This window comes from bacterium, assembly GCA_016703265.1.
In the GTDB taxonomy this organism is placed as follows: Bacteria; Krumholzibacteriota; Krumholzibacteriia; order LZORAL124-64-63; family LZORAL124-64-63; genus CAINDZ01.
In genome coordinates this window covers 632200-689870 of sequence record JADJCK010000003.1, presented here as the reverse complement: position 1 = coordinate 689870, position 57671 = coordinate 632200, and the positions used below count along the sequence as shown (strand labels likewise).

Below are 57671 nucleotides of genomic sequence, written 5' to 3'. Positions count from 1 at the left end.
GGTGGGACACCGCAAAGTTCCCTGATATCCTGGGAAGCCTGTTTTACGTGGAAAAGCGCGTCCACGCGGCCACCACCCACGGCGTGACGGCGATCTACCGGGGCGACGATCGCGTTGCCACGATCACGTCCTATGATCGCGATCTCACCAAAATTCCCGCGGACCTCACGGCAGGAATCGTGCGCGACGCCTTCGCACAGTCGTGTCGCGATCTCGAGTTCGGCGTGCGCCAAGGGGTCTACAGGACGGCCGCGATCCGCGACAGCAGCCAGGTCACGGTCCAGTTGCCGTGGCGCGAGATGGAGTTCCTGCGGGCGACGTACGACGTCGAGGTGGCGGAGACGTCAACGGAACCCGCCTACCATGTCACGGCACACATCTTCCTCACCGTCCTGGACGGGTCCTTCGTCAGGGAGCGCTACACGCATCCCGCCGAGGCGGACGACCCCATGGAGGCGCAGAGAGCACTTGCCGACTTCGCCGGCATGCTGGCGCTCCGTTACCTGGACGCCGGCTGGACTTCCGCCGACGACTTCCGGCAGGCGGAGCCGGTGGTTCGTCGCATGGCGCAGTGGCTTGCCGATGATTCCCTCTATCCGCCGGACGACCTGAGGGTGGCGATGGGGGTGCATGTGGTGAGCTGGATCACCCACAACCCCTACCTCCAGGCCCCGGTGGACACCGGCCACCTGGCGCTGGCGATGAAGGACGGCGACTGCGAGTGCGAGGACTACGTCGAGATCATGTACATCATCGGCTGCGGACTGCACAAGATGGACGAACCGGGAGCCGGCCCCGCCGCGGCGCGGCTGGCCGGCATGGAGTTCGCGCTGGACGCGCAGGCGCGACTGGCGGCCACGGGCGGCAAGCTGACCGGCTGCGCCGCGCTGACGCCGCTGATCAGCGCGCGCAAGTCGGGTACCCTGGCGGCGATGCTGGAGGAGTGAGCATGGCAAGGATCCACGCCCGTCTCACTCTGCCGGTTCTGTTGCTGTTTGCGCCCGCCATGCCCGCCCTGGCCAACGACTCCTCCCTGAACCCCGGCGCTCACGGCCCCGAGCCGCTGGACATCCGCGACGGTCGTGAGAGCCTGATCCGCATGGTCGAGGAGGAACTCACGTTCCATTTCGGCAAGTGGCAGACGCGCGTGCACGCGCGGTTCGTGTTCGAGAACACCAGCGCCGACTCGACGGTCAGGCAGCTTTCAGGATTCCCGGACGACTCGGTCGAGGGCGTCTACCCCGAGGTGCAACCCTATCGTCTCCACGACTGGGAGGTCGAGGAGTTCGACCGGCGTCAGCTTCACAGCTCGCCGATCGCGGACATGAGGACCAGGATCGACGGCAAGCCCGTGGCTTCGAGCCTGCGGTTCGGCTTCGTGGCATCGACGGACGAAGCTCCGTGGGGCTGGGTCGCGGCCGATACGGTCACCGGCGTGCGCGTCCGCTGGTACGTCGTGGAACTGGTGATCCCGCCGAAGAGCCGGGTCACGCTCGAGCGCTCCTATCGCGCGCGCAACGGCCACCAGGGCATGGTCGGCTCCCACTTCCAGTACCTCACCTTGACCGGCGGCCCCTGGCAGGGCACCATCGGAAGGCTGACCGCGCACGTGATTCTCGAGGACGGCCTGACGGTCGACGATCTGGTGTGGTACGAGGGCGAGTACGACCCCTGGTCGATGGGCACGTATCCGCCGCGTGAGGAATGGAGCGTCGAGGGCCGCAAGCGGCTTTCCCTCATCTGGACGGACTTCGACCCGCGGCTGGATGTGCGGAAGCATCAGCTCGGGCTGGCGTGGTTCAGCATGGAGCCGGAGGACGCCCGCCGGTGGCGTGGCGAACGGTTCAGTTCGCGCTGGTGGCCGTGGCACTGGTTCGAGTGAGCATCGTCCGGTTCGCGGAACGCGGTTTCGCAACAGCAGATTGGCGACTTGCGCCGGCGCAAGTCAGCACCGAGAACAGGGGGGGGGGGGGGGGGCCCCGGGGGGGGGCCCGGGGGAAAGGGGGCCCGGGCGGCGGGACCGGGGGGCGCGGGAAAGGGGCGGGGGGGCCCCGCCCCGGGGGGGGGGGGGGGGTCCCGGCGGGGGGGGGGGGGGGGGGGGGGGGCGGGGCGGGGGAGGACCCGGGCCGGGGGGGGGGGGGGGGGGGGAAAGGGGGACGGGGGGGGGGGCCGGGGGGGGGGGGGGGGGGGGGGGGGGGGGGGGGGGGGGGGGGGGCCGCCCCGGCCGCCGGCGCCCAAGGGGGGGGGGGGGGGGGGGGGGGGGGGGCCCCGGGCCCGGGGGGGGGGGGGGGGGGGGGGGGGGTGGGGGACGGGGGGGGGTCGCGGGGAAAGGGGGGGGGGCGGGGGGGGGGGGGGGAAGGGGGGGGGGGGGGGGGGGGGGGGGGGAAAGGGGGGGGGGGGGGGGGGGGGGCGGGGGGGGGGGGGGCGGGGGGGGGGGGAACCCCGGGGGGGGGGGGGGGGGGGGGGGGGGGGGGATGGGGGGGGGGGGGGGGGGGGGGGGGGCCCCCGGCCCACGGGGGGGGGGGGGGGGGGGGGGGGGGGGGGGGGGGGGGGGGGGGGGGGGGGGGGGGGGGGGGGGGGGGGGGGGGGGGGGCGGGGGGAGGGGGGGGGGGGGGGGGGGGGGGGGGGGGGGGGGGGGGGGGGGGGGGGGGGGGGGGGGGGGGGGGGGGGGGGGGGGGGGGGGGGGGGGGGGGGGGGGGGGGGGGGGGGGGGGGGGGGGGGGGGGGGGGGGGGGGGGGGGGGGGCCCGGCCAAAAAAGGCGGGGGGGGGGGGGGGGGCCGGGGGGGGGGGGGGGGGCCGGGGGGGCCGGGGGGAAAAGGGGGGGGGGGGGGGGGGGGGGGGGGGGGGCGGGGGGGGGGGGGGGGGGGGGGGGGGGGGGGGGGGTGGGGGCCGCCCCCCCGCCCGGGGGGGGGGGGGGGGGGGGGGGGGCGGGCCCCGCCGGGGGGGGGCGGGCGGGGGGCCCCGGCCCCGCGGGGCGGGGCCCCCGACCCCCCCGGCCCGGGGGGCCCCGCCGCGGGGGGGGGCCGGGGGGCCGGGGGGGGCCCCCCCCCCCCCCCGGGGGGGGGGGGGGGGGGCCCCCCCCCGGGGGCCCCCCCCCCCCCCCCCGGGGACGGGCGGGCCCGGCCCGGAAAAAAGAAAAAAAAAAAAAAAAAAAAACCAGGAGGGAAAAAACCCGGGGGGGGCCCCCGGGGGGGAAGCCCCCCGCCGGCCCCCCCCCCCGGGCCGCCGGCCCCGGGGCCCCCGGCCGCCCCCCGGCCCCCCCCCCCCCGGACGGGAAAGCCGGCGGGCCCCGGGGGGCCCCCCCCCCCCCCCCCGCCCCGGCCGCGGGGGGGCCCCCGGGGGGGCCCGGGGCCCGGGGGGGCCGGCCGCCCCCCGGGCCCGGCCCCCCCCCGGCCCCCGGCCCCGCCGGGCCCCCCCCCGCCCCGGAGGCGGCCCCCCCCCCCCCGGGGGCCCGCCGGGCCCCCCCGGCGGGGGGGACCCGCCGCCCCCCCGGGGGCGCGGGGGGGGGGGGGGAAGGGGGCCCCCCCCCCCAACCCGGGCCCGGGGGGGCCGCCGCCGCCCCCCGCCCCCCCCCCCCGCCCCCCGGGGGCGGGGCCCGCCGGGGGGCGGGCCGCCCCCGGCGGGGGGGGACCGGCCGCGAGCCCCCCCCCCCCGGGGCCCCCCCCCGGCCCGGGGGGGCCCCCCCCCCCCGCCGAACCCCCCCGGGGGGCGGGGGGGGGGGCGGACCCGGCCCGGCCCCCCCCGGCCCCCGCCCCGGCGGGCCCCCCCCCCCCCCCCGGGCGCCCGGGGCGGCGCCCCCCCCCCGGCCCCGCGGCGGCCCCCCGCCCCCGGGGGGCCCCCGCCGGCCCCGGCGGGCGGCCGCCCCCGCGGGCGGGCAAACCCGCCCCGCGGCCCCCCCCGCCCCCCCCCCCCCCCGGCGGGGGGGGGGGGAAGAAAAAAAAACGGGGGGGGGGGGGGGGGCCCCGAAACCCCCCCGGCCCGGCCCCCCCGGGGGGGGGGGGGGCCCCCCCCCCCGCGGCGGCGGGGCCTCGAGGCGCTGACCGGGGACGGGTGACTCTGCCCGCTCACCCCCGCCGCGCCCTCGCCAGCATCTTCCGCGCCTCCGCCGCCAGGTCGGCCGTGAACTCGTGCGCGTCGAGCCCCTTGATCGCTTCCTCGAGCAGCGGCACGGCCTCGGCATTCTTCCCCACCTCGACCAGGCAACGCGCCAGCTCGCTGCGCGTGGAGGCGAGCATCCAGTCGTCCGGCGCCAGCAGGCTGTCGCGCATGGCAACGCAGGCGCGCAGGCGCACGACGGCGCCGGCGTGGTCGCCGCGCAGGTGCAACACATCGCCCATCGACGCCAGCGAGTAGGCCACCTCGGTGTGCGTGGCGCCGAACATGCGCTCGCGCATGGCAAGACCGGAGGCGAGCAGCGAGTCGGCTTCGGCCGCCTGGCCGCGCGCGGCCAGGGCCCTGCCCAGGCCATTGAGGATCGCCGCGACGTACGGCTTGTCGCCGCCCTCGCCGCGCTGGTGCTTGTCCAGGGCCGTGCGGTAGACAGGCTCGGCGGCACGCTCGTCACCCATGTCCTGCAGCTTGGCGGCCCAGTTGTAGTAGTTGATGACCACGGCCGGGTGGGTCTCGCCGAGGTTGCCCTGCGAGTCCCGGGCGATCTGGCCCAGCATGGCCGCCGCCTCGGGGAACCGGCGCTGCTGGTCGTAGAGCGAGGCCAGCAGGCTCATCACGCCCAGCGTGCGGCGATGGTCGGCGCCCAGCACGCGCCGGCAGGTCAACAGGAGGTCGTCCAGATACGCCTCGGCCTCGGCGTAACGCCCCTGGGCCAGCAGCGTGTTGCCCAGGTTCTGCCGCGAGACGATGGTCTCGGCGTTGTCGGCCCCGTAGATCCTGGTCGTCGCCGCGACGAGTTCGCGGTGGGCGGCTTCGGCCTCGTCGAGGCGGCCCAGGTTGATGTAGTAGGCGGCGAGGTTGGACCGCGCCTTGATCGTCTCGGGGTGGTCCTGGCCGTAGACGCGCGTGGCGCCGGCGATGACGTCACCGTAGGTCTGCAGGACGACCTCCGCCGGCCTCGTGTACTGCTGGATGATGGCGAGCGTGCCCCTCGCGTTCAGGGTCTGCGGATGGTCCGCGCCGAAGGCTGCGACATACCCGGCGATCGCCTCGGTCAGCAGCGTATCGGCGCGGGCTTGCCGTTCCGCGTTCGCCAGCGTGAACGCCAGCACGACCTTGGCTCGCAGTGCGTCTTCGGGAGCGGCGTCGGGCCGGCGCCCGTACGCGGCGACCGCCGCCTCGCCGAATTCCAGCGACTCCTTGAGCTTGCCCGTGCGGATGAAGAGGTCGGCCAGGTCGACCATGGCCCGCAGCGCGACCGCGTCGTCGGGGCCACGGGCCGCCTGCGAAGTGGCGATGACCGCGCGCAGCTGCGTCTCGGCCTCGGCGTGGCGACCCGCGCGGATCAGGGCGGTGCCGAGGTTGCGGCGCGTTGTCTGCGTGGCGCCGTCGTCGTCGCCCAGCAGCGCGGTCTGCAGCGAGTCGGCGACCTGCAGGTTGGCCAGCGCTTCGGGGAACTTGCCGATGGCCGCGTAGGTCAGCCCCAGCGTGCCCAGGATCGCAGCCTGGACCTCCGGTTGCGCGGCCAGCTCTGTCTGCGCGCGCCGGTCGGTGTTGACCAGGATCTCCTCGAGCAGCTTCGTGTCGCGCCCGCGGGCGGTGGCCGGGCTGATGCCGCCGAGCATCGACTGCAGGAACTCGGTGGTCTTCTCCGCCTTCGCCGCCTGCACGGCGGTGCGGTCGCGCTCGCGCGCCAGGCGCCCGGCCTGCACCGACATCGACACGGCCAGCACCGCGAGCATGAGCACCAGCGCTGCGCCGGTCGCGAAGGCGCCCCGGTTGCGCCGCACCAGCTTGCCCAGGCGGTACGAGGTGCTGGGCGGGCCGGCCGTCACCGGTTCGTTCCTCAGGTGGCGCCGCACGTCGGCGGCCAGGCCGTTGGCCGTCTCGTAGCGCCGGTCGCGCTCCTTCGCCAGCGCCTTCATCGTGATCCAGTCGAGGTCGCCGCGCAGCTCGCTGCGCAGGCGCGGCGCCGCCGTGCCGTGATGCGCGGCCACCTGCGTGGCGCGGGCGCCGAGGCTGCCGAAGCGCGTGCTCGGCCGCGGCGGATCCTGCTCGATGATGATGCGGCGGATCGCGTCGTAGCCGGCCTTGCGCAGCTCGCCCGACTCGAAGGGCAATGCGCCGGCCAGCAGTTCGTACAGCACCACGCCCAGCGCGTAGACGTCGGTGCGCGTGTCGATGTCGTCGTCGTTCGCGGCGGCCTGCTCGGGGCTCATGTACTCGGGCGTGCCGATGAGCTGGCCCATCTCCGTGAACATCGTCATCTCGGTCAGGCGCTGCGTGGTGGCCTTGGCCACGCCGAAGTCGATGATCTTGGGCACCGGGCGCCCATCCACTTCCGCGACGAGGACGTTCGAGGGCTTGAAGTCGCGGTGGATGACGCCCTTCTGGTGCGCGTGCTGCACGCCCTCGCAGACGCGGGCGAACAGCTCGAGCCGGTCGCGCGTGGAGAGCTTGCGCCAGTTGCAGTAGTCGGTGATGGGCTCGCCCTCGACATACTCCATCACGAAGTAGGGGCGCCCGCGGTCGGTGGCGCCGGCGTCGAAGACCTTCGCGATGCAGGGGTGGTCCATCAGGGCGAGGGCCTGGCGCTCGGCGTCGAAGCGCGCGACGACCGCGCGCGTGTCCATGCCCTGCTTGATCACCTTCAGCGCGACGCGCCGGCGAATGGGCTCGGACTGCTCGGCCTCGTAGACATCGCCCATGCCGCCCGAGCCGATGCGCCGCACCAGGCGGTAGGGGCCGAAGACGGTGCCGACGTCCTCGTCCGGGGGTGCGTCACCCGCGGCCCGGTCCAGCGGAAGCGTGCGGTCGTCGTCGGGTCCGCCGGGCAGTGTCGTGTCGGTCACGGGGCCCTCCCTGGGCTGTCAGTTCTGCTTCGCGCGCCACTTCGCCGCCGCGGCGGCATCGCCCTGCTTCTCGAACAGCTTGACCAGCAGCCGCGCCGCGGACTGGGTGTTGCCGGCCTTGGCGCCTTCGGCTGCCAGCAGCTGGTCGTAGCCGCGGCGCAGGTACGGCGCCGCCTCGTCGAGGCGGTCCGCGCGCAGCAGCGCTTCGCCGAACTCGGTCTGCGACCGGCCGGGCAGCCAGCCGGCGACCTCGCCGGGCGCCGGGTCCAGCGCCCGCTCCAGCAGGCGTCGCGATTCAGCCTCCTGCCCCTGGCACAGCGCGATCGACGCCAGGCGGATCCGGACCAGGCGCGTGGTCGAACCGGCATCGCCTTGCTGCTTCACGAAGAACTCCTCGCACGCCTGGAGCTCTTTCGTTGCCTCGTCGTAGCGGCGCAGGTCGCGCAGCATGCCACTCAGGTGCATGGTTGCATTCCAGCCGCCGGGATGTTCCGCGCCCTTGGCTGTCCTGTAGTCGTCGCGCCCGCGACGCATCGAGGCTTCGGCCTCCTCCAGCCAGTCCAGCCGCGACAGCGCGCCCGAGGTCGACGCGCGTGATCGCGGTCTCGGGGTTCGACGGCCCGAGCACGCGCTCGCGCGTCTCGAGCACGATCTGCAGCTGCTGCAGGGCCGCCGCATCTTCGCCCAGGTTGACCAGCGAACGGGCGCAGTCATTGCGCGCCAGCAGCGTGTAGGGGTGGTCCGCGCCGGCCAGCGCCGTGTAGAGCGCGATCGATTCCTCGAACAGGGGCAGCGCCTCGCGGTCGCGGCCCTGGCGCACGATCGTCGTGGCCAGGCGGTGCAGGACGTCCGGCAGCAGCTCGGGGTCGGTCCGGGGGCCCTTGCGCGCGACCGCCAGCAGGTCGGTCAAGGCTGCCTCGGCCGCGGGCAGTCGGCCGCTGCGCTGCAGGAACTCGGCCACGCCCAGGCGGGCGCGGTTCGTATCGTCGGCCTGTTCGCCGTACAGCTGGCGCGTCATCGCCAGGGCGCCGTAGATGAGCGAATCGGCCTCGGCGAGCCGCATCTGGTTCATGTAGAACTCGGCCATCGAGCGCATGACCTGCGCCTTGTCGGCATGGGGCCCGTCGTGGACCTTGTCGAGGACCGCCATCGACTCCCGCAGCAGCTGTTCGGCATCCGGGATGTTGCCGCGCGACTCGAGCAGGCGCCCGAGGTTGTGCAGGTCGGTCGCGATGAAGGGGTGGTTTTCGCCCAGCACGCGGCGGTGGATGGCCAGCGCCTCGCGGTAGTTCACCTCGGCCGCTTCGTAGTCGCCCTGGTAGCGGGCAAGGTTGCCCAGGCTGTTGTAGGTGACGGCGATGACGTCGCTCTCGGGCGCTCGCCGGCGATAGAAGGACAGGGCGATGTTCATCAGCGAGTCGGCCTCGTCGTAGCGCCCCATCTGCACCACGATATTGCCCAGCTGCAAGGTGGACTCGGCCCAGACCAGAGAGTCGACCTCGGCCTGGCCCGACATCGCCGCGAGTGACTCGCGGTAGAGGGTCTCGGCGGCGGGCAAATCGCCGCGGGCCCAAGCCAGGACCGCCTCTGCGGAGGCCACCAAACCGCGGTCCGGCGAGGTGACGTTGCGCGTGGACTGCAGTTCCTTCACGCGCTCGAGCTGTTTCGTGGCCGTGTCCCAGTCGCCCAGCTGGCGGTAGGTGTGGCTGAGTTGCAGGCGCAGCGCGGCTTCCACCTCGGGCTGGTCGGCCAGTTCGGCTCCCAGCCGCTTGTCGGTGTCCTCGAGGATCGCCTCGAGCAGTTCCGTGTCACGCCCGCGCGCCACATGCGGCCCGACGCCGGTGAGCATGTCGCCCAGGAAACGCGAGACCTGTGAGGAACGCGTTGCCTCGCGCTGCGCCGCCCGCGACGCGGCCTGCTCGCGCGTGTACATGACCGAGCTGATGATCGTGGCGCCGACCATCACCACGGCGATGATCGCCAGCGCCGCGAACGTGCCGCGGTTGCGCCGCACCAGCTTGCCCAGGCGGTAGCCGGCGCTGGGCGGGCCGGCGTTCACGGGCTCGTTCTTCAGGTGGCGCCGCACGTCGGCGGCCAGGCCGTTGGCCGTCTCGTAGCGCCGGTCGCGGTCCTTCTCCAGCGCCTTCATCGTGATCCAGTCGAGGTCGCCGCGCAGCTCGCTGCGCAGGCGCCGCGGCGCGGTGCCGTGGTGCGCGGCCACCTGCGTGGCCTGTGCGCCGAGGGAGCTGAAGCGCGTGCTCGGCCGCGGCGGGTCCTGCTCGACGATGATGCGGCGGATCGCGTCGTACCCCGCCTTGCGCAGCTCGCGCGAATCGAAGGGCAGGGCGCCGGACAACAGCTCGTACAGCACCACGCCCAGCGCATAGACGTCGGCGCGGGTATCGATGTCGTCGTCGTTGGCGGCCGCCTGCTCGGGGCTCATGTACTCGGGCGTGCCGATGAGCTGGCCCATCTCGGTAAACATCGTCATCTCGGTCAGGCGCTGCGTGGTGGCCTTGGCCACGCCGAAGTCGATGATCTTGGGCACCGGGCGCCCGTCCACTTCCGCGACGAGGATGTTGGACGGCTTGAGGTCGCGGTGGATGACGGCCTTCTGGTGCGCATGCTGCACGCCTTCGCAGACGCGCACGAACAGCTCGAGCCGCTCGCGCGTGCCCAGGCTGTGGCGATTGCAGTAGTCGGTGATGGGCAGTCCGTCGACGTACTCCATCACGAAGAACGGGCGCCCGCGCGCGGTGGCGCCGGCATCCAGCACCTTCGCGATGCAGGGATGGTCCATCAGGGCCAGTGCCTGGCGTTCGGCGTCGAAGCGCGCGACGACCGCGCGCGTGTCCATGCCCTGCTTGATGACCTTCAGTGCGACGCGCCGCCTGATCGGCTCGGACTGCTCGGCCAGGAAGACGTCACCCATGCCGCCCTGTCCCAGGCGACCGACCAGGTGATAGACCCCGATCACCGCGCCGACATCCTCGTCCGGGCGCGCGCCGCCCTCGGCGCGATCGAGCGGGAGCGTGCGGTCGTCGTCGGGACCAACGGGCAATGTGCGGTCGTCGTCCTGCATGAGGGTGGGCTCCTCGGGTCGGTACGGGAGGCTGTAAACAGGATGATAATGGATGTCATTCTAGATGAATGGTGGGATGGGGGCAAGGGCTGTTGCGCCGGCGCAAGTATGGCGAAAAACGGACGAAATGGACGCCCGTGGGCGGCAAAACATCAACAATGATAATGATGGGCATATTCTATGCTGCGATGGATCCGGCCGTGGTCGCATGCCAGCCGGCCTCTCAATCCGCAGCCCGAATGGCCGATAATGCATTCCCCGCAGCCGGCCCGCCCGGGTCGCGGGGTTTCCAGGTACCAGCCAGCCCACCGGAGCACGGCCGTGGAAGACGTCGTCTATCGCAAGGTCCTGTTGATGGTCAGCGAGCTGCATCGCAAGGGGCACCAGCGCCTGCGCATCGCGCCCGGTCTGTCGCCCGAAGGCGGCGAGCACTGGCGCTGCTCCATCACGCCCATCACCAACATCTCGATCAGGCACGGCGCGCGCCTGGTGGACTGGGAACATCTTTCGGCACACTACACCAGTGGCGCCGGCGCCAAGTACTTCGACTGGTCGTACGCCGCGAACCTGGACCCGGTGAAGCTGGCGCTGCGCTTCATCGAGGAGTTCCCTCTGATCGCCGAGGCGGGCCGCGGCTCAGACTGGGCCTATGCGGGCTGGTACCAGGAGATGCTCGGACTGACGCATCCCGACCTGCTGCCGATCGCCTACCGGGACGAAGGCTGCCCCAAGGACAAGCTGCTGACGGTCGGCGGCTCGCGCGCCGGCGTGATCATCCCGCTGCCGCCGCCGGGCGAATGCGCGGAGGCCCTGATCGAGGCCTGACCTCCCACCCAGGTGGCGAATTCCCGGCGGGTGCCGAAATGCTTGGCGCCCGCCGCCGTCTGTGCGGATCGTGTGGGGGCGGGTGCGGTCCTGTCGCCGCGCCTGCGAACGAGGGGGAATTTTCATGAAGCGAATCCGGATGCGATTCCAGGTCGCGACGGCCGCGAGCGGCGCCGTCGCCCTGATGGTGATGAGCGGTTGCGGCGGCGGCGGCTCCAGCGGTGGCGTGAACATCTCCGCGGCCGACCGCAAGGAGGCGCACGACATCTTCCAGACGCGCTGCGCCACCTGCCACGGGCAGTTCGGCCGCGGCGACGGCCCGGGCGCCGCGGCGTTGAACCCCAAGCCGCAGAACTACGCCGATGCCGCCTGGCAGCAGAAGGTGACCGACGCCGAGATCGAGAAGGCGATCGTCTTCGGCGGCGCCTCGGTGGGCAAGAGCGCGCAGATGGTGCCCAACCCCGACCTTGAGGCGAAGCCCGGCGTGGTGGCGGCGCTCAGGGAGAAGGTGCGGTCGTTCGGGGAGCAGTGAGCACCACTACTTCGCGTCGATCAGCGTGATCTCCTTCACGGTCACGGTTTCCTCGCGGACCTCGACCATGATGCCGAACTGATCGCGCAGGAACTCGCGGTTCGTCTTCCACGAGCGGTCGTGCGCAGCCAGGCCGCGGTGTTGTCGATCGTGTGGCCGCGGGTCATCGCCAGGTGGTGTTGCAGAAAGGTGTCTTGGAAGATGTCCTGCGCCTCCTCCGTCGACGAGGCCAGGTTCCAGATGGTCCGCAACACCCGGGCGCCGTGGTCGGCCATGCCTTCCGTAGTCGCGGTCTCGGGTCGTGCCACTCAGGGCTCCATTCACTTCACGGCGCAATGCTCACCCATTCCAGATATAGAGTCAGGGACACCGGAAATGTGAACCGACTCTTGAGCGCGGCGCTGGCCGTTGATCCACGGCCGGTGTCGCCACCGCATAATGCGTTATCATAAAACAGTTTATAATATTCGCGATTAAATGGATAAATTGGTCTGATTTAACGCTTGACGCCGTTGCTGCAGTTAGCGCATTCTCTCATGTGTTGAGCCATTGAGACGGCCTGAGTCGCAAAATCCCAGTTTTTCGACCCGCCGCATCCAATTGTCGGACCATGGCAAACGGCCGATCCGGCACCAGTTCACCAGCTGGAATCGCAAAGAGAGAGGTTGCGCATGAGCAAGGCAAAGCAAGGGACTCGAGTAGCGGCTCTGATCGTGGCAGCCGCTGCCTTGAGCGCGCTCGGAGCAGGTTGCAATGGGGGTGGCGACAAGGGTGCCACCGGCACCGCGAACTCGAATGGCGCCAAGAAGGTTTCGATCACCGGCGCCGACCGCAAGGAAGCCCATGAGATGTTCAACACGCGTTGCGCGGCATGCCACGGCCAGTTCGGTCGTGGTGACGGTCCCGGCGCAGCCGGGCTGAACCCGAAGCCTCGCAACTACGCAGACGCCGCCTGGCAGTCCACCGTCACGGACGAGGAGATCGAGAAGGCGATCGTCTATGGCGGTGCCGCAGTCGGCAAGAGCCCGCAGATGGTGGCCAACCCCGATCTGCAGGCCAAGCCAGGTGTCGTGGCGGCCTTGCGCGAAAAGGTGCGTTCGTTCGGCCAATAGGCGGTCGCCGACGCCGGATCGCAGGCCGCGAACCGTGCCGCGACGCCCAACCATAGAGGAAGGTCCCGATGAAGCGACTGCCTAAACTCACCCGCCTGGGGATTGCGCTACTGGTCGTCACCGTGGCCCTGGTTGCGGTAGCGTCGTGCGGCGGCGGCCGCAAGGCGTCCGTGGCCGGCGGCGCCGATCTCAAGGCGCTGATGTTGGCTCGCGGCCTGACCGAGGAAGACGTCACGGCAGCACTCAAGACTTTCACGCCGACCGGCAAGAAGGACGAGTTCTATCTGTTCGCGTCCGGTGGCCACGGCGGCAACATGATCGTCATCGGCGTGCCCAGCATGCGCATCCTCAAGTACATCGGCGTCTTCACGCCCGAGCCGTGGCAGGGCTACGGTTACGATCAGGAGACGGCCGACATCCTCGAGGCCGGGTCGCCGCCGGGACACCTCCTGACCTGGGGCGATATGCACCACCCGGCCTTCAGCGAAACGAATGCCGATTACGACGGTCAGTTCATCTTCGCGAACGACAAGGCCAACGCCCGCCTCGCGGTGATCGACCTGCGCGACTTCGCCACCAAGCAGATCGTGCAGAGCGGCCTGATCATGAACGACCACGGCGGCACCTTCGTCACGCCCAACACCGAGTACGTGATCGAGACAGCCCAGATGGCGGCGCCACTGGGCGGCGGCTACGCGCCCCTCTCCGAGTACAACGACAAGTACCGCGGTGCCCAGATCTACTGGAAGTTCGATCGCGTCAAGGGTCGGATCATCAAGGAGGAATCCTGGGCGATCGAGCTGCCGCCCTACATGCAGGACCTGGCGGACGCCGGCAAGGGCGCCAGTGACGGCTGGACGTTCTGCAACTCGGTAAATACCGAGCGCGCCACCGGCGGCCTGCAGGAAGGCAAGCCCCCGCTGGAGTCGGGCGCCTCGCAGAACGACATGGACTTCCTGCACGTCATCAACTGGCGGAAGGCCGAAGAGGTCGTGCGCGCCGGCAAGACGACGACAATCGCTGGTATGCGAGTGATCGCGCTCGAAACGGCGATCGCCGAGAACCTCCTGGCTTTTGTTCCGGAGCCGAAGAGCCCGCACGGTGTCGACATTGCGCCCAACGGCACCGACATCGTGGTGTCCGGCAAGCTCGACACGCACGCCACGGTCTACGACTTCAACAAGATCAAGGCGCTGATGGAAGCCGGCACTCACGAGGGCAAGGATGCGTACGGCGTGCCCATCCTGCCGTTCCGTGAGACGATCCGTGGCCAGGTCGAGATCGGGCTGGGGCCGCTGCACACGCAGTTCGATGACAAGGGCTTCTGCTACACGTCGATCTTCCTCGAATCGAAGGTCGCCAAGTGGTCGCTGGCCGACCTGACGCTCATCGACAAGGCCTCGGTCCATTACAACATCGGCCACCTCTCGGCCGCCGAAGGCGATGCGCTGCATCCGAAAGGACGCTACCTCATTGCCATGAACAAGTGGGCCATCGACCGCTTCAATGGGGTCGGTCCGCTGCTCCCGCAGAACTTCCAGCTTATCGACATTTCGGGCGACAAGATGCAGGTCATCTTTGACATGCCCCTGCCGCTGGGCGAGCCGCACTACGCCCAGATGATCAGCGCCGACAAAATCAAGCCCATCGACATGTACTCGCCAGTGGGCATGAATCCCGTGACAATGAGCCCGGACCCCCACGCGACAGTCACCGAGCAGGAGGCGCGGATCGAAAGGAAGTCGGACGGCGTGCATGTCTACATGACGCTCGTGCGCAGCCACCTCAACCCCGACATCATCGAGGTGAAGCAGGGTGACCGCGTGCACATCCACGCCACGAGCCTCGAACAGGCGCTGGATGCGACCCACGGGTTCTGCATCGACATGTACAACGTCAATCTGAGCATCGAGCCCGGCAAGGTCTGCAACGTGTCGTTCACGGCCGACCGTGCCGGCGTGTTCCCGTACTACTGCACCGAGTTCTGCTCGGCGCTGCATCTCGAAATGGCCGGCTACCTGCTGGTCAAGCCGAGTTGAGATGAACCGTGGCAGGCGGCAGGTCGATTGGTCGGGGCGCGGTCCAGGGCGCGGTCCACGACGTGTTCCCGGGCGCGGGTGGGCGGCGACGGTTGCAAGCGCATGGCTGGCACCGCTCCTCGCGTCCCTGGCTCTGGCCGACGACCTGCCGCGCCCGCCGGTGATCGCGTCCCCACCCCGGCCGGCGATCGGCATCGAGGTGGCAGCCGGTACTTCACTGGCGGCAGCCATCGGGCGCGCCGAACCGGGCGCAACGTTGATTCTGGGCGCCGGCGTGCATGCCGGCCGCGTAGTCATCGACCGACCGTTGACGATCTGGGGCCCCCGCGAGGCGGTCGTGCGGTCACCCGGCCAGGGCACGACCATCGAGGTGACGGCCCCAGGCGTCAGCCTGCTCGGATTCTCGATCGATGGCAGCGGCAACCGGTTCGAGGATACCGACGCCGCAGTGCACCTGAAAGGCGACGACGCGAAGGTCGAGGGAGTGCGCATCACCGGCGCCCTGTTCGGCGTCGCGGCGAGCGGCGTGAACCGGGCACGCATCTCCGGGAACGAGGTCATCGGCTCGGGCGTGCGCGATTTCGGGCTGCGCGGGGACGCCATCCGGCTGTGGGAAGTCCGCGGCTCGCTAGTGGCAGGAAATCACGTGGTCGACGCCCGCGATATCGTCGTCTGGTACTCGCCGGGCAACGAAGTTAGCCGCAACTTCGTCGAGCGCGGGCGCTATGGCACGCACTTCATGTACAGCAGTCGCAACCGAGTGCTCGAGAACACCTACCTGCGCAACCTCGTCGGCGTCTTCGTCATGTACTGCGACAACGTCGAAGTGGTCGCAAACCTGGTGGTTGCCGCCGACCCGCACGACGGCATGGGTCTGGGGCTGAAGGAGGCCGGGAATGTGACGGCAACGGGCAATCGTATCGTACGATGCCCGACCGGCGTCTTCGTCGACACCTCGCCGATCCAGATCAGCCACGTGAACCGCTTCACCGGGAACGCCTTCGAGTTCTGCGACACGGGAGTCCTGTTCCACAGCAGCGAGAAGCGCAACGAGTTCGTGGACAACGCATTCCATGGCTGCGCCGCCTCGGTGCGTGTGGATGGCCACGGAGACGCCACACATGTGACCTGGCGTGGCAACTACTTCGAGGATTATGCGGGATTCGACCTGGATGGCGACGGGACCGGCGACGTGCCTCACGAGCCCCGCTCGCTGTCCGGCCAACTGACGAGCACGCGCGAGGCGTTCCGATTCTTTCGCGGCACGCCCGCGCTCGGCCTGCTTGACGTAGTCAGCCGCGTGTTGCCGGTCCTGACGCCGGCCGTGGTGTTCAGTGACCCCGCACCGCGTCTGCACCGTCCCTTGTCCCCGGAGGCCGGTCATGGACCTTGAGCTGCGGAACGTGACGCGGCGTTTCGGACGCGTTGCGGCGCTCGACGATCTTTCACTGGATGTCGCTGCTGGGAGCCGTGTCGCATTAATCGGGCCCAACGGCTCGGGCAAGTCGACGCTCACGCGCGTCCTGATGGGCATCATCGAGGCTGAGGGTTCGATTCGGCTGGATGGGCGAGATGCAGGGCGTAACCGAGCCGACCTGGCGCGCCGCCTGGCCTACGTGCCGCAGGTCGCGCCGCAATTCGGTGCCGGCGTGGCGGAAGTGATTCGCTCGATCGGGGCCATCCGGCGCCTGCCGGAAGGGCGGGTGGTCGAGCTGGCGCAGCGACTGGGCCTGGATGTCGGTGCGGTGGCGGGCAAGCCCTTTCGGGCACTGTCGGGCGGCATGAAGCAGAAGCTGCTGATAGCGTTGGCGCTGGCTCCCTCTTCGACGCTGCTGATCCTCGATGAGCCCACTGCCAGCCTTGATGCCGCGGCGCGGCAGGCTTTCTACGAACTGATCGGCGAGCTGGAGGGAAAGGTCACGGTGCTGCTCTGCTCGCACCGGCTGGAAGAGGTGCGGCATCTTGTGAACCACGTCGTGGGGCTGCATTCGGGGAAATTGGCCTTTGACGGGCCGGTCGGAGAGTATCTCGGGTCGCGCAGCCACGGTGTCATCGAGGTGTACCTGCGCGGACCCGCGCACGAACCCTGGCTGCGCGCCTGCGGCTTCCGTCCCGGGGCTGGTCGTGGCTGGGCGCGGACGGTGACGCACGACGAGAAGCTGACGCTGGTCAGGCAGCTGGCCAGCGTGCTGAAAGGCGATCTGGAAAACCTCGTCGTGCGAGACCTCGATCTGGTCGAGGACCCGGTTGGTGACGAGGGCAGCGGGGAGGGTATCGCGTGAGCCATAGACGCCGCAGGACGCTGTTGCCGGTCATCATTGTCGCCGGGGTCGCGGTGGCTGCGCTGGCAGGCTACATCCGTCGCTCCGAATCACTGCCACGAGGGCCTCAGGACGTTGTCTGGGACCACACCCAGTGCGCCGAATGCCGCATGTCGGTCAGCGAGAAGGCCTACGCCGCACAGATGCAGCTGGTCGATGGTCGTGTGCTTGACTTCGATGACGCCGGCTGCCTGTTCCGCTTCGCTGCGCAAAACGAAGTCGGCGTACACGCCATATACTACCGGCACCTGCGCGAGGACCTCTGGCTGCCCGAGGATCAGGCCGCCTTCGTGGAGTCAGGGCCCTCGCCAATGGGCTACGACCTGGGTGCTGTGGCTGTCAGCACGACAGGCGCCGAACCGGCGGCCCGGGTGCGCGCGACGTATGCGACCGGCGCGGCGGCAATGGGCGAGGAGGCGTCTCATGCGCATTGACCCGGTGCATGCGCTGGCGCTCGCGCGGTTGGACCTCGGCGACGTGCTGCGGTCCCGCTGGCTGGTCTTCTGCCTGTTGCTCTACGCCGCGTTGGCGGTGCTGTTTCTGCTGGTTGGACTGCGGGAATCCACCGTGCTCGGGTTCACCGGCATGGGGCGCGTGCTGCTGTCGATGAGCCACGCACTCGTGCTCCTGCTGCCTCTGCTGGCGCTGTCGGCCACGGCGCAGGTCGTCAATCGCGCCCAGGACGAGGGCGCACTGGAGCTGCTGTTCAGCCACCCGGTCACGCGCGACGAGTATTTTGCCGGCGTGACGCTGGTGCGCTTCGGCGTGCTGCTGGTGCCGTTCGTCGGGTTGATGGCGCTGGTGGCCGCCATCGGCTGGATCGCACTTGATAGCGTGCCGGCGTGGGGCTTCCTGGGACGTGGGCTGCTCGTCTGTTCGGCGCTCATCTGGGCGTACACGGGCTGTGGGCTGGCGGTCTCGACCTTCGTGCGCAACCAGGCCAAGGCGGTGATGCTCCTGCTGGGCATCTGGGTCGCGTCGGTGGCCTTGCTCGATTTCCTGCTGATCGGCGTGATGCTGCAATGGCGCCTCAACCCCCAGAGCATCTTCGTTCTGGCGGCGCTCAATCCGGTTGAGGCCAGCCGCCTGGCGCTGCTTTCGTCGGCAGAGCCGACACTCTCGGTGCTCGGGCCCGTCGGCTTCTATCTGACGCATCGGATCGGCTCTACGTCACTCTTGCTTCTCGGAGTCATTTGGCCGGCCGCGCTGGGGACCGCAGGCTGGTGGCTGGCACTCCGGCGCTTCCGGCGCCAGGACCTAACCTGAACGTGCCGCTGCGGCGCCTGCCGCAGCAAGGAAGGGAACGTCTGCATGAAACGGATGTTGAACAACTTCATGTCCGTCGCCTCCGGTCCGGTGCGCGCGCGCCAAAGGTGGCTGCTGGTGGCGCTGGTCATCCCACTTGCGCTCAGCTTCTTTTTCCCCCTGTGGCGCATCCGCATGGAGGCGCCGCAGTACCCGCGCGGCCTGCACATGGACATCTATGCCTATAAACTGGGCGGCGGGAACAACGGCCACGATGTCACGGAGTTGAATGCCCTGAACCACTACATCGGAATGCACCGGATCGAGCGCAGCACGGTGCCCGAACTGGGCTGGATCCCGTTTGCGTTCGGGGCCCTGGCGTTGCTCACGTTGCGCGTGGCGGTGCTTGGGCGTGTTCGCGACCTGGTGGATTTGAGCGTACTGATCTCGTATGTGACGCTGTTCTTCCTCGCGCGCTTCGTGCTGATGCTCTACCGGTACGGCCACGACCTGGATCCGACGGCGGCCCTGAAGATCAAGCCGTTCATGCCGGTGATCGTCGGCACCAAGCAGGTTGCCAACTTCACCACGCAGTCCTATCCTCTGGCCGGCACCGTACTGGTGGGCCTGTATGCGGCCGGCATCGTCTTCCTGACGGGCTGGCACTTCCTTCGTGGCGAACGCCCGCTCTCCGGCAGTGAGGCGGGTGCAGGGGATTGCTGAACGGCATGGTCAACCAGACGACGCGCTATGCCCTGCAGATCCTCGGCTACCTGGCCCGGAGCGATGCGTCGCTGGTCCCGCACGAGCAGATCGCGCGCGAGATCGGCATCCCTGCCAACTACCTCTCGAAGATCCTCAACCAGTTGCGCAAGAGCGGCATCGTCGAGTCACGCAAGGGCTGGGGCGGGGGCTCACGCCTGCTGCCGGATGCGGCCGGGCGCCCCCTGCTGGACATCGTGCGTGTATTCGAGGGCGACCGTCCGGCGGGCATTCCCGCCTGCATCTTCGGGCTGCCGGAATGCGGGGACACCAACCCCTGCCCGCTGCACGACCATTGGACGCTCATCCGGGACTCGTTCCAGACGCTGCTGTGCACGACGACGGTCGGCGACCTCAAGCGGCGCACGGTCGATGTGGCGCGGGAAGACCTGGGGCTGGGTGGTCCCGGCATCGGCAACTGAAGCTCCATCGGCCGGGGGATTTCACAACCTCGCTGCCGCCGCCCATGCTATATTCGGATAAGGACAGCAAAATAGTCGGTGATTCCACCCATGGAGGTCGCCATGTCCAGACAAACTACGCCCCCGCAACAGGTTGACTCTCGCTCAACGCTTGCCATCCTCTGCCTCCTCTGCCTCGTCTTCGTGCAGGTCGACGCACGCGCCCAACAGCACCCCGGCCCCGGCGAATGGGGCGACGCCCCGGAAGGCGCCCCCGCCTATCCCGCGCTCGGCGTTGCCGGCGGCTTCCCGACCTGCTTCGGCGGACCGGCCGGCTTCGTCTTTCACGCCAACATGGCGCCCGTGGCCTGGTTCGGTCTGTCGATGGATTCCGAACCGGACGGCAACGCCGGCTTCTGCCCGTCGCCGCCCTACGAGATGGACGAGTGCTGGGGCGCTGCCGACGGCGACGGCGGCCTGGTCAACACGTCCACGTTCACGATCTTCCAGAACAACATCCAGCAGTGCAGCAGCGGGCCGTACGATCCGGTGGCGCCGGCGTGCGCCGTTGTGCAGTGGGGCGCAGCCATCGACCTGATGGTGTCGAACCTCTCGGGCAACGTGGCGATGATCAACGTGCTCTTCGACTGGAACCATGATGGCCTGTGGAACGGACAGGTACTGTGTCCGGGCACGGGGCCGGTGCGCGAGCACGCCATCGCGAACCTGCCCGTGCCGGACGGCTACATCGGGTTCCTGTCTGGGTTGTCGCCGGGGCCGCTGGAAGTGGGGCCCAACGACGGTCCGGTCTGGGCGCGGTTCACGATCGGCGATCCCCTGCCCGTGCCGCCCGACTGGGACGGCAGCTTCATGTACGACACGGGCGAGACCGAGGACTACCTGCTGGCGATTGGACTGCCCGGCGGCGGCGGCGATGCCGGCGAGCTTGGCGATGCACCCGAGGACGAACTCGCCTACCCGAACGGCACGGTGGGTCACTTCCCGACGTGCATCGCCGGTGGTGCGATCGGTTATGTGTATCACCGCGCGCCGATCACGGCGTTCTTCGGGCCGCTGGTCGACCTCGAGGCCGAGGGCAACCACGACCTCTGCAACTTCAGCCTCCAGAACCACGACGAGTGCGACCAGGACGGCGACGCGGGCCTGATCGTGCCTCGCGCCTACGACCTGGTGAACGGCACGCTGAGCGCGTGTCCGCAGCAGGGTGGCGCGCCGTCACTGCCGGGCGCCTGCCAGCGGGTGACCTGGGGTGCGGACATCGACATCACCATCGACAATTCGGGCGGACCGGACATGCTGCTGCATGTGCTGGCCGACTGGGACCGCAGCGGCGACTGGGGTCAGACAGTGACCTGCGCGAGCGGGGATGTCGGTGGCGAGCAGATCGTCATCAACCAGGCCGTGCCGGCCGGGTTCAGTGGACCGGCCTCGCTGCTCGGGTTGCCATCGTTCCGCGCGTTGAGCAGCGATGGGCCCGTGTGGTTCCGCTTCACACTCAGCGATGCGGCCGTGTCTCCCGACTGGACCGGCGACGGCCAGTTCGGTGACGGCGAGACCGAGGACTACCTGCTCTTCGTCGGTGCGCCGACCAGTGTGCCCGCTGTCGGGGCCGGCCTTGGCCTGCGGCTGCTGCCTGCGCAGCCGAATCCGTTCAACCCGCGGACGACCATCCGTTGTGAACTCGAGATCGCAGGCGACTTGAGGGTGACCGTCCACGATGCCCGCGGGCGTCTCGTGCGCACGCTGGCTGTCGGCACGCGCGGTGTCGGTGCATACGACTTCGTCTGGGACGGGACGGATGATGGCGGCCGGCGTGTCGAGTCTGGCGTGTACCTCGTGCGCGCCGATGCCGGGCACGGAGCGACGACGCAGAAGGTCGCGCTCTTCAAGTGATCCGCTGTCGGGAGTGAAAGAGGCCGCCGCCCGTACGGGCGGCGGCCTATCGTTTGTCCACCACGGCGAGGTGCTGCTGCGGTGTTACCGGAACAGCACCTTCACCTGCGACCACGAGCTGCCCTCGGTGGCCACGACGTCGGACCAGTTGAAGGCCACCTCGCGGATCTCCAGGCGCGGGCTCGGGTTCAGCGACAGCACGACCAGGTCCACGCGCTTGACGTTCTCGACCACGGGGAAGGGATAGATCGCCGGCGCCGTCTGGCCGATCGGGCCGGTCAGCACCGGCGTGCTGCCCAGCGGCAGGTTCGCCGCGTCGAAGAAGTCGAGGCGGAAGTTGGCGATGCCTTCGGCGCTGACGTTGACGTCGTTCCAGAGCACGAAGTCGCCGAGCGCTTGCGCCGTCGCGAGCTCCAGGTGGATGGTGCCGATGATGCCCGGGTTGACGGCGAAACCGTTGTACCAGCCGGGAGCGGTCAGCAGGCCGTCGCAGATCTGGTCGATCGTGAAGCCGCCCTGGCTGGGGACCGTGGTCGTGGCCGTGATCTGGCCCGGGCCCATGATGGTGGCGTGGGCCGGGACACTCAGCAGCGCGGTGGCCAGCAGGGTGACGGGCAGCGAGACGCGGCGAAGGGCGTGGAAGCGAAGCATGGTGTGTTCATCCCCAAGGATTGGTTCTGTCGGCAACGTGTTTCAGGACAATCGATTACGGCGCTGCCGGCATCTGTCCCGATGAGAATCATCCAGTATATCAGAAAAGCCGACAGCAATGCAAGGATCTTCGGCGGTCGGCCCGGCGGGGCAAGGTTCACCTCGCCTGCCCGTGCCGCCGCGGTTAGGTTGGTCCAGTGAATAGTTCCGCCCGACGCCGGGTATGGCCGGCGCTGAACCCGAACCGGAATTCCGCGGAGGCACAATGAAGAAGTTCATCCCGCTCATCGTCATTCTCGGCGCGCTGGCGCTGACGATCCTGCCCCTGGTGGGGCAATACAACAAGGTCATCGGGCTGCAGGAAGGCGTCGACGGGCAGTGGGCCAATGTCGAGAACGTCTACCAGCGCCGCGCCGACCTGATTCCCAACCTGGTCGAGACGGTGAAGGGCTACGCCGAGCACGAGCGCGAGACGCTCGAGGCCGTGGTCACCGCACGCGCCAAGGCGACGCAGGTGCAGACCGAACTGACGCCCGAGGCGATGAACGATCCGGCGACGATGCAGAAGTTCCAGGCTGCGCAGGCTGAGCTGGGCTCGGCGCTGGGTCGCCTGATGGTGGTTGTCGAGAAGTACCCGGACCTGAAGGCGAACCAGGGCTTCCTTGACCTGCAGGCGCAGCTCGAGGGCACCGAGAATCGCATCACGGTCGAGCGCCGTCGCTTCAACGAGCTGGCGCAGGGCTACAACACGACCATCCGCCGCTTCCCGATGTCGATGATGGCCGGCATGTTCGGCTTCGACAAGAAGGGCTACTTCGAGGCGGCCGAGGGTGCGGAGAAGGCGCCGCAGGTGAAGTTCTAGTGCAGCACCGATTCGTCCTGGCGCTGGGTCTGCTGGCGCTGCTGGCCTTGCCGGCGGCGCCGGCGGCGGCCCAGCGTGCCGATGCGGACCTGCCGGCGGCGCCGTCGCAGCACTTCCTGGATGCGGTGGGGCTGGTCACGCCGGCAGAGGCGAAGCAGTTCGCCGATGCGCTCTACGCCTTCGAGCAACGCACGCAGATCCAGTTCGTGGTGGCGGTGCTGCCGGACCACGGCGGTGAACTGCAGGATTTCACGAGCCGGTTGTACGAGCACTGGCGGATCGGCCAGCGCGACACGCAGCGCGGCGTGCTGTTCGTCGTCTTCCCGGACCGGCGCGAGACCCGCATCGAGACGGGCTACGGCCTGGAAGAGACGTTGCCCGACGTGGTGGCCAGCCGCATCCTGCGCAACATGGTCGACGTGCCGCGCGAACCGGCGGCCGGGCGCCTGGCCTTCGTGGTGCGCTCGGTGGTCGCTGCCATAGCGCCCGACGACCCGCTGGCGGCCGGCGGCGGCGCCGCGGCCACGCGTGAAGGCGACAAGCGATCGCGCGGCTTCCCGTTGCCGCTGTTCTTCCTGCTCTTCATCCTGCTGCCGATCATCCTCGGCGGCCGGCGGCGCTCGAGCATGCTCGGGCCGCTGATCATCGGTTCGATGCTCGGCGGCGGCGGACGTGGCGGCGGCGGTGGCGGCTGGGGTGGTGGCGGTGGCGGCGGCGGATTTTCCGGCGGCGGCGGCTTCTCGGGCGGCGGCGGCGCGAGCGGAGGTTGGTAGCCATGCCCAATCGAAATGACGTGCCCCGCAAGTTCTTCAGCACGGATGAGCAGTTGCGCCTGCGCGACGCGATTGCCGCGGCGGAGAAGCGCACGAGCGGCGAGATCCGCCTGCACCTCGAGCGCGATGTGCCGACAAAGGCGCCCGCGAACGGCGATGCCTACCTGCGCGCCCGCGAGGTCTTCGCCGGCCTGAAGATGCACGAGACGGCCGACCGCAACGGCGTGCTCGTCTACCTGGCCACACGGACGCGGAAGTTCGCCGTGCTCGGCGACGAGAAGCTGCACGAGCGGGTGGGCGAGGCGTTCTGGAACGACATCCGCGACCTGATGGCGGCCCACTTCCGCGAGGATCGCTTTGTGGAGGGACTGGCCGAGGGCATCGCGCTGGTCGGCGAGCGGCTGCGGGAACACTTCCCGCACCGTGAAGACGACGTTAACGAGCTCTCGGACGAGATCTCGTACTAGGTTGTGGCCGGCGTGGACTTGCGCCGGCGCAAGTGGAAGAGGAAGAAGGCCGCGCGGGTCGAACCGGCGCGGCCTTCTTCGTTCCGGAGCTACAGCGCTGCGCTCAGTGCACCCGCTTGTACACCGCTTCCATCGCCTTGCTCTCCTGGCCGCCCATCGACTGCCACATCGTGAACTTCACGGTGTCCTTGTCCACGTAGACCGTCTCGGAGCGCGAGGGGATCTCCATCGGGCCCATGGTCATGGTGCCCTGGTGCTTGACGACCTTGCCGTCGGCCGAGGCGGTGCCGTGCGCGAGGTAGTAGCCGGTGCCCATCGAGTCGAGCCACATGCTGAAGTACTGCTGCTTGCCGTTGTCGTAGCCGTCGAGGCTCAGGCCTTCGTAGGGCTGGCCCATATAGGTGTTCTTGTAGCGGCCCATGAGGTAGCGGCCGCCGAGCACCATCTCGCCCTCGTAGGTACCCTCGGACGTCTGGGCACCCTCCATGTACATGGTGATGGTCGCGGTCCACTTGCCTTCCATGCGCGCCAGGTCCTTGTGAGGCGCGCCCGGGGTCATCAGCTCATCATCATCTCTTCCATGGCCTTCGGGTCCATCTGGCCTTCCTGGGCGAAGGCGGGCGCGGCGAAGGCCAGAAGCGACAGGGCGAACACGGCGAACAGCGTAAGCTTGCGCATGGCGGGGTCCTTTCCGGGTGATGGCAAGGGCGGGCGGGCGATGAGCCGCGCCGGGGGAGTCTGGCGGACAGGCTACCGATGGCGGGCCGGGGCGGCAAGTGGAGGCCGGGCGGGCGGCCTCAAGCCGGTGATCCGAACAGCCGTCGCCATCCCGGTTGGCGCCCGGCAGCGACATCGTGGTCCACGCGGAGCACGCCGCCCGCCGGATCGAGGAGGCAGTAGCCGCGCCAGCTCTCGGGCAGCCCGATGTACCGGGTGCCGCGCTTCTCCATCTCGTGCCAGCGATGGTGATGGCCGAAGAACCACAGCGGCGGCCTGAGGCGGGCAGCAATGCGCTCGAAGCCGGGCACACCCGGCGGGCCCAGGTGCTCGAAGCCGACGGCGCCCGGGACGCCGATGCCGCAGGGGCAGTCATGGCTGACGACGAAGTCGACCGCCCCCGGTTCCAGCGCCAGGCAGGCATCGATATCGTGGTCGGTGATCTCGCAGCCGCGCGGCGTGGACCAGGAGTCCATGTAGCGGGCTCCGCCCAGGCACAGGACGCGCCGGCCGTCGACGGCCTGGACGGTGCTGCGGGGCAGGTAGGTCAGCACATCGGCATAGGAATCGACGAGGGAGTCGAAGGCCCGGAAGTCCTCGTGATTGCCCTCGATGAAGCTGACGGGAGTGCTGAAGCGGCTGCACTGGCTGCGGAAGTGACGCTTCAGTTCGGGCGCGAACAATCCCAGGTCGCCCGCCACGACGACCCGTGAAACGTGCTGGCCCAGGTCCACGCAGGCGTGCTCGATCTGCGCGGCGATCACTGGGAATCGGCTGTGCACATCGCCCAGAAGCAGCAGTTGACCGGTGTCGGCGGCTTCCATGCGCGTCAGGCTCCCGCGAAGTCATGGCCCACGGATGACTGCAGCGCACGGATGTGCGCCAGCACGCGCTTCAGTTCCTTCTGCGTCTCGGCCGGAAGGGCTGTGGGCTCCAGGCGGTTGTCGGGCTGGGCGTGGGCCAGGAGGCGCTCGGCCTGGTGGCGCAACCGCAGGTCCTGCAGGAAGCGGAAGGCCTCGATGGTCGTCTCGGCCGTCCGGGGGTTGAGCGCTCCGCGCGCGGCCAGGGCCTCGAGACGCGGCACGGTGCCCACTTCCGCCACGCCGTGCTGCAGGGCGCGCAGGCGTGCAATGTCGACGATCTGGGCGAGCACACCCTTGATATCGAAGGTGGCGCGCACCCCGTCCAGTGTTTCCACGGTGAACGTGCCGAACGCCGAGAGCGGCGGTTCGTACTGCAGGATGCTGTGGGCCAGCAGGTGGCAGAAGCGCGGCTCGCCGGCGATCTCCGCCTGCAGGTGGGCGCGAAGACCGAGGATCAGGTCGTCATCGCCGTCGAGGCCGCGGAAATCGAAGAAGACCTTCGTCTGCAGCAGGTCGTGCGGCTCCAGGGCGTGGATCCAGCCGGAGAACGTCTCGCGCCACGACGCGGGTGTCCGGCAGCACTCGGGCCGGTCGGCCATGATGCCGCCGAGACAGAGCGGATACCCGGCCGCCGCGAGGATCTCCGCCGTGCGCCGCCCAAGCTGCAGGAAATATTCCGGCGCCCCGGGAACGTCGGCGTGGATGATGGCGTGGTCCTGGTCGGCCAGGAAATTCACCTCGGCGCGGCCGAGGCTGCCCAGCAGGAGGAAGGCGAACGGACCCGGCGCCGGTCCGAGGGGCGGTTGCGGCCAGTGCGAGGCGCGTGCGCACGACGACGTCGGCGGTCGTCGAGAGCAGGCGGGGGACCTACGCCGTCGACGTGCCGGGGGTCACCATCAGGCCGGCCATGACCGCGAAGCGGTGGTTGGCTGCCACGAGGTCGTCGACGGTTTCGGCGGTCGTCAGGTCGCGTTCGCGGTACTGCGGTGCGCGGGTGGCCACGGCCATGAAGCCGACCTTGCCCTGCACGACGATGCGCGACAGCGACAGGCTCACCTTCAGCGTACTGCCGTCGCGGCGCTGGAGCTCGGCCTCGTAGGGCGCCGGGACCGCGGCGCCTTCCGTGACGTCCTGCCACAGGCGACGACCGGCGGCACGCTCGGCCGCCGTCGGCCGGATGATGTTCGCGATGTCCAGACCGGGAAACTCGGCTGCCGTGTAGCCGAGCAGTCGCAGCAGGCTCGTGTTGGCGAACAGGCCCTCACCCTCGATCACCATGAGGATGGACTCGCCTGCCGACTCGACCAGTGAGCGGTGCTTCTCCTCGGAGGCGTGCAGGGCGGCGGCCATCCGCTGGCGACCGCGCTCGGCCTGGAAGCTGGCGCGCAGGAGCACGAACATCAGCGCCGAGACGGCGACCAGGATCGCCAGCGAGACGGCCTGCATGCGCTCGGTCAGGGCGGCGCGTTCGGCGGCCACATCCTCGATGTAGACGCCGGTGCCGATGATCCAGCCCCAGGGACTGAAGCCCTTCACGTAGGAGAGCTTCGGCACGATGCGCCCGCTGTCGTCCTTCCACTGCCAGCGGTAGGCCACGTAGCCGGCGCCCTGCTTCTCGACAACCTGCGCCATCTCGACGAAGAGACGCTTGCCGAGCGGATCCTTGAACTCGCGCAGGTCGGTGCCCTCGAGGTCGGGGCGGTAGGGGTGGACGATCATGCGCGGCCCGGAGTCGATGATCCAGAAGTAGTCCTTGCTCTCCTGCCCGTAGTGCAGGCCGCGGACCTGCGACACCGCGGCGGCCTGCGCCTCTTCGCGCGTGATCCGCCCGGCCCGTTCGTCCGCTTCGCAGCGCGCCAGGATGTTCCAGGCCGATTCGGTCAACTCACGGATCATCAAGCGTTTCTGATCCATGATGACCCGGTCGAAGGCCGGCAGGATATAGACGAAGACCACCCCGGTGAACAGGGCGATCGCCAGCAGGGCGGGCAGGACGGTTCGCAGGACGAGGCGCTTCATCCGGTCTCTTCCGGCGGAGGGTTGCCGGGGCAGTCTACGGCACAAACGGGGCTGGAGACAACATTTGTTAATGTTTAAACAGCATGCTAGGATCTCCGCGCCCGATCGTGTTCCCGCCCGCAGCCGGGGCGCGTGTTTCATCCCCCAGAGACTCCGACCGGAGGCCACCATGCTGCACGAGCCCGCGCCGGATGCCGGACCCGATCCCGCCAGTGCCTACAAGACACGCCTGGGATTGTGGATGTTCCTGTTCTACTCGCTCCTTTATATCGGCTTCGTCTGGATCAATGTCGCCACCGCAGGCAAGGTCATGCAGAAGATCGTCCTGGCCGGGCTGAACCTGGCTGTCGTCTACGGCATGGGCCTGATCATCGTCGCCCTGGTGATGGCGCTCATCTACAACCACCTGTGCACCAGGCGTGAACACGAACTGGCAGCAAAGCGCCGGGAGGTGCGCAAATGAACCTCCATGGGACGCCGCTTTCCATCATGGTGTTCTCCCTGTTCGTGGTGGCTGTGCTCTTCCTCAGCTACTTCTTCGCGCGCAAGGCGAAGTCGGCGGCCGGCTACTATGCCGCCGGCGGCCAGATCCACTGGGCCGTGAACGGCATCAGCTTCGCGGGCGACTACCTGTCGGCCGCGTCGTTCCTCGGCATCTGCGGCATGATCGCCACCCTCGGCTACGACGGGTTCCTGTACTCCATCGGCTACCTGGCGGGCTGGGTCGTGGCGCTGTTCGTCGTGGCCGAGCCGATGAAGCGCCTCGGCAAGTTCACCTTCACCGATGCCGTCGACGCCAAGTACGACAGCCGGGGCATCAAGCTGGCGGCTGCCATCTCCACGCTCGTCGTGTCGATCTGCTACCTGATCCCGCAGATGAACGGCGCCGGTTCGCTGGTGGAGCCGCTGTTGGGACTGCCGCACTGGGCGGGCGTGATCATCGTCGGCAGCATTGTGATCATGATCGTCGCCACGGCCGGCATGGCCTCGACGACCTATGTGCAGTTCCTCAAGGGCGGACTGCTGCTGATCTTCTCGACCATCATGGTCGGCTACCTGCTGACCCGCGGCCTGGGCACCGATCCGGCCAGCCTGAATGACGCTGCCGGCCGCAAGCTGCTGTTCATCCCGCAGCAGACCACCGAGGCGCAGCTGAACGCCGAAGGCCGCCAGCTGGTCCACACCGCCGGCGAGTTCCTCAAGTTCAGCCAGGGCGATGAGACATCCTGGTGGCGGCGTGACAAGGACGGGGCCCTCTGGCAGGCGCAGTGGGTCGCCGGCGACCAGGTCAACGGCGTGGTCGGCGGGCTGCTGCGCCCGGTGGGGCGCATCACGGCCATCGGCGGGCTCGACGCCGAGGCGGCCGCGCGCGGAACCGGTCCCGTTTCGCCGGTCGGCTTCCTGGCAACGCTCACGCACGCGGACACCCGCATCGAACAGTGGCACTCGGCAAAGGTCACCGATGAATCGGGCAAGCGCGTCACGGTGCACTACCCGAAGCAGGTGAGCGGCACGGACGAGATGAAGCCGGGCGTGAAGTTCAAGGTCGATACCCTGTGGAACAAGCTCAACTTCGTCTCGCTGATGATGGCGCTGTTCTTCGGCACGGCAGCCCTGCCGCACATCCTCATCCGCTACTACACCGTGCCCAGCCCGGCCTGTGCGCGGAAGTCGACCATCGTGGCCATCGCCGCGATCGGCTTCTTCTACGTGCTGACCCTGTTCATGGGCCTGGGCGCGGCCACGAACGGCACGGTGAATCCCGCCGACAGCAACATGTCGGCGCCCTTACTGGCGATGTCGTTCGGGAAGGTCCTGTTCGCGGTCATCTCGGCCATCGCGTTTGCGACCGTGCTGGGCACCGTGGCCGGCCTGATCGTGGCGGCCTCGGGAGCGGTCGCGCACGACCTGATGGATCGCTACGGACAGATGAATCTCACGGAAGAGAAGAAGGTGAAGGCGGGCAAGATCGCCGCGGTCGGCGTCGGCATCATCGCCATCATCCTCGGCATCCTCTTCCGCGGCGTGAACGTCAGCTTCCTGGTCGGGTGGGCGTTCGCCGTGGCGGCTTCGGCCAACCTGCCGGCCATCGTCATGCTGCTGTTCTGGAAGCGGACGACGGCTGCGGGCATTGTCGCCTCGATTTCGGTGGGTATCGTCTCGGCGCTCGGCATCATCCTGACCGGGCCGGAGATGTTCGCCGGGCCGTACGGACTGACGGCGGCTGACGCGTGGCACAAGCTGGGGCAGCCAGGCATCGTCTCGATCCCGCTCAGCTTCCTGGCCCTGGTGGTCGTGTCGCTGATGACGCAGAAGAGGGCGGTGCGGACCGCCTGAGGTCGCTGGCCTTGTCCTGACGGATACGGAAGGGGGCGGTAGGCCCCCTTCCGCCGTCAGGCGATCATCAGGCGGGCGTCTCCAGGAGCTTCTTCGCGTGCGCCACCGCATCGCTGAACGTGGAGAACATGTTGTCCAGGCCGATGTGCTGGACGGCCCCGGCACGGGTCATGGCCGCCAGCGGCTGGGCGTGCACGCCGGCCAGCAGCAGCGTGGTGCCCTGCTGGTGCAGCCGGTTCTTCACGTCTTCCAGCGCGTGCAGGCCCGTGGCGTCGATGGCCATCACGTGGCGCATGCGGAGGATGACCACGCGGGGACGCCGGCGGTCCGACTGCAGCGTCTCGGTGAAGGAACGGGCGGCGCCGAAGCAGAAGGTGCCGTTGATCTCGAAGACGGCCACCTCGGCCGGCAGTTCGACCGGGCCGACCGGGTCGCCGGGTGCCGATTCGTACTCGAGCGCGTCGCGCACGGCGCGCACCTGCGTGACTTCGGCCATGCGCAGCATCAGCAGCACCGACGAGAGCACCATGCCCACCTGGATCGCGACGTTGAGGTCGACGACTACCGTGAGCACGAACGTCGACAGCAGCACCAGCACGTCGCCGCGCGGCGAGCGCAGCAACTGCCGGAAGACGCGCCATTCGCTCATGTTGTAGGCCACCACGAGCAGGATGCCCGCCAGCGTGGCCAATGGGATGTAGGCGGCCCACTTGCCGGCCACCATCAGGATGAGCAGCAGCGTCAGCGAATGCACGATGCCGGCCACCGGCGAGCGGCCGCCGTTCTTCACGTTGGTGGCGGTGCGGGCGATGGCGCCGGTCGCCGGGATGCCGCCGAAGAACGGCACCACCAGGTTGGCGATGCCCTGGCCCATCAGCTCGGCGTTGGCGCGGTGGCGACCGCCGATCATGCCGTCGGCCACCATCGCGCTGAGCAGCGACTCGATGGCGCCCAGCAGCGCGATCGACAGCGCCGGCGAGAACAGGGCGCCGATCTGCGAGAAATCGAAGCGCGGGAGCGAGGGCCTGGGCAGGCCGGTCGGCACGTCGCCGAAGCGGCTGCCGATGGTGTCGACCTGCAGGTTGAAGACCTGTACGACGATGGTCGTCAGCAGGAGCGCCACCAGCGGTCCGGGCAGCCGGCGCGAGATGCGCGACCATTGCTGCGTGATGAGCACCGAGCCGAGGCAGATCGCCGCCGCCGTGAGGTTCGTCTGCGGCAGGCTCCTTATATAGTAGAGACAGCGCGGCCAGAAGTGCGACGGCGCCTCGCCCGCCGGCAGGCCCAGCCCGTCGCCGATCTGCCCCATCGCGATGATGATCGCGATGCCGCTGGTGAACCCAATGATGACCGGGTAGGGGATGAACTTGATGACGTTGCCCAGGCGCGCGAACGACATCGCCACCAGCAGTGCGCCGGCCATGATCGTGGCGACGGCCAGCCCCGGGTAGCCGAACTTGGCGACGATGCCCGCGACGATGACGACGAAGGCGCCGGTCGGCCCGCCGATCTGCACGCGGCTGCCGCCGAGCGCCGAGATGATGAAGCCGGCGACGATGGCCGTGAACAGTCCCTGCTCGGGCCGCACGCCCGAGGCGATGCCGAACGCGATGCTCAGCGGGAGGGCGACGATGCCGACCACGAGGCCGGCCAGGACATCGCGGGTCAGGTCCTGGCGGGTGTAGCCGTCGCGAAACGTGGTGACGAGCTTGGGGGTCAGGTCAGGCGAAAGCCATTTCATGCCGATGGTCCCGGGTTCAGCCCTGGCCCGGGGGCATCCATGTCTCCGGGAAGCAGGGGCGTGAGGTGTCCGGGCGACGGGGCGCCATGTGGGGGCGTGCCGGGGCCGGGGATTTGCAAGCGCAACATATGACGCGCCTTAATCGATTGGCAAGATCTCAAACCGGAAGACCCCGATTTTGTCGGGGCCCCCGGCCGGCACGCGATCAGCAGCCGTTCCGCGTCGGTTGCCGCCCCTGGAGGTCGACCACCGCCTTGAATCCCCCGAATGCCATGCGTGACGTGTCGAAGGGCATCACCCCGTCCTTCATCATGGACTCCAGGCGCGGGTCGGCCATGACCTTCTTGTTCACGCGATCGCGCTGGGCGGGCGACTTGTAGGTGATGTACGAGAAGAAGACCACCTCGCCGCGCTTGAGCTTGACCGCCTTCTTGAAGATGGCGCCCATCGGCGAATCGAGGTCGTCGGCCATGCACTCGCGAAATTCCAATGCGCCGTGCTCGAGCCAGACCTTGCCGGCCTTGCGCGCGAGGGTGCGGTATTCGTCAACCTTCTTCAGGGGAATCGGCAGGAGGAAACCATCGACGTAGGGCATGTCGGTCCTTTCGTCCTTGAAAACGGAAGGTCGGGGAGGCGCCCGGCCTCCACAGGGTGCTCACTATATAATAGTGTGGGTCCGCCATCGCAGGCACCGCTTGCCCAGTGGGTGGGGGCGTGGTTGGATGGCCGGCAGCCGCATTCCCGGACCGAAGCATGTCCGCAACCCCGGAGTGACCCCGGCCCTTGGATCCGAAGCACGCAGCCAGCCGTTTCCGCACGGTGTCGCCGCTCCTGGTCGCGCTGGCGGCTTTGGCCGTCTTTGTAATGACGTTGCAGCGCACGCTGCCGGCCGGCGACAGCGGCGAACTGATCGCCGTGGCCTGGAACGGCGGTGTGGCCCATCCGCCCGGGTATCCCCTGTACTCGCTGCTGGCCGGCGCCTGGGTGCGGGTCTTCGCGTTCGGCGAGCCGGCCCTGCGGTTGGCCGTCTTCTCGGCGGTGTGCCTGGCGGCGGCGGCCGGCCTGCTGGCGGCGGCGCTGCGAAAGCTGGGGGCGTCGGCGTGGGCGGCGGGCGGGGCGGCGCTCGCGTGGGCCTTCTGCGCGCCGGCCTGGAAGATGGCGCTGGTGGCCGAGGTCTTCGCGCTGAACAGCCTGCTTGCGGCGGGACTGTGGTTCGCGCTGGCGGCGCTGCTCGCTGCGCGCACCTCAAGCGAGCATCGCCGCGCGCTGGCCGCGCTGGCGGGGCTGACGGTGCTGGGTCTGTCGCACCACCACACGCTGTTCATCCTGTCGCTGCCGGTCGATGCGGTTGCCTTGGTCGTCTGGTGGCGGCGCGGCCGGCCTGGTGCGGGATCACGCCTTGTGCTCGCAGTAGCGGCGTCGGCCATCGCCTGCCTGCTGCCGCTGCTGCTGCTGATGATCCCGCGCCACGGGGCCCTGCCCGTGTGGGGCGAGACGAGCACCTGGCCCGGGCTGTGGCATCACATGCTGCGGCGCGACTACGGCACGTTCTCGCTGGAGCCGGCGGGCAGCGGTGCTGCCGCGCCGCCTGATCACGTGCTGCTGTGGCTGTCCGCGATGCCGCGCGCGTCCGGATACGTGGGTGCGGTGGTGGCGGTGGCCGGCCTGGCCGTGCTGGCGCGCCGGCGTTCAGGGTGGCCGCTGCTGGCCGTGGTCGTGGGCGCCCTGGGCCTGCAGGCACTGTTCTTCACGCGTGTCGGCTTCGCACTGGAGCCGGCGCACCTGCGCGGCGTCGTCGAGCGGTTCCAGATCCTGCCGGCGATGGTCGTGGCGGTGGCGACGGCATTCGCGATCGGGTCGGTCGGCGCGCCGCGGGCGAATCGGCGCGGCCTGTCCCGGGTGATGGCCCCGGTTCTCGCCGCGCTGGTGGTGGCCGCGCCGCTGCTGCTGCACTGGCGTGCCGTGGACCAGCACGCCAACACCTTCCACGCCGACTTCGTGCACAACCTGCTGGCCGGCGCGCCCGACGGCGCCGCGCTGTTCGTGCGCGGCGACCTCGAGCACAACGGGCTGGCCTACGCCACGGGCGTGCGCGGCCGGCGACCGGACCTGGCCTGGGCCGACCAGGAGCTGTTGACCTATCCGTGGTATGTGCGCCGTCTGCGGGCGCGCGAGCCGGGTCTGCTGCCGCCGCTGGCAACGGGCGGCGAAGGCGATCGCTATTCGGGCCTGCCGGCGTCGCAGAACATCCACTGGCTCGGGCACCTGGCGGGCGTGCGCCCCGTGGCGTTCACCGATTTCAAGGAAGACAGCTACGCCGGCGCGTACACGCCGGTCCCGCGGGGACTGGTGCTGGTGATGCATCCGCGGGGCGAAGTGCCGCCGCTGGTCGCGCAGGCTCGCGACGCGGCCAAACTGCTGGCAACCATGCGCCTCGACTCGTGGTTCCAATCGCAGGATCCGTGGAGCTTCGAGATCGCCGGCCGGCAGCGCATCGTCGACTACGTCATCACCACCGCCACGCTGTTCCAGCAACCGGAGGCCGCGGTGGTGCGCGCGGCCGACCATCCGGGTCTGGACGTGCTGCGCGGCTGGCTGGCGCGTTATCGCGCCGAGGCGGCGCCGGGCGACCCGCGCCTGCACTATGCGAGCGGCTTCCTGCACCTGATCCATCCCGACTTCCGTGACCTCGAGGCCGCCGCGGCCGACCTCGCCCGCCTGCAGGAGCACGCCGCCGGCGATGCCGCCGCCGCCCGCGCCGCGGAGCTGCTGGCCGCCGGGCTCGCCCAGGCCCGCGATTCAGGTGGAAATTGATCCCCATTTGCGGCTACAATCATCGATCGCCGGGATGACCAGCCACATTCCGGTTCTCGCCACCTCAGCCCCTCAGGGGGATGCCATGCGCCTTTACTCCCTTGTCATCATTGCCGTTGTGGCATTGGCGGCCGGCGGTGCCCTCGCGGCCGACGCCGTCTTCGATGTTGTCTCCGAAGCGGCCGTGACCGCGCCGCCGTACCCGACCCCGCCCATCGAGATGCGGCTGGGTGGTCCGCGCCACGGTACCGTCATCACCATCCACGGGCTGAACTTCCGCTCCCTGTCCGCCGGTTCGGGCGGCGGTGGCGGCGGTGGTGCAGGCGGTGAACCGCTGCCCGTCTCGTGCGTGGCGCGTCCGGGCGGCGAAGGCTGGGCGGACGAGGCCTTCTTCGACATCACCTACGTGAGCGCGGTGGGCGGCCCCGATTTCGCGATCGACAGCTTCTTCGACATCTTCACGGACTACCGCGCACCCGACGGGTCGCCGTGTCCGCTGGCGCCGATCAACGAGGGCTTCGCGGCCGACGACTGGCGCCGCTACTTCGACCTGTCTTTCACCGATACGACCTTCGATCTGGCCTACCAGGTGCAGTTCAATCCGCGCGAGTACACCATCGTTCGCGCGCACGGTGAGGCCGCGCCCGGCCTGCGCATCTTCGGGGCCACCGTGCAGCAGCCGCTGCAGAACTGCGCCAGCGGCTGCGAAGCCCGCTTCGCGCTGAGGATCGACATCCACGCCGATGATCCGTCCGGTTGCTGCCCGATCACGCGGCCGGTGCTGATCATGCGCGAGATTGCGCAGTCGAACGAGTCGCCGGTGGCCGGCGAAGAGCAGAGTTGGGGCGCCGTGAAGGCGTTGTTCCGCTAGTCATGCCAGATGGACCCGAAATGGAGGCGACATGAACGCGACATCCCTGATGAAAAGCCGGGCGATCACGCTGGCTGCCCTGTTGCTGCTGGCCGCTGCGCCGGCCCTGGCCGTCGACGCGGACCTCGACGGTGTCGACGACGCCGTCGACAACTGCCCCGGCGTGTACAACCCCGACCAGATGGACAGCGATGCCGACATGATCGGCGACATGTGTGATCCCGACGGCGACCCGGATACGGACGGCCTGCCGACGAACCTCGACAATTGCCCGTTCGTGTCGAACCCGTTCCAGAACGACCTGGACATGGACGGCGTGGGTGACACCTGCGACAATTGCCCGACCATCGTAAACATGGACCAGGCGGACGCGGACAACGACGGTGTCGGCGACGCATGCGAGACCGTGGCGACGACCAGCACCCGCTGGGGTGCACTGAAGGCCTGGTACCGGTAGAAGCCGCCGAATGCCGGGCGCTGCGGGACAGGGAGGTCTCGGTGCCATGATGATGCTGAGTTCACGACCCCGACTGATCACCGTGGCCGCCGCGTGCCTGCTGGCGCTGGCGGCCACGACCGTTTTCCTGCGCGCGGAGGCCGACGCTGCCGCAACCGAGCGCGCCGTCGTCTTCCGCACGCGCACGATGGGTGCCTGGGCCTCGCTCACGCTGGTGACGGCCGACTCCGCCGCCGTGGCCGACCTCGCCCGCACCTCGCTGCTCTCCCTGCACCACACCGATTCGCTGATGACCAACTGGACCACCACCAGCGAAGTGGCGCGCATCAACAGCACGGCCGGCGCCGGCGCCACCGTCGTCGAGCCCGAAGTCGCGGCGGTGCTGGCGCTCGCGGGTGACGTCACGGCCGCCAGCGGCGGCGCCTTCGACATCACCGTGGAGCCTCTCGTCCGCCTGTGGGGCTTCATCGGCGGCACGCCGCATGTGCCCGAAGCGGCAGCGCTCGCTGCCGCGCGCGGCCTGGTCGGCTGGAACCGTGTGTCGTTCGAGTCCGCGAGTGGTCGTCTCGGGCTGCCTGACCCGGGCATGCGCATCGACCTCGGCGGCATCGCCAAGGGCTACGGTGTCGACCGCGTGGCGGCGCTGCTGCACCGCGCGGGCGTCACCGACGCGCTGGTCGACCTGACGGGCAACATGGCGGCGATCGGCACCGCGCCCGGCCGCGCGCCCGGCCAGGAGGGCTGGGTGATCGGCATCCGCGACCCGCGCGACCGCGGCCCCTACCTGGCGACCATCCGGCTGCGCGATCGCTGCGTTTCCACCTCCGGCGACTACGTGCAGTTCGTGAGCGAGGGCGGTCGCCGCTTCGGTCACATCCTCGACCCGCGCACGGGCTGGCCCGCGCACGGATTGTCGTCGGCGACGGTCGTGGCGACGCAGGCCGCGACGGCCGACGCCTGGTCGACCGCGCTCTTCGTGCTCGGCCCCGTGGAGGCCCGCCGCGTGGCCGCCGCCCGCGAAGACATCGCCGCCGTGCTGCTCGAGCCGGTGCCCGGCGACCGCGACACGCTGTGGGTCGAGTCGTCGCTGCTGCCGCTGGTGACGGTGGCGCCCGCGTTTGCCGACAGCCTCATCCTCCGTTCCTTCTGACCGGGCTGTTCCCGGAATTCCGCTCCTTCATCCGCCCAGCGCGCCGTGCAGCAGGCTTTCGGGCCGGCTGGCCTCGGCACGCTCATTGCAGAGTGTGTCTGGCCTGATTCGTAACATGTTGTGATTGAGTCTCTTGGGGTGGCATGGGCCACAGGACGCCGCGATGGGGCAGCCGTGGGCCCGTGCGGGGCGCCTGAACGAAAGCTCAATAGAAGGCAAAAAGCATCCGATATATGGGCGCGGCGCCAGTGGGCGCGCAGCGGATACCGGGATGGAGGCGGCATGCATCTGGCGCTTCGGGACAACCCAACGGTCGCGTGGACGCGGGTCCGATGGCGCGGCGCGCGATGCGCGTTGCCGATCGGGTTGGTGCTGGCTGCCGGCTGCCACACGGCAAACCCGGTGACGCCGCCGCCGCCGGGCGGCGGCACGGCCTACATCTACGACGAAGCCGTGTTTGCCGCGAGCGTGGCGCCGGTCTTCACATCGCGTGGATGCGACACCCTCGATTGCCATGGCGGCGGCATCCGCGGCACGTTTGCCCTCTCGCCGGCCGGCGACAAGAACTTCGCCTTCGACTTCGAACAGGCGGTACTGCAGGCCAACGGCGACGATCCGGCTGCGAGTCCGCTGCTGCTCAAGCCGCTGGCCGTCACGGCCGGCGGCACGGCGCACGCCGGCCATGGCGACGGCGGCATCTTCGATTCCACCGCCGATCCCGACTACCAGGTCATCCTCGCCTGGGTCTCCGCGGGGGTGCGCGAATGATCCGCCGCACGCTCATCTCCGCTGTCGCCTGCTCGCTGCTGCTGGGTGCCGTGCCTGAAGTGCGCGCGCAGGCGCCGACGGCCGAGACGGAACTGCAGTGGCTGGTGCCCGAGATGAAGGGCGCCGGGCTGCGCGTCAGCCCGGGTCCGCGCCAGTTCCTGCGCGCCTTCGCCTTCAGCCCGGGCATCGGCCGGCTGGGCGACGAGGACCTGTTCGCGTTGCGCCTGGCCTACAACCCGAATCCGTGGCTGGCGTGGGAAGTGGCCCTTGGCCACAACCCCACCTCCTCGCTGCAGGCCCTGCTCCACACCTTCAACGCCGTCGTGCGCAAACCACTGCCCTGGCGCGTGCAGCCGTACCTCACTGCCGGCTACGGCATGATGACGGTGTACCCGGGTCGGGCCATCGAGGCCGATCCTGTGACCAAGAACGCCGTGACGTACGGCGGCGGGCTCGAGATCTACCTGCGCAACGACGTTGCGCTGCGCGGCGAGATGCGCGCAGCCACCGTGTTCGGCCAGGAGGCCGGACGCGAAGGCACCGCAACCTACACCTATCGCGAGTACACGGCCGGCATCGTGTTCTACAGGAAGCTGGGCAGCTGAACGGGAAGCGGCCGCGTGCGGCCCCAACCCTTGTGCGACCGGACACCGTCAGGGAGTGCAACATGAACCGCAACCTGCGAATCAACAGGACCCGGAAGGGTCGCCGGACACGGGCGGTCATCGCCCTGGCGGCACTGGCGACGACGGCGGCCGTGCTGACGACCGGCGGCTGCCGTCGCAACGCGCCGGATGACGTCATCGTGCAGGCAGAGACCACGCACGCGCTGGTATTCGTCAAGACCGACGGCGAGGAGACGCTCAACCGCAGCTGGGCGAGCGGTAACCTCTACAAGCTGGCGCCCATCTCGCCCGACGGCGTCGTGACGCCACTGACCTCGTTCACCGGCGCCAGCATCAGCGACCCCTGCGTGTCGTTCGACGGCAAGAAGATCCTCTTCTCGATGCGGGCGCCCGGCCAGGGTCAGCGCAACATCTGGGAGATCGGCGGCGACGGCACCGGGCTGCGCCAGGTGACCAGCGGCGGCGGCCACGACTTCGACCCGCTGTATCTGCCCGACGGCTCGATCATGTTCACCAGCAGCCGGGCCGGATTCATGGACGAGTACAACCACTCGCCGTCCGAGAACCTCTACACCTGCAATGCCGACGGCAGCGGACTCAAGCAGGTCAGCTTCAACATGAGCGACGACTTCGATCCGACGCTCATGCCGGACGGCCGCGTGGTCTACACGCGCTGGGAGCACTTCGGGACGTTCAACCGCTTCCCGCTGTTCTTCTGCGGCCAGGACGGCACGCGGCCGTTCCACGAGTTCGGGCCGCACAACCGCAACTTCTTCCACGCACAGCCGACGCCGGACGGCCGCATCATCGCGATCGAGTCGACGATGGTGAACGAGGACGCCGGCCCCATCGCCGTGCTGAAGCTCGAGGCCGGCCCGGCCGACCCTGCCGACGGTGACCACGACCACAACTGGAATCGCCTGACGCCGCAGGTCAATACCGACGGTGCGCCCTGGGCCTACGGCGCCTTCAAGTACCCGATGTCGCTGGGTGACGGGCAGTATGTGGTCTCTTACACGCTGCCGGCCGCCGAGGACGAGCAGGTGGACTACGGCCTGTACACGTTCCACCTGAGCCAGGAGGGCGCCGGCACCGACGCCAGCCCGGCCACCATCTCGATCGACGACTTGACGTTCCTCTACAACGACCCGCAGATGAACGAGTACGACGCGCAGCTGCTGGCCCCGCACGCGGCGCCGCCCGTGCAGGCGAAGCTGGGCGACGACAGCGTGGCCTGGGGCGTGTTCTCGGGTGCCGACGTCTTCAATCGCTCGACGAACGACGGCCAGGAAGTGCCGGTCAAGGGCGTCGACCAGATCGACCGCATCGCCATCATCGCCGGCTTGCCGACCGTGGCCGGCGAACCGATCGACTACTCAGCGAACGAGTTCGAGCGCCGCGCCCTGATCGGCTACGCGCCGGTGTACCCGGACGGCTCGTTTGCCTTCAAGGTGCCGGCCGGCGTGCCCTTCACCTTCGCCACGCTCGACGACAAGGGTCGCGGGTTCGTCTCCAAGCGGACCTGGCTGTACGCGCAGCGCGGCGTGCAGGAGCGCACCTGCGTGGGTTGCCACCAGCCGCGCGGCTCGGGCCCGGGATCGGTCACCAATCCCGATCCGTACGCCCTGACCCAGGAGCCCACCGACCTGACCGGGCCGGCCTCGGGCTACCGTCAGATCAACTACCGCGACCACATCGCGCCCATCGTGGAAGCCAAGTGCGCCTCGTGCCACGTCGAGACGTACGCCCAGCGCGACACGCTGATGCCGGGCAACGTCTGGGCGACGGTGACCGATACCACCTTCGCGCCGGCGCGGCTGGACCTGACCGCCGTGCCCGACACGACCGGCCGCATGCAGCTCGTCTTCCCGCGGGCCTACATCAACCTGTCCGGCGAATCGGAGACGTCGCTGCGCCAGGTCGTGGAGCCGGTGTTCCCGCGGCGCTCGATCCTGATCGACTACGTGCTGGGCGTGGGCGAGGCGGCGGGCCAGGGTCCGCACCCGCAGAGCGACCCGCTGACCGACGAAGAGAAGGAAATGTTCAACCTGTGGGTGCTGCTCGGCGCCCAGTACCGGTAAGGCGGGAAAACGATGGTAAGACGTCCATTCCTGGCGGTGGCCGGCGCGTTCCTGGCCGCCGGTCTCAGCGGCGCCGTGATCGGCGATGCGACGGCCGACGACCGCTCGGCCCGGCTGAGGGTCCGCGAGCTGACCACGGTCGAAGGGCTGCCCACCACGCTGGCGGCGTGGGACGGGGAGATCCTGGTAGTGAATTTCTGGGCCAGCTGGTGCGCGCCGTGCCGCACCGAACTGGCGACGCTCGACGAATGGAACGCCGAGTGGGTCACGCGCGGCGCGCGCGTGGTGGCGGTGTCGATCGACAGCGATCGCGCCCGCGCCCTGCGGTTCGCCGAGGACCAGGAACTGGCGCTGACCGTGCTGCACGACGGCCCGGACGGCCTGGCGCGCGAGCTCGACCTGCCGGCCGTGCCCACCACCTACGTCCTCGACCGCGAGGGCGAAGTGGTGCTCGAGGTGCAGGGCAGCGGCGAGCGCGAGCTGAAGCGGATGCGCCAGGCCGTGGAGCAGCTGCTGGCCGTGCGGAACGAAAGGGCGGGCCTGTGAGCCGGCGGCGCGGCATCGGCAGGGCTGCGCGGCTGGCGCTGGCATTCCCGATCCTGCTGGCCGGGGCCGGCTGCGCCACCGTGCGCCCCTACGAGAAGGAGCATCTCGCCGACCCGATCATGGTCTCGTCGGCCGATACCGGTGCGCAGATGCGCGAGATGAAGTGGCTTGACGCGCGCGAGGGCTCGACCGGCGGCGTCGGCGGAGCGGGGGGCGGATGCGCCTGCAAGTAGAAAGCAGACTGGCGCGCATCGTCGCGATCTCCGGCTGGCTCTGCCTGGCGGCGGCGCCGGCGCGTGCGCTGCCCTCGCCGGACGACGAGACGGCCGGCTACCTCGTGCACTTCTTCTCCGACGTCAACGGCGTCGACGTCGTCTCGATGTTCGTCGACTACGGACTGGCCACGCGGCCGGGGCTCAAGGCGTCGCTGGAGTGGTCGCACGACATCGTGATCATTCCCGCGATCGACGCCCCGCGCGGCAGTGCCGAGGCGGTCGATGCCATCACCACGGCGAGCCGGCCCATCACCGACGCCGACCAGCCCTACGAGGACTACATCAAGACGCGCAATGCGCTGCAGGGGTCCGTGGCCTGGAAGGACGTGCAGTCGGGCTACTACGTCTCGTCGGAAAGCGACTACTTCGCGCAGATGCTGTCGTTCGGCTGGGACCGCGACCTTAAGGGCGACAACCTGAACCTGGCGGCGGGGCTCAGCTACGGCTGGGACAGCATCGAGCCGCTGGCCGATGACGGCGCCACCGCCGCGCCGGCCACCCGGAGCACGATGCACGGCAGCCTGGTTGCGACCCGCATCCTCGACCCGCGGACGACCCTGCGCGTGGGGGCCGAGTTCGACCGCGTCTCCGGCCAGCAGCACGACCCGTACCGCAGCGTGAACGCCGGCGGCGCCATCGTGCGCGAACGGCATCCCGACGAGCGCCTGCGGCGCGACGTGTTCGTGCGCGCCAGCCGCTGGCTCGGCAACCGTTCGAGCCTGAAGGCCGACTACCGGCTCTACGGCGACGACTGGGACGTCTCGTCGTCCACCTGGGGACTGCGCCTGGCGCAGTACGTGACCGACGACCTGGTGATTGCCTACCGGTACCGGTACTACACGCAGTCGGCGGCCTGGTTCTACAGCGACGACTACGACCTGACTGACGGCATCGATGGCTATCGCACGGGCGACTACCGCCTGGGCGACTTCGGGGCCCACCTGTTCGGCGGGCGCATCACCTGGACGCCCAGTGCGCTGACCCGGCGGTGGAATTTCCTGCACGACGTCCAGGTCGTGCTCGGCTACGAGCGGTACTTCAACTCCTACAACTTCACGGCGAGCATCTACGAGACCGGGGTGAGTGTCTCTTTCTGAGCGACCGAGCAAAGGAGCCGGACATGTTCCGCAACCTGACCATCACCGGTGCCCTGTTGGCCGCCTCGGCCGCGACGGCCGGGACGTTTGCGCCCACTCCGTACCTGGCCGAGGCCGGGGTCGACGTCCTGACGCGCGGGACGACGCGCCAGCTTGTCGATCGCGAGCTGTTCGGCACGCCCTGGGCGACCGTCATCGTGGGCCACGTCGACGTGTATGACCGCTTCCCGTACCTGGAGTCGCACTACTTCCAGGTCGTGTCGGATCCCGCCTGGAACCGCCTGGTGCTGGGTGAGGCCGATCGCGACCTGACCGCCTTCGACGGCGCCGGCACGGCCTTCGGGCCGCTGCGCGAACCGCGCGGCCTGGCCACCGACGGGCACGACCGCGTCTTCGTGGCCGACACCGGCAACAACCGCGTGCTCGTCTTCCGGGCCGTCTCGGAGTTCGACGAACTGCGCCTGGAGCCGATCTGCAGCATCGACGGCCTGAGCGCGCCGTGGGACGTCGCCTGCTCGGACGCCGGCACGCCGCTCGACGACCGTGACGATCGCCTCTATGTGGCCGACACCGGCCGCAACGAGATCGTGCGCTTCTCCATGGCCGGCGACACCCCGACGCGCACCGGCTCGCTGGGCGGACTGGGCAGCGGAAACGGCCGCTTTGCCGGGCCACTGGCCCTGGCCGTCGGCCGCGACGGCGCCAACGGCACCGACGACGTCTACGTCGCCGACGCGCACAACGGCCGCTTCGTGCACCTGCGCGACAACGGCAGCGAACTGACCTGGGTGGGCGAGCGGCGCCACGAACTGGGCGCCGTCGGCTCGCTCGATACCGATCGCTGGGGCAACCTCTACGCGGCGTCGCCGGGCACCGGTGCCGTCGTGAAGTACGCCGCGAATCTGGAGCCCGTGGCGCGCCTGGCCGACGGCATCACGCGTCCGCGCGCGTTCCATGTCCCGTTCGTCACGCTCACCGACCATCGCACCGGGCGTACCGAGCGCGTGGGCGAGGGCCGTGGTGTCATCGTCGACGAATGGGCCGACAATTCCGGGCTGCGCCTCGTTGGCCTGGGCGTGGAGATGCTGCAGCCGGTCGCGCGTGAGGGCGGCACGGCGGCCGTCGAAGTGACGCTGACCGACAACGCCGACGTCGTCATCCAGGTCGTGGACCCGGCTTCGGGTGCCGTCGTGGGTCGTCACCAGGCCGGCGTGCTGGGTGCCGGCCGCCAGGTCGTGGCCCTGCCGGCCGACAAGGCCGGCTCCGGCTGGCCTGCCGGACGCTACCGGCTCGAGCTGACGGCCGCATCGACCTACGCCGACGGCGGTGCAGCGCACCTCACGCTCGAGGCCGACCTGGGCGCCGGCGGCCAGGGTCGCCTGCCCGAGCGGCTGGCGCTGCTCGGCAACGCGCCGAACCCGTTCAACCCTTCGACCACCATCGCCTTCACGATCCCGTCCGGTGAATCGTCGGAGCACCTGCTGAACATCTACGACCCGCGTGGCCGCCTGGTGCGGCAGCTCGGTCGCGGCGTGCTGGCGGCCGGCCGGCACGAAGCGATCTGGGACGGGCGCGACGATACGGGCGCCACCGTCGGCGCCGGCGTCTACCTGTACCGCCTGGAATTCGGCGACCGGAAGCTGTCCGGCAAGATGGTCCTGGTGAAGTAGGAGCGCGCGATGTCCATGAACAGCGATTTCAGGCGCGCGGCGCTTGTGCCGGCGCAACTGATGACGGCGGCGCTGCTGCTGGCCTGCGGCGGTTGCCTCGGCGAGCCGCCGATCGACGAACGCTGGACGCTGCTCGAGTTCGAGTCGGCGGCGCCGGCCGTGAGCGCGACCGTGGCGGCCGACCAGCCGATCGACGTCAGCGTCCGTGGCCGCATCACCTACCGCGCCATCCGCACCGGGTTCGTGGTGGCCGAGCTTCGCTACAGCGAGACGCTCTCGCCGGCGATGGTCTCGCTGGACCCGGAAGACCATTCGCTGGAGAGCGCACTGACCGTCGAGCACATCCTGGCGAACTCCGTGACCGCGGGGCGCGCCACCCAGGCCGTGACGGGCTTCGACCACCTGGTGCAGGAGATGGACCTGCAGTTCTCGGCACCGGTGCCTGCGGGTCTGACCGCGGCCGCGGGCGACTCGGCCGCCTCGCGCAGCCTGTTCCTGGTCCTGTACATGGGCGAGGGCGATGAAGTGGAACTGCCGGCCGGACGTGATTCGCTGGTCGTGACGCCGTTCGCGGTCGAGGAGACGCAGGTGCTCTTCTGCGGCTACCCGCTGCGCGTGACGGCGACGCCGGCGGGCCAGGCGCCTTGACCGTCCAGGGAGTGATGGCGGGCCTCGCGCTCGTGTTCGGCATCGCGCCGCCGACAACGCCGGCGCGCGCCGTGGCCCAGGTCGACGCCTGGGTGGCTGCCGGTCCCACGGCCGGCGGCCTGGGCCTGGACGAGGACCTGGCGGACTACCGCTGGGACACGCGCCCCGCCACCCAGTGGGGTGGCCGCGTGCTGGCCGGCCGTGGTCCGTTCGCGGTGGGCGTGTGCGCGTGGCGCGCGGGAACCTCGCAGGGCACGGGCCTGCCGGAGGTCGAGGATGAACCGCAGGTGGCGTTGTCGACGCTGTCGGCGGTGGGCCTGGTTCGCGTGGCCTCGCCGCTCGGCTGCGAGGTGTGGCTCGGCGGCCAGGCCGGGCGCCTGCATGCGAGATGGGAGCCCGGTGAACTGGTCGTGGCGACAGGCGGCGGTGCCCCGGTGACCGTCGCCTTCGAAGACGTGGATGAGTGGTGCCTCGGCTTCACGGCCGAGGTGCAGCGCCGGCTCGGTCGCGGCCTGGTTGCGGCCATACAGGCCGAGCGTTCGACGTTCGCGCTGGAAACGGCCCATCGCCGCGGCGACGTGATCGAGCTGGACCGTGACCGGTTCAGCACCTGGTCGGCGCGCGTGCAGATCGCCTGGCGGTGGCCGCTGTAGTCGACGTTACGGCGTCGACGGAAGGAGCAGGGATGATGCGCAGAGGGAAATCGCGGATGGGGATCGCCGGTCTGGCGCTGGGTGTGGCCGCCCTCGTCGGGCTGCCGGTCCGGGCCGCCGCGCAGGCGGAGGCCGCTCCGGATTCGACGATCGCCTCGGCTGCGGTCGTGGCGGCCGTCGCCCCGGTGTCGCCGCCGGAAACGGCGACGATCACGCTCGCGGCCCCTGCGCGTGCGGCCGCGCCCGTCAGCCTGAACGAGCCGTACGTGCTGACCGAGCGCAGCGTGCGCCTGCGCCGCGACACCACGAACATCGTCCGCACCGGACCGGGCAACGGCTACGCGATGATCGGCGTCTTCGCCGGCGACTCGACGTTCCCCGTCATCGCCAAGAAGGACGAGTGGTACAACGTCCGCCTGTCGGCCACGGATACCGGCTGGATCCACGCCTCGCTGTGCGAGGAATTCGGCGACATGTCCGGCCTGGAGTACCGACCGAACCCGCGACTGTTCTCGCGAACGGGCAGCTTCTCGTTCGCTATCTACAGCGGCGGCTATGCGTTCGATCGCAAGTCGAACTCGGTCGTGCTCGGCACGCGGCTGGGCTACTACCTGCTGGAATATGTGGGCCTAGAGGGCACCGTCGGCTGGACGCACGTAGTGCGGCCGGCCGAGATCGTGGAGTCGCTCTTCGACCTCGCCCTCGAGGAAGAGGATTTCCACATGCTCTATTACGCCCTGAGCCTCGACCTGAAGCTGCTGCCCGGCCGGCAGATGGTGCCGTTCCTGACCATCGGCGCCGGCAGCGCCATCATGGAAGGCATGAGCGAAGCCTCGCTGAACTACGGCGCCGGCATCGACTTCTTCGTGCGCAAGTCCACGGCGGCGGTCTTCGCCTTCCGCAGCATCAACATGGAATCGGGCGTCGGCAGCGCGCGCCGCAGCAACACCAACTACGAGTTCAGCGTCGGTTCGACGTTCCTGTTCTAGGAGGACCGGGTATGCCGCATCTCGCACCAAATCGCCTGCTTGCCTGTGCGCTGGCCATCGGCGCACTGGCCGGCATGGTCCTGACCCCGCGGGCCCACGCCGGGGAGCCGACGCCGTTCGCGGCGCAGGCCGGGCTGGATATCGCCGGCGAAGCGGCCCGCACCTGGGCTGCCGACGCCGAGCTGGTCTACGTCGAGAACGACGAGGCGCTGGGCGCCGATGGCAGCGCCGCTCGCTGGGGCTACCTCTTCCGCTCCCGGGCGGCCGATGCGTCGCGCGCGTACTCGGTGCGCGACGGCCGCATCGTCGAGGCCGCGAACCTGGGCTTCGACTTCGAGGCGCCGCCCATCGCCGGTCCGTGGATCGACAGCGGGAAGGCGCTCGAGGCCGCCGACCGCGCCGCCGCCGACTACTGCCGCAAGAACGGCGGTCGCCTGGCGAGCATGCTCCTGGTGCGCGGGGCCTTCAACGAACGCCGGCCCGACGGCACCACCTGGACCGTGGTCTACGTCTCGGACACCGCACCCTCGCTGCTCGTGGTGATCGATGCCGCGAACAGCGAAGTGCTGCGCACACTGAAGGGTTAGGCGCCATGAGCAAGCTGTTTCCTGGTAGCGCGTCCATGGCGGTTGTCGTCACGCTGGCGGCGGCTCTTGCGGGCCCGATTGCGGCAGCTCCCGCCGGGGATGAGGCGGGCGGCGTCTCGCACCGCGTCGAGGTCAAGCGCCAGAAGGTCGACGAGCCCGACCAGCCGAGCCTGGTGTTCCTGAAGGAGAATCGCGTGTTCCTGCGCGCGGAGCTCGATCGCCTGCGGCAGCTGGTGAAGGTGACGCGCGACGGTTCCGCCGAACTGCTGGACGAGAGGCTGCTGCGCCTGCGCGAGATGGCTGCGGCAGTGGCGGCGGCCCGCGACACGGTGGGCGATGCGGAGGCCGCTTCGGCTGCGCGGGAACGACTGGAGTCGGTGGCGGAGATCGCGAACCTCGAGGCCCAGCTCGACCTGATGGACTCCCTGCTGGCCGCCCAGAAGCAGCGTCTGGCCTGGCTGGAGGCCGATTACCTGGGCCAGCAGCGTACGGCCCTGGTGGTCGTGGTCGGCGGTTTCGTCGGCCGCGAGGCGCCCGAGGCGGTCGTGCTGACCGAGGGCGACGAGATCCGGCGGGTGGACTTCACCCCGGAACAGCGGTCGGCGCTCGCAAAGGGTGGCGTGGCTCAGGTGCATCACGCCTTCGTCGAGCCGCGCACGCACGAGTTCAGCCTGGCGTTCGAGGGCGGGGACTGGCAGGAAGCGCCGCCGGCGCTGGTCTCGGTGGAAACACCGCGTGACCGCCTGACGTTCCTGGAAATCGACCTCGGCGGAACGGATTCCGGCCGCAACGGTGGCGTTCCCGCCGCCGTCGTGTGGCAGAGGTGATCGCGTGACCGACCTGCACCCGAACATCGATTGCCGCGCGGCCGGCAAGTGCGCGATCGCGACGATCGCGCTTGTCGTCGCCTGCCATGCCGGTCCTGCGTCGTCGGCAGTTGCGCCGGTCCCGACAGGCCTTGCCGCTCCGGCGACGGCATCGACCGACACGCTCCATCATGCGGACGTTTCGCTGGCGCGCGCCGTCGTGCTCTGGCGCGACAGCGACCTGCGCGGTGCGGCCGACCTGCTGGCCGGGCTGGACCTGTCGCCGGGCGCTGCCTGGGAGCGTGCCGACCGAGCCGCGTTCCTGCTGGCCGTACTGGAACGCCGCCTGGGACGGCCGCAGGCGCTGCGCGACAAGGCGGCCACAGCCGCCGATGCCACGTCGGCGTCGCCGTACCGTCGGTGGCTGGCGCACCTGGCGCTGTGGGATGCAGCGAGCGAAGGCCTCGCCACTCAAGCCGATCCCCTGACCTCAAGCTCCCGGCCGCTGCCCGCCGATGCCGTCCTGGAAGCGTCGCTGCTCCTGGAGTCGGGCCAGTCCGGGGCGGCGGCCGATCTTCTATCGCGAGTCGAGCCGGAAGGCGATCTGGCCGCGATGCATCTCCAGTTGCTGGTCCTGGCCCTGCAGCAGGACGGCCGCGATCCGCTGCCGGCCCTGCGTCGCCTGGCGGACCTCGACACCGACGGTGGGCCCGGCTCGGCGCTGGTGGCTGCCGCGCGCCTGCAGATGGCGCGCGCGGCGCTGGCGCGAGGCGAGAACCCGGACCAGCACCTGCAGCGCGTGGTCGCCGCCGGCGACGCCACGCCGGATCCGCTGGCGGGACAGGCGCACCGGCTGCTGGCGCTGACGGCACTGGACCGCGGCGACACCACGGCGGCGCTGCATCATCTCGACGAAGCACTCACGCACAAGCTCGCGGGCCTGACCCGTCGCCAGGCACTGCTCGAGCGCGGCGCGCTGTACGGTGCGCGGGGCGACTGGCAGGCAGCCGCCGACGATCATGCCGCCGCCGAGGCGGATTGGCGCCGCGAGCAGGCGGAGCTTGCGGCGCTGGCCGACGGCGCGCGCGACGGCGGCCTTGACGCTGCGTGGTCGGCCTGGACCGCGGTCGAGTCCTGGGATGTCGAACTGCGCCCGGACACGCGCGCCTTGGCTGCGGCGCTGGACGCACTGGCCGAGGCCGCGCTCGACCTCCGCGGACAGCCCGAGGCGGATCCCTCGCGGCTGCTGAAGGCCCAGGCGAGCCGCGAGTCGGACACGGCCGCCGCGGGTTCCGGCGCGGCCGCCGACCACCAGCCGACGACTGCCGAGTTCGACGCATGGCGCCGCCTGCGCGACGGCCTGGCCCGTGCCGAGGCGCAGCGCGCCGAGCGCGCCTGGGACGTCGATCGCCAACTCCAGGAGCGCGATCGCCGGCTGGGGTTCCTGGAGCGCGGGCAGTTCCGCGCGGCGGTCGAGGCCGACACCCTGTCCGCGCTGGCCGGCCGCCTCGATGCGCTGCAGTCGCGACTGGCCGCCGGCCTCGTCACGTTGCGGGCGCTGCATGACCAGGCGCTCGCGGACATCGCTGGACGTACGCAGGCCGCGAACGAGGAACTCCGGCGCAACGCCCTCTACGCAGAGGCCATCCGCCACTTCCACGTGAACGGACCCCAGGACACGCGTCGTGCCACGGCGGCCGCGGATGCGACGGCTGCCGGCGAGTTGCTGGCCCAGGAGATGGCCCTGGCCGGGCAGATGGAATCGTTCAACGATGCGTTCGCGTCGCGCGCCCCGGGCCTGCTCGGTCGCTCGCTGCGCGAGATCTGGGAACCGCGCCTGGTCGAGGGAAACCGCGCGCTGCGCACCACCCTCGAGGCGCACGCCACCCGCACCGCGTCGCTGGCCACGGAACTGGCCAGCCTGACGGCACAGGCGCAGGCCGACGCCGAACTGGCCCGACGCGAACAGGCCCATGCCGCTGCCGTCGCCCACGTGTCCGTGATGGCCGATTCGCTGCAGTCGACGCGCGCGGCGATTGCCGCCGCGGTGGCCGGGCGCGGTCGTCAGCGTTTGGCCCTCGAGCGCGAAGGCATCGATTACCACCTGGCCGATGCCGCCTACTGGCGCGCCGTCGAGGTGGCCACCGACCCGGCCACCGCCGAGCAGGCAGGCCTGGTGGCGCCCGCCCGCGAACTCGCTTCGGCGCGCCTGGACACGTTCCTGACCCGCCATCCGCACAGCACGACACTGAGTGAAGCCCGCTTCCGTCGCGCCGACCTCGACCTCTTCCGTGCCCGCGAGGCCTTCCAGGCGCGCATGGCCGGCTATCTCGACCACGCCGAGTCCGGCGCCGATGCCGCCCGCGCCATGGCGCCGCTGTTCGACGGCGAACGTGCCGCCGCCCTCTACGAGGCGATCCTGCGCGATGACCCCGCCTTCGCGCACAGCGACGCCGTCCTCTTCAACCTGGGCATGCTGAAGGCCGACAGTGGCCAGCCGGGTGCCATGGAACTGCTGGCCCGTCTGGTGCGCGAGTATCCCGCGGCTGCGGGCGCGCAGGAGGCCTGGCTGCGCCTGGGCGACGACCGCTTCGATGCCGGCGACCACGCCGGTTCGGTCCCGCACTACGAGAATGCCGCCGGCGGCAACGACCCGTCATTGGCGGCGATCGCCCTCTACAAGCTGGGCTGGGCCCGCTTCGCCGACGACGGGTTCGCGGAGTCGGGTGTGGCTTTCAGCCGCCTGCTCGACCTGCTCGGCGATGGCGACGGCGCCGTGACCCGCGACGGACAGCCCGTGCCGCACGCCGGCGGACCGGCCAACCTGCGTGAAGAGGCCGGTGACCACCTGGTGCAGGCGCTGCTGCGCGCCGGCGGCGCCCGTGCGTTTGCCGACCATGTCGAGCGCGTCGGCGCCCGCCCCTGGGACGAGCGCACGCTGGCGGCGATGGCCGACCAGGCCGCGCGCTACAGCCTCGACGACGATGCCGTGGCCTGCGACGAACTCTGGCTGCGTCGCTATCCGGAAAGTCCCGGCGCGCTGGCTGCAGCCGAGCGGCTGGTCGGCGCACTCGAGCGCGGCGGCAAGGGCGAGGCCGCGCGCAAGGCACGCCTGGAGCAGGCGCCGCGCTTCCTGCCGGGAAGCTCGTGGCTGGCAGCGACCGATTCGCTGGCGCTGCGCGAACGCGCCGACCGTTTCGCCCGCCGCGCCTACGAGGGCGCCGCCGTGTTCGAGCACCAGGCTGCCCGCGCCGGGCGTGATACCACGGCCTGGTCGCGCGCGCTGGACCACTACGAGACGTTTCTCGCCCACTGGCCCGACGCCGCGGAAGCTCCGCGCCTGGACTACCAGGCGGGCGAGGCCGCGCGCGCCCTGCATGCCCACGAGAAGGCACTGGCCCACTTCGAGGCCGCTGCCCGCAGCGACACCGCCACCTTCGCCGCCGATGCGGCCTGGCAGGCGGTGGCCGTGCGCGACGCGTGGTACCGCAGCACGCTCACGGCGGGTCGCGGCACAGGCGACGATCCGCTGGCGACTGCGCTGCTGAAAGCGGGCGACGACTATCTGGCACGGCATCCGGGCAGCGCACACGCCGCGGAACTGGCCTGGCGCCAGGGCCAGGTGGCCTACGCGCACGGCTGGGACGAGGACGCGGCCGGCCGCCTGCTCGCGTTCAGCCGCAACTACCCGGCCGACGACCACGCCCCCGAAGCGGCCCGCCTGGCCGGCGATGCGCAATATCGTCGCCGCGACTTCACGGCCGCCGGCGCCGCCTACGAACAGGCACTCGCACTGGCAGAGAAGACGGGTCGCAGCAAGCTGGCTGCCGAACTGGCCGCCGTGCTTCCCCTGTGCGCCTACGAGAACGCGGCCGCCGTCGACAGCACGCAGAGTCCTGCCGCCGCAGCCCCGCTCTATCTCGCCGTCGCGACCCGCTGGCCCGGCTATGAGCACGCCTCGCTGGCGCTCTACCGCGCCGGACTCGGGTATGCCGCGGCCGGCGAGCACGACCAGGCTATTGCGGCGTGGGAACGCATCGTGGCTGTTGACGCGCGCGGCACCTACGGGCGCGACGCCGCCGTGCGCATTGCTCAGTCGCAGGAGGCCGCCGGGCGCGCCGCGTCCGCCTCGCTGGCCTGGGCGCGGTTCTCCGAGCTCTATCCCGACGGCGAGGATGCGCCGGCTGCGCTCCTCAAGGCGATCGACCTGCGCGAAGTGGCGGCCGATACGGTCGGGGCCGAGGCGCTGCGCGACGACTACCTGAAGCGGTTCCCGAACGACACCGAGATGGCATTCGCCGTCGCCGGCTCGCGCGCGCGGCGCGAGCTGGACCGGGCCGCGCGCGAAGGCACGCCGGTCGCGACGCTGGTCACCCGGCCCGTCGCGAAGAAGAAGGCTGCCGCCGCGCCGGCGACCGCCGTGCGCCGGTACCTCGACCTGGCCGAGGCGCATCCCGACCAGGCAGATGCCTCGCTGCTGGCCCGGGTCGACTACCTGACGGCCGAGGAAAGCCTGCGCGACTACATCGCCCTGCCTTTGACGCAGCCGCTGCCGGCGTCTATCGAGCGCAAGAACAAGAGCCTGGAAGCGGTGGTGGCCCTGTTCAACCGCTGCGTCGATCGCGGCGACCCCGAGTACGCGCACGCGGCGGCCTATCGCATCGGCGAGGCGGTCGTGCACCTGGGCACGGCGCTGCTTGCGAGCGAGCGTCCCGCAGGCCTGGCCGGCGATGACCTCGCGGCCTACGACGAGGTGCTGCGCGAGCAGAGCTGGACCTTCACCGAGCGCGGCGAGAACGCCTGGGCGCAACTGCTGCGCAAGGCTGATCGCAGCAGCGGCCGCGATCCGGGCGGCTGGCTCGCGCGCACGGAGACCGAACTGTGGCCGCGCCTGGCGCGCCGCTACGTGCACCGTCCCGAACTGGAGTACCCGCTGGCGGCGGCATCGGCCCGCCCGTGAGCGGCCGCGGTCACCGCGGTACGGCCCTTGCAGCCCGGGGGCCGCACCGGCAATGAGGATTGCCATTGTCCCCTTTGTGGGAACGATGGGGAACGATGAGGAAGCAGGCGATGCGCGAGACCGTGAAAATTGCAGCATGCCGGCACACGCCGGACTGGCGACCTGCCACGGTGGTCCTGCTGGCCGTTGCCTCCGGTTGCGCCGGCGGCGCGCGTCCGGTCCTCGAGGCCACGCTGCCGCCCGTCGGGGAGATGGTGACCGCCGTCGTCGATACGCTGCCGCCGACCATCTCTTCGCCGGCTGCCGAGGTCACGCGCTGGAGCGCCGGCCAGTATCGTCTGGGCCGTCATGCCGAGGCCGTTGCGTTGCTGGAGCCGTGGCTCTCGGCGCACCAGGATGCCTCGCCGGCCGTGCGTGCGGCGCTTGCGGTGCATCACGAGGCGCTCGGCCAGGTGGACGAGGCCGCGGCGGCGCTGGCGCCCTGCGCGGTCGATGATCCCGCCGTGGCCCGCGCCCGCACGTGGCTGAACCTGCGCGGCGACGGCTTCACGACGGCACTCGACGATGCGAAGCGAGCCGCCGAACTGGCGCCGGACAGCGCCGCCGACCGCAACAACTACGGCATCGCGCTGCTGTACGCCGGGCGTCCGGCCGAGGCGCGCGAGGCGTTCCTCGCGGCGCGCGAGATGGACCCGGCGCTGCCGGGCGCGCTCTACAACCTGGCCATCGTCGAGTCGGTCTACTTCTTCGACGACGATTCGGCGCGCCGCTGGCTCGCCGCGTACCGTCGCCTGGACGATGCGGATCCGGACGGCCTGTTCGAGACGCTGGGCGGCAACGTGGCCGTCGTGCAGGAGGTCCTGCCGTGAGTCGCCGTACCTGCCTGGCCCAGTTGATGGTCGCGACCTCGCTCCTCGCGGGCGCGGGCGCCGACGCCGCCACGAACTCCGATGATGCCGGCAAGCGTGCAAGGACGCTCGAGGCCATCACCATCGAGGGCGACATCGAGGCGCCGCAGGTCCAGTTCATCACCTCGCGGGATCGCCTGCGCTTCGCGGACGACGCGGGGCGCCAGTACCGGCCGCGGGCCCTCGAGGTCCTGGAAAGTCTCCGGGCGCCGGTGCGGTTGCGCGTTGTCTCGCCGCCCGGTTGCCCACGATTCGAGTCGATCCCATTGCGCTAGTCGACGGGCAGGACGCGGTCGGGCCCGGAACGGCCGCGGCAACAAGGAGTGGTACCGATGAACGGATTGTCCCAGTTCGCCGCCTTCTTCACCTCGGGCGGCCCCTTCATGTACGTGATCCTCGTGGTCGCGGTGCTGTGCCTGGCCCTGGCCGCCGAGCGGCTGTGGGTGATCGGGCGTGCCGCTTCTGTCAACAGCGCCAAGCTCACGCGTGACGTGCTGCGCCTGGCCGCCGCGGGCAACGATGCCCAGGCCGTGGAGCTGTGCCGCCAGGTCAAGGGCCCGGTGGCCAACGTGGCGCTGGCGGTGCTTACGCGCGGGTCCACCGACGAGACGTCGCTGCAGAGCGCGGCCGACGGCGCCGCCATCGTCGCCCTGCCGCCCCTGTCGCGGCGCCTGCCGTTCCTGAACATCCTGGCCAACTCGGCCACGCTGCTGGGACTGCTCGGCACGATCTTCGGCCTGACCACGGCCTTCTCGGCCGTCGGCGCTGCCGATCCGGCGATGCGCTCGACGTTCCTGGCCGCCGGCATCTCGCAGGCGCTCAACACGACCGCCCTGGGCCTCATCGTCGCCGTGCCGACGCTGCTGGCGCACGGCTTCCTGTCGAGCCGCGTCGAGGTGCTGGCCGACGAGGCCGACGAGATGAGCGTGCGCCTGATCCAGGCCATCGTGTCGCGTCGCGGCGGCACTTCGCACAGCAAGGCGGCGTAGGCCCATGCCCGCGCGTGATCGCCGCCGCCGCGGGTTCCGGGAGGTCGTGGCCGACGATGTCGACCTGCTGCCCCTGATGAACCTGTTCGTGGCGCTCATTCCCATGCTGCTGGTCTCGGCGGTGTTCCTGAACATCACCGTGATCGACATGAAGGCTCCCGGTGACGAGGCTGCCCAGGCCCGGGCCGAGCAGGCCCGCGTGGAACTGGCGCTGTCGGTGACCATCTCGGCCGGCAGCTACGTCGTCGAGGGCAATGGCCTCGAGCGTGTCTCGGTGGGGCGCAACGACCCCGAAGCGGCCGCGCAGCTCGCGAAGGTGCTGGCCGGCGTGGCCGGGCAGTACCCCGACAATCGCGACGTGATGATCGTCTCGCAGTCCGACACGCGCTACGAGGACATCGTCCGCGTCATGGACATCTCGCGCGAGGCCGGCCTGCCCGGCGCCTCGCTGCTGGCGGCGAACTAGGCGGCAACGCCCCGGCCCGCGCGTGTGTCGCCGGCCGCAACGGAAGGACGGACGATGCCTCTGCGAAAAGGACGACGCCGGCGCAAGCCGACCGTGTCGGCGCCGCTGCGGCTGACGTCGATGATGGACATCCTGACGGTGCTCCTGCTGTTCCTGCTGAAGAGCTTCGTCGCCGAGGGCGAGGTCATCACGCCGGCGCCGGGCGTCAGCCTGCCGGAATCGACCAGCAAGACCACGCCCGAATCTTCGGTGGTCGTCGCCATCCTGGACGACAAGATCATGCTCGACGGCCGCGTCGTGGCGCAGGTGCCGGCGGGCGCCCGCGGCGACGACCTGCTGATCCCGGCACTGGCCGAGCAGCTGGACCAGAGTCGGCTGCAGGGCCAGGCCATCGCCGAGCGGCGTGGCGACGCCACCTCGTACGTGCCCAAGCTGGCGATCCAGGGCGACCGCGACATTCCGTTCAACGTGCTGCAGCGCGTGATGTACACCTGCAACCACAGCGGCTACGGCGACATCGCCCTGGTCGTGATGGGAGCGTCCTGATATGGCGGGCGCCCTGAACTCCGTCGATCGCGTCTATCACCAGCCCATCTGGGGCCGCACCGACCCGGTGCTGCGCCACAGCCTGGTCGGTGCTTCCGCGGTCGGCTTCGTCCTCCTGGTGGCGATCCTGCTGGCGCCGGCCCTGCCGCCGCAGCCGGTCACGTTCGAGCAGGTGCCCGATCGCATCGCGCGCCTGATCTTGGAAAAGCCGCGGCCGGCCGCGCCCGCACGCGTGGAGCCGGCGCATCTGCCGGAAGCGCGCCCGGTGGCCGATCCGGTCGTGGCGAAAGCGCCGGTGCCCGCGCCGGCGCCCGCACCGAAAGCAGACACACAGCGCCCGGCGCCGCAGCGTCGCGCCGAGCCGGCGCCATTGGCTCCCGACCAGGGCGTGCGCGGTCGTGAACAGGCGAAGACCGAAGTGGCGGCCAACCTGAAGCAGGTCTCGGGCTCGCTCGACAAGGCGCTCGGTGACCTGGCGCAGGCATTGCCGAAGGCCGGGTCGGGCCCGGCCGCTCCCGCTGGCCGCGGTCCGGGCGGACGTTCGCGCCAGGTGCGCGCCGCGCGTTCGGGCGACCAGGTCGGCGGCGTGGAGGGGCGCACGCAACTGGCGGCCGTCGACGTCGGCGGTTCGGGTCTCGGCGGCGGCAGCGTGAGCATCGCCGGACTCACCGATCTTGAAGGCGGCGGCGGGCCGGGCGGCACCGGTTCGGGCGGCACCGGGCCCGGCGGCACCGTGAACGGCAGCGGCGCCGGCAGCGGCAGCGAAGGCCGCAGCAACGCGTCGCTGCTGGCCGTGGTGCGCCGCTACGCCGCAGGCATCCAGTTCTGCTACGAGAACGAGCTCAAGCGCAACCCCGGCCTGCGCGGCAAGCTGGTGTTCAGCCTGACCGTCAATGCCGCCGGCCGCGTCACCGAGGTGGTCGTGGTGGAGGACGCGCTGGGCGCCGGGCCGGTCTCGACCTGCGCCCTGGCCCAGATCCGCGACTGGGTGTTCCCGCCCGTCGAGGGCGGCCTGACCACGTTCCGCGCGCCCTTCGTCTTCACGCCGCCGCAGTAGTCCGGCGCCAACTCCCCGGCTGCGGGCCCGCGCCCGCTGGTGTAGCATGGGCCGACCACGCCCATGCTCACCAACGCCAGGGGGATTCCGCCATGAGCACCCACCCGGTCCCGCGCCGCGCTGCGGCCGCTCCGCTCCTGCTGTTGCTGTCGCTGGCGGCCACCGGCTCGGCGCACGCGGCCCGCGGCGAGGCCACGCGCTCGGCCGTCTACGGCCGCAGCGGCATGGTCTGCGCCGCGCAGCCCCTCGCCGCACAGGCCGGGCTCGAGATCCTGAAGCAGGGCGGCAGCGCGGTCGACGCGGCCATCGCCATCAATGCCTGCCTGGGTTTGATGGAGCCGACAGCCAACGGCATCGGCGGCGATCTCTTCGCGATCGTCTGGGATCCGGCCACGCAGCGCCTGCACGGGCTCAACGCCTGCGGCCGCTCGCCGCTGGCGCTCACCGCCGACAAGGTGCCGCCCGAGCCTGACGGGACGATCCCTTTGTACTCGCCGTACTCGTGGAGCGTGCCGGGCACCGTCGACGGCTGGGCGCAGCTGCATGCGAAGTTCGGCCGCCTGCCGCTGGCGCAGGTGCTGGCGCCGGCCATCGCCTATGCCGAGGACGGGTTCCCGCTCTCGCCGGTGATCGCCTCCGACTGGGAGCGCGGCGGCAGGCGGTTCCGCGACTTTCCCGGCTTTGCCGAGGTCTTCCTGCCGGGCGGCCGCGCCCCGCTTGAGGGCGAGATCTTCCGCAACCCGGCGCTCGCGCGCACGCTCCGGCTCGTTGCCGACGGCGGCGCCGACGCCTACTACCGCGGTCCCATCGCCGACGAGATCGTGCGCTACTCGCGCGAGCACGGCGGCTTCTTCGCAAGCGAGGACTTCGCGCGGCACACCTCGGAGTGGTGCGAGCCGGTATCGGTGAACTACCGCGGCTACGATGTCTGGGAGCTGCCGCCGCCGGGGCAGGGCATCGCCGCGTTGCAGCTGCTCAACCTCATCGAGCTGTACGACGTGAAGGCGATGGGCCGTGATTCGGCCGACTTCTGGCATGTGTTCACCGAGGCGAAGAAGGTCGCCTTCGCCGATCGCGCCCGC

Annotated in this window: 53 protein-coding genes (1 of these 53 running past the window's edge); 42 read left to right on the top strand and 11 right to left on the bottom strand. The window is 70.3% G+C overall.

All coding sequences use genetic code 11. From position 1 onward, the window contains the following. Positions 1–47: 47 nt before the first annotated feature. Positions 48–947, top strand: coding sequence for a hypothetical protein (locus tag IPG61_07200; GenBank protein ID MBK6733867.1), 900 nt, complete (start codon positions 48–50; stop codon positions 945–947). A gap of 2 nt (positions 948–949) precedes the next feature. Further along, positions 950–1882: a hypothetical protein gene (locus tag IPG61_07195; GenBank protein ID MBK6733866.1), complete on the top strand. Its 933-nt coding sequence runs from the start codon at positions 950–952 to the stop codon at positions 1880–1882. Between the two features lie 2182 nt (positions 1883–4064). Here IPG61_07195 and IPG61_07190 read toward each other — a convergent pair. From IPG61_07190 to IPG61_07180, 3 genes are read right to left on the bottom strand one after another with little or no spacing between them, the layout of a single operon-like run. Next, positions 4065–6962, bottom strand: coding sequence for a serine/threonine protein kinase (locus IPG61_07190; GenBank protein ID MBK6733865.1), 2898 nt, complete (start codon positions 6960–6962; stop codon positions 4065–4067). Between the two features lie 18 nt (positions 6963–6980). Beyond that, complete coding sequence (locus tag IPG61_07185) at positions 6981–7346, bottom strand: hypothetical protein (protein ID MBK6733864.1); 366 nt, start codon at positions 7344–7346, stop codon at positions 6981–6983. Beyond that, positions 7258–10044, bottom strand: a complete 2787-nt coding sequence (locus tag IPG61_07180; GenBank protein ID MBK6733863.1) for a serine/threonine protein kinase — start codon at positions 10042–10044, stop codon at positions 7258–7260. The genes IPG61_07185 and IPG61_07180 overlap by 89 nt, the downstream gene beginning before the upstream one ends. 321 nt (positions 10045–10365) lie before the next feature. Here IPG61_07180 and IPG61_07175 point away from each other — a divergent pair, with 321 nt between their 5' ends. Both IPG61_07175 and IPG61_07170 read left to right on the top strand, forming a co-directional pair. Further along, a complete protein-coding gene (locus IPG61_07175) occupies positions 10366–10869 on the top strand; it encodes a hypothetical protein (GenBank protein ID MBK6733862.1) in 504 nt (167 codons plus the stop codon). 124 nt (positions 10870–10993) lie between these two features. Then, a complete protein-coding gene (locus IPG61_07170) occupies positions 10994–11401 on the top strand; it encodes a c-type cytochrome (GenBank protein ID MBK6733861.1) in 408 nt (135 codons plus the stop codon). Between the two features lie 41 nt (positions 11402–11442). Here IPG61_07170 and IPG61_07165 read toward each other — a convergent pair whose 3' ends face one another. Then, positions 11443–11709 (bottom strand): sigma-70 family RNA polymerase sigma factor, encoded by a 267-nt coding sequence (locus IPG61_07165; GenBank protein MBK6733860.1) that lies wholly within the window; start codon positions 11707–11709, stop codon positions 11443–11445. 363 nt (positions 11710–12072) lie between these two features. Here IPG61_07165 and IPG61_07160 point away from each other — a divergent pair, with 363 nt between their 5' ends. The 9 genes from IPG61_07160 to IPG61_07120 all read left to right on the top strand — a co-directional run bounded on the left by IPG61_07160 (position 12073) and on the right by IPG61_07120 (position 21195). Then, positions 12073–12513, top strand: a complete 441-nt coding sequence (locus IPG61_07160) for a c-type cytochrome (GenBank protein ID MBK6733859.1) — start codon at positions 12073–12075, stop codon at positions 12511–12513. Between the two features lie 68 nt (positions 12514–12581). Further along, the gene (gene nosZ / locus IPG61_07155) at positions 12582–14552 is read left to right on the top strand and encodes a Sec-dependent nitrous-oxide reductase (GenBank protein ID MBK6733858.1); all 1971 of its coding nucleotides are present in this window, start codon (positions 12582–12584) and stop codon (positions 14550–14552) included. A 160-nt stretch (positions 14553–14712) separates the two neighbouring features. Beyond that, positions 14713–15945 (top strand): nitrous oxide reductase family maturation protein NosD, encoded by a 1233-nt coding sequence (gene nosD, locus IPG61_07150; GenBank protein MBK6733857.1) that lies wholly within the window; start codon positions 14713–14715, stop codon positions 15943–15945. Beyond that, positions 15935–16834 (top strand): ABC transporter ATP-binding protein, encoded by a 900-nt coding sequence (locus IPG61_07145; protein MBK6733856.1) that lies wholly within the window; start codon positions 15935–15937, stop codon positions 16832–16834. Before nosD ends, IPG61_07145 begins: the two co-directional genes overlap by 11 nt. Then, complete coding sequence (locus tag IPG61_07140; protein ID MBK6733855.1) at positions 16831–17307, top strand: hypothetical protein; 477 nt, start codon at positions 16831–16833, stop codon at positions 17305–17307. Before IPG61_07145 ends, IPG61_07140 begins: the two co-directional genes overlap by 4 nt. After that, a complete protein-coding gene (locus IPG61_07135; protein ID MBK6733854.1) occupies positions 17297–18139 on the top strand; it encodes an ABC transporter permease subunit in 843 nt (280 codons plus the stop codon). The genes IPG61_07140 and IPG61_07135 overlap by 11 nt, the downstream gene beginning before the upstream one ends. A gap of 45 nt (positions 18140–18184) precedes the next feature. Beyond that, positions 18185–18841, top strand: coding sequence for a hypothetical protein (locus IPG61_07130; protein MBK6733853.1), 657 nt, complete (start codon positions 18185–18187; stop codon positions 18839–18841). Positions 18842–18846: 5 nt separating this feature from the next. Next, positions 18847–19302, top strand: coding sequence for an Rrf2 family transcriptional regulator (locus IPG61_07125; protein MBK6733852.1), 456 nt, complete (start codon positions 18847–18849; stop codon positions 19300–19302). Positions 19303–19404: 102 nt separating this feature from the next. Beyond that, the gene (locus tag IPG61_07120) at positions 19405–21195 is read left to right on the top strand and encodes a hypothetical protein (GenBank protein ID MBK6733851.1); all 1791 of its coding nucleotides are present in this window, start codon (positions 19405–19407) and stop codon (positions 21193–21195) included. A gap of 84 nt (positions 21196–21279) precedes the next feature. Here the strand turns inward: IPG61_07120 and IPG61_07115 are convergent, their stop codons facing one another. Next, positions 21280–21846, bottom strand: coding sequence for a hypothetical protein (locus IPG61_07115; protein ID MBK6733850.1), 567 nt, complete (start codon positions 21844–21846; stop codon positions 21280–21282). Between the two features lie 265 nt (positions 21847–22111). Between IPG61_07115 and IPG61_07110 the strand changes: the two genes are divergently transcribed. The 3 genes from IPG61_07110 to IPG61_07100 are packed head-to-tail and all read left to right on the top strand — an operon-like array spanning position 22112 to position 23948. Continuing rightward, complete coding sequence (locus IPG61_07110) at positions 22112–22708, top strand: LemA family protein (GenBank protein ID MBK6733849.1); 597 nt, start codon at positions 22112–22114, stop codon at positions 22706–22708. Further along, positions 22708–23481 (top strand): TPM domain-containing protein, encoded by a 774-nt coding sequence (locus IPG61_07105; protein ID MBK6733848.1) that lies wholly within the window; start codon positions 22708–22710, stop codon positions 23479–23481. The genes IPG61_07110 and IPG61_07105 overlap by 1 nt, the downstream gene beginning before the upstream one ends. A 2-nt stretch (positions 23482–23483) precedes the next feature. After that, positions 23484–23948 carry a TPM domain-containing protein gene (locus IPG61_07100; protein ID MBK6733847.1) on the top strand — a complete coding sequence of 155 codons (465 nt, stop codon included), beginning with the start codon at positions 23484–23486 and terminating at the stop codon, positions 23946–23948. Between the two features lie 103 nt (positions 23949–24051). Here the strand turns inward: IPG61_07100 and IPG61_07095 are convergent, their stop codons facing one another. The 4 genes from IPG61_07095 to IPG61_07080 all read right to left on the bottom strand — a co-directional run bounded on the left by IPG61_07095 (position 24052) and on the right by IPG61_07080 (position 27547). After that, the gene (locus IPG61_07095; protein ID MBK6733846.1) at positions 24052–24507 is read right to left on the bottom strand and encodes a DUF1579 family protein; all 456 of its coding nucleotides are present in this window, start codon (positions 24505–24507) and stop codon (positions 24052–24054) included. Positions 24508–24745: 238 nt separating this feature from the next. After that, on the bottom strand, positions 24746–25489 hold the full coding sequence (locus IPG61_07090; GenBank protein ID MBK6733845.1) for a metallophosphoesterase family protein: 744 nt from the start codon (positions 25487–25489) through the stop codon (positions 24746–24748). A gap of 5 nt (positions 25490–25494) precedes the next feature. Beyond that, positions 25495–26265 carry a hypothetical protein gene (locus IPG61_07085; GenBank protein ID MBK6733844.1) on the bottom strand — a complete coding sequence of 257 codons (771 nt, stop codon included), beginning with the start codon at positions 26263–26265 and terminating at the stop codon, positions 25495–25497. Positions 26266–26395: 130 nt separating this feature from the next. Then, a complete protein-coding gene (locus IPG61_07080) occupies positions 26396–27547 on the bottom strand; it encodes a cache domain-containing protein (protein MBK6733843.1) in 1152 nt (383 codons plus the stop codon). Positions 27548–27716: 169 nt separating this feature from the next. Here IPG61_07080 and IPG61_07075 point away from each other — a divergent pair, with 169 nt between their 5' ends. Both IPG61_07075 and IPG61_07070 read left to right on the top strand, forming a co-directional pair. Next, complete coding sequence (locus tag IPG61_07075; protein ID MBK6733842.1) at positions 27717–28010, top strand: DUF485 domain-containing protein; 294 nt, start codon at positions 27717–27719, stop codon at positions 28008–28010. Continuing rightward, positions 28007–29884, top strand: a complete 1878-nt coding sequence (locus IPG61_07070; GenBank protein MBK6733841.1) for a cation acetate symporter — start codon at positions 28007–28009, stop codon at positions 29882–29884. Before IPG61_07075 ends, IPG61_07070 begins: the two co-directional genes overlap by 4 nt. A 67-nt stretch (positions 29885–29951) precedes the next feature. Here the strand turns inward: IPG61_07070 and sulP are convergent, their stop codons facing one another. Together sulP and IPG61_07060 are read right to left on the bottom strand one after the other, a co-directional pair. Next, a complete protein-coding gene (sulP, locus tag IPG61_07065; GenBank protein MBK6733840.1) occupies positions 29952–31625 on the bottom strand; it encodes a sulfate permease in 1674 nt (557 codons plus the stop codon). A 205-nt stretch (positions 31626–31830) separates the two neighbouring features. Next, a complete protein-coding gene (locus IPG61_07060; protein MBK6733839.1) occupies positions 31831–32220 on the bottom strand; it encodes a DUF1428 domain-containing protein in 390 nt (129 codons plus the stop codon). Between the two features lie 188 nt (positions 32221–32408). On the opposite strand from IPG61_07060, the gene IPG61_07055 reads away from it, so the two are divergent. The 24 genes from IPG61_07055 to ggt all read left to right on the top strand — a co-directional run. Beyond that, on the top strand, positions 32409–34439 hold the full coding sequence (locus IPG61_07055) for a DUF2723 domain-containing protein (protein MBK6733838.1): 2031 nt from the start codon (positions 32409–32411) through the stop codon (positions 34437–34439). An 85-nt stretch (positions 34440–34524) separates the two neighbouring features. Next, positions 34525–35310 carry a hypothetical protein gene (locus IPG61_07050; GenBank protein ID MBK6733837.1) on the top strand — a complete coding sequence of 262 codons (786 nt, stop codon included), beginning with the start codon at positions 34525–34527 and terminating at the stop codon, positions 35308–35310. A 31-nt stretch (positions 35311–35341) separates the two neighbouring features. After that, a complete protein-coding gene (locus IPG61_07045) occupies positions 35342–35767 on the top strand; it encodes a thrombospondin type 3 repeat-containing protein (protein MBK6733836.1) in 426 nt (141 codons plus the stop codon). Positions 35768–35813: 46 nt separating this feature from the next. Beyond that, entirely contained in the window at positions 35814–36917 is a 1104-nt protein-coding gene (locus IPG61_07040; protein ID MBK6733835.1) for an FAD:protein FMN transferase, read from the top strand. 354 nt (positions 36918–37271) lie between these two features. Continuing rightward, entirely contained in the window at positions 37272–37685 is a 414-nt protein-coding gene (locus IPG61_07035; protein MBK6733834.1) for a hypothetical protein, read from the top strand. Further along, positions 37682–38290, top strand: coding sequence for a hypothetical protein (locus IPG61_07030; protein ID MBK6733833.1), 609 nt, complete (start codon positions 37682–37684; stop codon positions 38288–38290). The genes IPG61_07035 and IPG61_07030 overlap by 4 nt, the downstream gene beginning before the upstream one ends. Positions 38291–38352: 62 nt before the next feature. Beyond that, a complete protein-coding gene (locus IPG61_07025; protein MBK6733832.1) occupies positions 38353–40392 on the top strand; it encodes a PD40 domain-containing protein in 2040 nt (679 codons plus the stop codon). A 12-nt stretch (positions 40393–40404) separates the two neighbouring features. Next, positions 40405–40938, top strand: coding sequence for a TlpA family protein disulfide reductase (locus IPG61_07020; protein ID MBK6733831.1), 534 nt, complete (start codon positions 40405–40407; stop codon positions 40936–40938). After that, positions 40935–41171, top strand: coding sequence for a DUF4266 domain-containing protein (locus IPG61_07015; GenBank protein MBK6733830.1), 237 nt, complete (start codon positions 40935–40937; stop codon positions 41169–41171). The genes IPG61_07020 and IPG61_07015 overlap by 4 nt, the downstream gene beginning before the upstream one ends. After that, positions 41156–42310 carry a DUF3570 domain-containing protein gene (locus IPG61_07010; protein MBK6733829.1) on the top strand — a complete coding sequence of 385 codons (1155 nt, stop codon included), beginning with the start codon at positions 41156–41158 and terminating at the stop codon, positions 42308–42310. The genes IPG61_07015 and IPG61_07010 overlap by 16 nt, the downstream gene beginning before the upstream one ends. Positions 42311–42333: 23 nt before the next feature. Continuing rightward, positions 42334–43980: a hypothetical protein gene (locus tag IPG61_07005; GenBank protein MBK6733828.1), complete on the top strand. Its 1647-nt coding sequence runs from the start codon at positions 42334–42336 to the stop codon at positions 43978–43980. 9 nt (positions 43981–43989) lie between these two features. Continuing rightward, on the top strand, positions 43990–44628 hold the full coding sequence (locus tag IPG61_07000) for a hypothetical protein (protein ID MBK6733827.1): 639 nt from the start codon (positions 43990–43992) through the stop codon (positions 44626–44628). Then, a complete protein-coding gene (locus IPG61_06995; GenBank protein MBK6733826.1) occupies positions 44625–45281 on the top strand; it encodes a hypothetical protein in 657 nt (218 codons plus the stop codon). The genes IPG61_07000 and IPG61_06995 overlap by 4 nt, the downstream gene beginning before the upstream one ends. 56 nt (positions 45282–45337) lie before the next feature. Then, a complete protein-coding gene (locus tag IPG61_06990; protein ID MBK6733825.1) occupies positions 45338–46270 on the top strand; it encodes an SH3 domain-containing protein in 933 nt (310 codons plus the stop codon). An 11-nt stretch (positions 46271–46281) separates the two neighbouring features. Further along, positions 46282–46857: a hypothetical protein gene (locus tag IPG61_06985; GenBank protein ID MBK6733824.1), complete on the top strand. Its 576-nt coding sequence runs from the start codon at positions 46282–46284 to the stop codon at positions 46855–46857. 5 nt (positions 46858–46862) lie between these two features. After that, complete coding sequence (locus tag IPG61_06980) at positions 46863–47684, top strand: hypothetical protein (protein ID MBK6733823.1); 822 nt, start codon at positions 46863–46865, stop codon at positions 47682–47684. Between the two features lie 4 nt (positions 47685–47688). After that, on the top strand, positions 47689–52623 hold the full coding sequence (locus IPG61_06975) for a hypothetical protein (GenBank protein ID MBK6733822.1): 4935 nt from the start codon (positions 47689–47691) through the stop codon (positions 52621–52623). A 110-nt stretch (positions 52624–52733) separates the two neighbouring features. Further along, entirely contained in the window at positions 52734–53492 is a 759-nt protein-coding gene (locus IPG61_06970) for a hypothetical protein (GenBank protein ID MBK6733821.1), read from the top strand. Further along, on the top strand, positions 53489–53806 hold the full coding sequence (locus tag IPG61_06965; GenBank protein MBK6733820.1) for a hypothetical protein: 318 nt from the start codon (positions 53489–53491) through the stop codon (positions 53804–53806). The genes IPG61_06970 and IPG61_06965 overlap by 4 nt, the downstream gene beginning before the upstream one ends. 57 nt (positions 53807–53863) lie before the next feature. Next, positions 53864–54520: a MotA/TolQ/ExbB proton channel family protein gene (locus tag IPG61_06960; protein MBK6733819.1), complete on the top strand. Its 657-nt coding sequence runs from the start codon at positions 53864–53866 to the stop codon at positions 54518–54520. A 4-nt stretch (positions 54521–54524) separates the two neighbouring features. After that, positions 54525–54986, top strand: coding sequence for a biopolymer transporter ExbD (locus IPG61_06955; GenBank protein ID MBK6733818.1), 462 nt, complete (start codon positions 54525–54527; stop codon positions 54984–54986). Positions 54987–55040: 54 nt separating this feature from the next. After that, positions 55041–55532 (top strand): biopolymer transporter ExbD, encoded by a 492-nt coding sequence (locus IPG61_06950; protein ID MBK6733817.1) that lies wholly within the window; start codon positions 55041–55043, stop codon positions 55530–55532. 1 nt (position 55533) lies between these two features. Then, the gene (locus tag IPG61_06945; protein MBK6733816.1) at positions 55534–56589 is read left to right on the top strand and encodes an AgmX/PglI C-terminal domain-containing protein; all 1056 of its coding nucleotides are present in this window, start codon (positions 55534–55536) and stop codon (positions 56587–56589) included. A 92-nt stretch (positions 56590–56681) separates the two neighbouring features. After that, positions 56682–57671: the 5' portion of a gamma-glutamyltransferase gene (ggt, locus tag IPG61_06940; protein ID MBK6733815.1), read on the top strand. Its footprint extends 726 nt past the window's final position; the window shows 990 of its 1716 coding nt (coding positions 1–990); its start codon is at positions 56682–56684; its stop codon lies off the right edge, out of view.

Coding starts and splice junctions, on each gene's coding strand:
- IPG61_07195 (MBK6733866.1), top strand. CDS start 950: ATGGCAAGGATCCACGCCCGTCTCACTCTGCCGGTTCTGTTGCTGTTT.
- IPG61_07180 (MBK6733863.1), bottom strand. CDS start 10,044: ATGCAGGACGACGACCGCACATTGCCCGTTGGTCCCGACGACGACCGC.
- IPG61_07170 (MBK6733861.1), top strand. CDS start 10,994: ATGAAGCGAATCCGGATGCGATTCCAGGTCGCGACGGCCGCGAGCGGC.
- IPG61_07160 (MBK6733859.1), top strand. CDS start 12,073: ATGAGCAAGGCAAAGCAAGGGACTCGAGTAGCGGCTCTGATCGTGGCA.
- nosZ (MBK6733858.1), top strand. CDS start 12,582: ATGAAGCGACTGCCTAAACTCACCCGCCTGGGGATTGCGCTACTGGTC.
- IPG61_07145 (MBK6733856.1), top strand. CDS start 15,935: ATGGACCTTGAGCTGCGGAACGTGACGCGGCGTTTCGGACGCGTTGCG.
- IPG61_07135 (MBK6733854.1), top strand. CDS start 17,297: ATGCGCATTGACCCGGTGCATGCGCTGGCGCTCGCGCGGTTGGACCTC.
- IPG61_07130 (MBK6733853.1), top strand. CDS start 18,185: ATGAAACGGATGTTGAACAACTTCATGTCCGTCGCCTCCGGTCCGGTG.
- IPG61_07125 (MBK6733852.1), top strand. CDS start 18,847: ATGGTCAACCAGACGACGCGCTATGCCCTGCAGATCCTCGGCTACCTG.
- IPG61_07120 (MBK6733851.1), top strand. CDS start 19,405: ATGTCCAGACAAACTACGCCCCCGCAACAGGTTGACTCTCGCTCAACG.
- IPG61_07115 (MBK6733850.1), bottom strand. CDS start 21,846: ATGCTTCGCTTCCACGCCCTTCGCCGCGTCTCGCTGCCCGTCACCCTG.
- IPG61_07110 (MBK6733849.1), top strand. CDS start 22,112: ATGAAGAAGTTCATCCCGCTCATCGTCATTCTCGGCGCGCTGGCGCTG.
- IPG61_07100 (MBK6733847.1), top strand. CDS start 23,484: ATGCCCAATCGAAATGACGTGCCCCGCAAGTTCTTCAGCACGGATGAG.
- IPG61_07095 (MBK6733846.1), bottom strand. CDS start 24,507: ATGACCCCGGGCGCGCCTCACAAGGACCTGGCGCGCATGGAAGGCAAG.
- IPG61_07090 (MBK6733845.1), bottom strand. CDS start 25,489: ATGGAAGCCGCCGACACCGGTCAACTGCTGCTTCTGGGCGATGTGCAC.
- IPG61_07080 (MBK6733843.1), bottom strand. CDS start 27,547: ATGAAGCGCCTCGTCCTGCGAACCGTCCTGCCCGCCCTGCTGGCGATC.
- IPG61_07075 (MBK6733842.1), top strand. CDS start 27,717: ATGCTGCACGAGCCCGCGCCGGATGCCGGACCCGATCCCGCCAGTGCC.
- IPG61_07070 (MBK6733841.1), top strand. CDS start 28,007: ATGAACCTCCATGGGACGCCGCTTTCCATCATGGTGTTCTCCCTGTTC.
- sulP (MBK6733840.1), bottom strand. CDS start 31,625: ATGAAATGGCTTTCGCCTGACCTGACCCCCAAGCTCGTCACCACGTTT.
- IPG61_07060 (MBK6733839.1), bottom strand. CDS start 32,220: ATGCCCTACGTCGATGGTTTCCTCCTGCCGATTCCCCTGAAGAAGGTT.
- IPG61_07050 (MBK6733837.1), top strand. CDS start 34,525: ATGCGCCTTTACTCCCTTGTCATCATTGCCGTTGTGGCATTGGCGGCC.
- IPG61_07045 (MBK6733836.1), top strand. CDS start 35,342: ATGAACGCGACATCCCTGATGAAAAGCCGGGCGATCACGCTGGCTGCC.
- IPG61_07040 (MBK6733835.1), top strand. CDS start 35,814: ATGATGATGCTGAGTTCACGACCCCGACTGATCACCGTGGCCGCCGCG.
- IPG61_07030 (MBK6733833.1), top strand. CDS start 37,682: ATGATCCGCCGCACGCTCATCTCCGCTGTCGCCTGCTCGCTGCTGCTG.
- IPG61_07025 (MBK6733832.1), top strand. CDS start 38,353: ATGAACCGCAACCTGCGAATCAACAGGACCCGGAAGGGTCGCCGGACA.
- IPG61_07020 (MBK6733831.1), top strand. CDS start 40,405: ATGGTAAGACGTCCATTCCTGGCGGTGGCCGGCGCGTTCCTGGCCGCC.
- IPG61_07010 (MBK6733829.1), top strand. CDS start 41,156: ATGCGCCTGCAAGTAGAAAGCAGACTGGCGCGCATCGTCGCGATCTCC.
- IPG61_07005 (MBK6733828.1), top strand. CDS start 42,334: ATGTTCCGCAACCTGACCATCACCGGTGCCCTGTTGGCCGCCTCGGCC.
- IPG61_07000 (MBK6733827.1), top strand. CDS start 43,990: ATGTCCATGAACAGCGATTTCAGGCGCGCGGCGCTTGTGCCGGCGCAA.
- IPG61_06990 (MBK6733825.1), top strand. CDS start 45,338: ATGGGGATCGCCGGTCTGGCGCTGGGTGTGGCCGCCCTCGTCGGGCTG.
- IPG61_06985 (MBK6733824.1), top strand. CDS start 46,282: ATGCCGCATCTCGCACCAAATCGCCTGCTTGCCTGTGCGCTGGCCATC.
- IPG61_06980 (MBK6733823.1), top strand. CDS start 46,863: ATGAGCAAGCTGTTTCCTGGTAGCGCGTCCATGGCGGTTGTCGTCACG.
- IPG61_06970 (MBK6733821.1), top strand. CDS start 52,734: ATGCGCGAGACCGTGAAAATTGCAGCATGCCGGCACACGCCGGACTGG.
- IPG61_06960 (MBK6733819.1), top strand. CDS start 53,864: ATGAACGGATTGTCCCAGTTCGCCGCCTTCTTCACCTCGGGCGGCCCC.
- IPG61_06955 (MBK6733818.1), top strand. CDS start 54,525: ATGCCCGCGCGTGATCGCCGCCGCCGCGGGTTCCGGGAGGTCGTGGCC.
- IPG61_06950 (MBK6733817.1), top strand. CDS start 55,041: ATGCCTCTGCGAAAAGGACGACGCCGGCGCAAGCCGACCGTGTCGGCG.
- IPG61_06945 (MBK6733816.1), top strand. CDS start 55,534: ATGGCGGGCGCCCTGAACTCCGTCGATCGCGTCTATCACCAGCCCATC.